General features: G+C 73.8%; 56 protein-coding genes and 1 tRNA gene (1 of these 57 only partly in view). 29 read left to right on the plus strand and 28 right to left on the minus strand.

Translation table 11 applies throughout. The annotated features are described in order from the left end of the window. Window positions 1-234 precede the first annotated feature (234 nt). The 3 genes from ACI8AF_RS20805 to ACI8AF_RS20815 all read right to left on the minus strand — a co-directional run bounded on the left by ACI8AF_RS20805 (window position 235) and on the right by ACI8AF_RS20815 (window position 2546). The gene (locus ACI8AF_RS20805; protein WP_456541659.1) at window positions 235-1107 is read right to left on the minus strand and encodes an NAD-dependent protein deacetylase; all 873 of its coding nucleotides are present in this window, start codon (window positions 1105-1107) and stop codon (window positions 235-237) included. A 40-nt stretch (window positions 1108-1147) separates the two neighbouring features. Then, window positions 1148-1588, minus strand: a complete 441-nt coding sequence (locus ACI8AF_RS20810) for an SRPBCC family protein (protein ID WP_456541660.1) — start codon at window positions 1586-1588, stop codon at window positions 1148-1150. A gap of 271 nt (window positions 1589-1859) precedes the next feature. Beyond that, window positions 1860-2546, minus strand: a complete 687-nt coding sequence (locus ACI8AF_RS20815) for a haloacid dehalogenase type II (RefSeq protein WP_456541661.1) — start codon at window positions 2544-2546, stop codon at window positions 1860-1862. An 87-nt stretch (window positions 2547-2633) separates the two neighbouring features. Between ACI8AF_RS20815 and ACI8AF_RS20820 the strand changes: the two genes are divergently transcribed. Next, a complete protein-coding gene (locus ACI8AF_RS20820) occupies window positions 2634-3455 on the plus strand; it encodes an alpha/beta fold hydrolase (protein WP_456541662.1) in 822 nt (273 codons plus the stop codon). Here ACI8AF_RS20820 and ACI8AF_RS20825 read toward each other — a convergent pair. Beyond that, entirely contained in the window at window positions 3430-3807 is a 378-nt protein-coding gene (locus tag ACI8AF_RS20825) for a hypothetical protein (RefSeq protein ID WP_456541663.1), read from the minus strand. The genes ACI8AF_RS20820 and ACI8AF_RS20825 overlap by 26 nt on opposite strands. A 109-nt stretch (window positions 3808-3916) precedes the next feature. Between ACI8AF_RS20825 and ACI8AF_RS20830 the strand changes: the two genes are divergently transcribed. Together ACI8AF_RS20830 and ACI8AF_RS20835 are read left to right on the plus strand one after the other, a co-directional pair. Then, entirely contained in the window at window positions 3917-5842 is a 1926-nt protein-coding gene (locus tag ACI8AF_RS20830) for a PKD domain-containing protein (protein WP_456541664.1), read from the plus strand. Window positions 5843-5966: 124 nt separating this feature from the next. Continuing rightward, window positions 5967-6039: transfer RNA gene (locus ACI8AF_RS20835), tRNA-Arg, on the plus strand. 6 nt (window positions 6040-6045) lie between these two features. Here the strand turns inward: ACI8AF_RS20835 and ACI8AF_RS20840 are convergent. The 11 genes from ACI8AF_RS20840 to ACI8AF_RS20890 form a co-directional block, all read right to left on the minus strand. Beyond that, window positions 6046-6267, minus strand: a complete 222-nt coding sequence (locus ACI8AF_RS20840) for a hypothetical protein (RefSeq protein ID WP_456541716.1) — start codon at window positions 6265-6267, stop codon at window positions 6046-6048. Between the two features lie 156 nt (window positions 6268-6423). Continuing rightward, window positions 6424-7527 carry a sugar ABC transporter substrate-binding protein gene (locus ACI8AF_RS20845; RefSeq protein ID WP_456541665.1) on the minus strand — a complete coding sequence of 368 codons (1104 nt, stop codon included), beginning with the start codon at window positions 7525-7527 and terminating at the stop codon, window positions 6424-6426. Between the two features lie 71 nt (window positions 7528-7598). Then, window positions 7599-8741, minus strand: a complete 1143-nt coding sequence (locus ACI8AF_RS20850; RefSeq protein ID WP_456541666.1) for an ABC transporter permease — start codon at window positions 8739-8741, stop codon at window positions 7599-7601. Continuing rightward, window positions 8738-9733 (minus strand): ABC transporter permease, encoded by a 996-nt coding sequence (locus tag ACI8AF_RS20855; protein WP_456541667.1) that lies wholly within the window; start codon window positions 9731-9733, stop codon window positions 8738-8740. The genes ACI8AF_RS20850 and ACI8AF_RS20855 overlap by 4 nt, the downstream gene beginning before the upstream one ends. Window positions 9734-9789: 56 nt before the next feature. Beyond that, window positions 9790-11358, minus strand: a complete 1569-nt coding sequence (locus ACI8AF_RS20860; protein ID WP_456541668.1) for a sugar ABC transporter ATP-binding protein — start codon at window positions 11356-11358, stop codon at window positions 9790-9792. An 87-nt stretch (window positions 11359-11445) separates the two neighbouring features. After that, window positions 11446-12396 (minus strand): TIGR03560 family F420-dependent LLM class oxidoreductase, encoded by a 951-nt coding sequence (locus ACI8AF_RS20865; RefSeq protein WP_456541669.1) that lies wholly within the window; start codon window positions 12394-12396, stop codon window positions 11446-11448. A 10-nt stretch (window positions 12397-12406) separates the two neighbouring features. Further along, window positions 12407-13369 carry a ribokinase gene (locus ACI8AF_RS20870; protein WP_456541670.1) on the minus strand — a complete coding sequence of 321 codons (963 nt, stop codon included), beginning with the start codon at window positions 13367-13369 and terminating at the stop codon, window positions 12407-12409. 241 nt (window positions 13370-13610) lie between these two features. Next, complete coding sequence (locus ACI8AF_RS20875; protein WP_456541671.1) at window positions 13611-14582, minus strand: nucleoside hydrolase; 972 nt, start codon at window positions 14580-14582, stop codon at window positions 13611-13613. Then, entirely contained in the window at window positions 14570-15634 is a 1065-nt protein-coding gene (locus ACI8AF_RS20880; RefSeq protein WP_456541672.1) for a LacI family DNA-binding transcriptional regulator, read from the minus strand. The genes ACI8AF_RS20875 and ACI8AF_RS20880 overlap by 13 nt, the downstream gene beginning before the upstream one ends. Before the next feature lie 134 nt (window positions 15635-15768). Further along, on the minus strand, window positions 15769-16485 hold the full coding sequence (locus ACI8AF_RS20885; protein WP_456541673.1) for a gluconate 2-dehydrogenase subunit 3 family protein: 717 nt from the start codon (window positions 16483-16485) through the stop codon (window positions 15769-15771). 31 nt (window positions 16486-16516) lie between these two features. Then, window positions 16517-18175 (minus strand): GMC family oxidoreductase, encoded by a 1659-nt coding sequence (locus ACI8AF_RS20890; protein ID WP_456541674.1) that lies wholly within the window; start codon window positions 18173-18175, stop codon window positions 16517-16519. Between the two features lie 601 nt (window positions 18176-18776). Between ACI8AF_RS20890 and ACI8AF_RS20895 the strand changes: the two genes are divergently transcribed. The 4 genes from ACI8AF_RS20895 (at window position 18777) to ACI8AF_RS20910 (ending at window position 22339) form a co-directional block, all read left to right on the plus strand. Next, window positions 18777-19454: an NAD(P)-binding domain-containing protein gene (locus ACI8AF_RS20895; RefSeq protein WP_456541675.1), complete on the plus strand. Its 678-nt coding sequence runs from the start codon at window positions 18777-18779 to the stop codon at window positions 19452-19454. Window positions 19455-20506: 1052 nt separating this feature from the next. Then, entirely contained in the window at window positions 20507-21157 is a 651-nt protein-coding gene (locus tag ACI8AF_RS20900; RefSeq protein ID WP_456541676.1) for a chemotaxis protein CheB, read from the plus strand. 65 nt (window positions 21158-21222) lie between these two features. Further along, window positions 21223-21978, plus strand: coding sequence for a Crp/Fnr family transcriptional regulator (locus ACI8AF_RS20905; protein ID WP_456541677.1), 756 nt, complete (start codon window positions 21223-21225; stop codon window positions 21976-21978). Between the two features lie 46 nt (window positions 21979-22024). Then, complete coding sequence (locus ACI8AF_RS20910; RefSeq protein WP_456541678.1) at window positions 22025-22339, plus strand: hypothetical protein; 315 nt, start codon at window positions 22025-22027, stop codon at window positions 22337-22339. A 26-nt stretch (window positions 22340-22365) separates the two neighbouring features. Here the strand turns inward: ACI8AF_RS20910 and ACI8AF_RS20915 are convergent, their stop codons facing one another. Then, window positions 22366-23175 carry a GAF and ANTAR domain-containing protein gene (locus ACI8AF_RS20915; RefSeq protein WP_456541679.1) on the minus strand — a complete coding sequence of 270 codons (810 nt, stop codon included), beginning with the start codon at window positions 23173-23175 and terminating at the stop codon, window positions 22366-22368. A gap of 72 nt (window positions 23176-23247) precedes the next feature. Then, the gene (locus ACI8AF_RS20920) at window positions 23248-24003 is read right to left on the minus strand and encodes a VOC family protein (RefSeq protein WP_456541680.1); all 756 of its coding nucleotides are present in this window, start codon (window positions 24001-24003) and stop codon (window positions 23248-23250) included. Between the two features lie 108 nt (window positions 24004-24111). On the opposite strand from ACI8AF_RS20920, the gene ACI8AF_RS20925 reads away from it, so the two are divergent. Genes ACI8AF_RS20925 through ACI8AF_RS20955 form a run of 7 tightly spaced genes read left to right on the plus strand, consistent with a single transcriptional unit; the run spans window position 24112 to window position 31164 of the window. Then, window positions 24112-25479, plus strand: coding sequence for a glycosyltransferase (locus ACI8AF_RS20925; RefSeq protein ID WP_456541681.1), 1368 nt, complete (start codon window positions 24112-24114; stop codon window positions 25477-25479). Continuing rightward, window positions 25476-26591: an exosortase/archaeosortase family protein gene (locus ACI8AF_RS20930; RefSeq protein ID WP_456541682.1), complete on the plus strand. Its 1116-nt coding sequence runs from the start codon at window positions 25476-25478 to the stop codon at window positions 26589-26591. The genes ACI8AF_RS20925 and ACI8AF_RS20930 overlap by 4 nt, the downstream gene beginning before the upstream one ends. After that, a complete protein-coding gene (locus ACI8AF_RS20935) occupies window positions 26591-27637 on the plus strand; it encodes an ATP-grasp domain-containing protein (protein ID WP_456541683.1) in 1047 nt (348 codons plus the stop codon). Before ACI8AF_RS20930 ends, ACI8AF_RS20935 begins: the two co-directional genes overlap by 1 nt. Further along, entirely contained in the window at window positions 27634-28785 is a 1152-nt protein-coding gene (gene wecB, locus ACI8AF_RS20940; RefSeq protein WP_456541684.1) for a non-hydrolyzing UDP-N-acetylglucosamine 2-epimerase, read from the plus strand. The genes ACI8AF_RS20935 and wecB overlap by 4 nt, the downstream gene beginning before the upstream one ends. Beyond that, complete coding sequence (locus ACI8AF_RS20945; protein ID WP_456541685.1) at window positions 28782-29486, plus strand: HAD family hydrolase; 705 nt, start codon at window positions 28782-28784, stop codon at window positions 29484-29486. Before wecB ends, ACI8AF_RS20945 begins: the two co-directional genes overlap by 4 nt. Window positions 29487-29540: 54 nt before the next feature. After that, window positions 29541-30482 (plus strand): hypothetical protein, encoded by a 942-nt coding sequence (locus ACI8AF_RS20950; RefSeq protein ID WP_456541686.1) that lies wholly within the window; start codon window positions 29541-29543, stop codon window positions 30480-30482. Further along, window positions 30475-31164, plus strand: a complete 690-nt coding sequence (locus ACI8AF_RS20955) for a PIG-L deacetylase family protein (protein ID WP_456541687.1) — start codon at window positions 30475-30477, stop codon at window positions 31162-31164. Before ACI8AF_RS20950 ends, ACI8AF_RS20955 begins: the two co-directional genes overlap by 8 nt. Window positions 31165-31185: 21 nt before the next feature. Here ACI8AF_RS20955 and ACI8AF_RS20960 read toward each other — a convergent pair whose 3' ends face one another. Then, complete coding sequence (locus ACI8AF_RS20960) at window positions 31186-31551, minus strand: winged helix-turn-helix transcriptional regulator (protein ID WP_456541688.1); 366 nt, start codon at window positions 31549-31551, stop codon at window positions 31186-31188. Window positions 31552-31677: 126 nt separating this feature from the next. On the opposite strand from ACI8AF_RS20960, the gene ACI8AF_RS20965 reads away from it, so the two are divergent. From ACI8AF_RS20965 to ACI8AF_RS20985, 5 genes are read left to right on the plus strand one after another with little or no spacing between them, the layout of a single operon-like run. Further along, entirely contained in the window at window positions 31678-32526 is an 849-nt protein-coding gene (locus ACI8AF_RS20965; RefSeq protein ID WP_456541689.1) for an SDR family oxidoreductase, read from the plus strand. Between the two features lie 48 nt (window positions 32527-32574). Further along, window positions 32575-33534, plus strand: a complete 960-nt coding sequence (locus tag ACI8AF_RS20970; protein WP_456541690.1) for a metal ABC transporter substrate-binding protein — start codon at window positions 32575-32577, stop codon at window positions 33532-33534. Continuing rightward, window positions 33531-34337 (plus strand): metal ABC transporter ATP-binding protein, encoded by an 807-nt coding sequence (locus ACI8AF_RS20975; RefSeq protein WP_456541691.1) that lies wholly within the window; start codon window positions 33531-33533, stop codon window positions 34335-34337. The genes ACI8AF_RS20970 and ACI8AF_RS20975 overlap by 4 nt, the downstream gene beginning before the upstream one ends. Window position 34338: 1 nt before the next feature. Next, window positions 34339-35364 (plus strand): metal ABC transporter permease, encoded by a 1026-nt coding sequence (locus ACI8AF_RS20980; RefSeq protein WP_456541692.1) that lies wholly within the window; start codon window positions 34339-34341, stop codon window positions 35362-35364. Next, window positions 35361-35777, plus strand: coding sequence for a Fur family transcriptional regulator (locus ACI8AF_RS20985; RefSeq protein WP_456541693.1), 417 nt, complete (start codon window positions 35361-35363; stop codon window positions 35775-35777). Before ACI8AF_RS20980 ends, ACI8AF_RS20985 begins: the two co-directional genes overlap by 4 nt. Window positions 35778-35835: 58 nt before the next feature. On the opposite strand, the gene ACI8AF_RS20990 is transcribed toward ACI8AF_RS20985, so the two are convergent. Beyond that, window positions 35836-36462, minus strand: a complete 627-nt coding sequence (locus tag ACI8AF_RS20990) for a hypothetical protein (RefSeq protein WP_456541694.1) — start codon at window positions 36460-36462, stop codon at window positions 35836-35838. A gap of 192 nt (window positions 36463-36654) precedes the next feature. Between ACI8AF_RS20990 and ACI8AF_RS20995 the strand changes: the two genes are divergently transcribed. The 7 genes from ACI8AF_RS20995 to ACI8AF_RS21025 all read left to right on the plus strand — a co-directional run bounded on the left by ACI8AF_RS20995 (window position 36655) and on the right by ACI8AF_RS21025 (window position 42938). Then, on the plus strand, window positions 36655-37860 hold the full coding sequence (locus ACI8AF_RS20995) for a sensor histidine kinase (RefSeq protein WP_456541695.1): 1206 nt from the start codon (window positions 36655-36657) through the stop codon (window positions 37858-37860). 14 nt (window positions 37861-37874) lie between these two features. After that, window positions 37875-38525 (plus strand): response regulator, encoded by a 651-nt coding sequence (locus ACI8AF_RS21000; RefSeq protein WP_456541696.1) that lies wholly within the window; start codon window positions 37875-37877, stop codon window positions 38523-38525. A gap of 43 nt (window positions 38526-38568) precedes the next feature. Then, window positions 38569-39363: an alpha/beta hydrolase gene (locus tag ACI8AF_RS21005; RefSeq protein ID WP_456541697.1), complete on the plus strand. Its 795-nt coding sequence runs from the start codon at window positions 38569-38571 to the stop codon at window positions 39361-39363. 134 nt (window positions 39364-39497) lie between these two features. After that, the gene (locus tag ACI8AF_RS21010) at window positions 39498-39818 is read left to right on the plus strand and encodes a GNAT family N-acetyltransferase (RefSeq protein WP_456541698.1); all 321 of its coding nucleotides are present in this window, start codon (window positions 39498-39500) and stop codon (window positions 39816-39818) included. Window positions 39819-39855: 37 nt separating this feature from the next. Continuing rightward, a complete protein-coding gene (locus tag ACI8AF_RS21015) occupies window positions 39856-41229 on the plus strand; it encodes a cryptochrome/photolyase family protein (RefSeq protein ID WP_456541699.1) in 1374 nt (457 codons plus the stop codon). Next, the gene (locus ACI8AF_RS21020; protein WP_456541700.1) at window positions 41222-42031 is read left to right on the plus strand and encodes an Fpg/Nei family DNA glycosylase; all 810 of its coding nucleotides are present in this window, start codon (window positions 41222-41224) and stop codon (window positions 42029-42031) included. Before ACI8AF_RS21015 ends, ACI8AF_RS21020 begins: the two co-directional genes overlap by 8 nt. A gap of 145 nt (window positions 42032-42176) precedes the next feature. Beyond that, on the plus strand, window positions 42177-42938 hold the full coding sequence (locus ACI8AF_RS21025) for a hypothetical protein (RefSeq protein ID WP_456541701.1): 762 nt from the start codon (window positions 42177-42179) through the stop codon (window positions 42936-42938). Here ACI8AF_RS21025 and ACI8AF_RS21030 read toward each other — a convergent pair. Next, complete coding sequence (locus ACI8AF_RS21030) at window positions 42935-43243, minus strand: putative quinol monooxygenase (RefSeq protein WP_456541702.1); 309 nt, start codon at window positions 43241-43243, stop codon at window positions 42935-42937. The two genes, ACI8AF_RS21025 and ACI8AF_RS21030, sit on opposite strands and share 4 nt — an antisense overlap. 68 nt (window positions 43244-43311) lie before the next feature. On the opposite strand from ACI8AF_RS21030, the gene ACI8AF_RS21035 reads away from it, so the two are divergent. Continuing rightward, window positions 43312-44715: an NADP oxidoreductase gene (locus ACI8AF_RS21035; protein ID WP_456541703.1), complete on the plus strand. Its 1404-nt coding sequence runs from the start codon at window positions 43312-43314 to the stop codon at window positions 44713-44715. Between the two features lie 42 nt (window positions 44716-44757). Here ACI8AF_RS21035 and ACI8AF_RS21040 read toward each other — a convergent pair whose 3' ends face one another. From ACI8AF_RS21040 to ACI8AF_RS21065, 6 genes are all read right to left on the minus strand, one after another. Continuing rightward, window positions 44758-45828: an inositol monophosphatase family protein gene (locus ACI8AF_RS21040; protein WP_456541704.1), complete on the minus strand. Its 1071-nt coding sequence runs from the start codon at window positions 45826-45828 to the stop codon at window positions 44758-44760. Next, complete coding sequence (gene ppc, locus ACI8AF_RS21045; RefSeq protein ID WP_456541705.1) at window positions 45821-48625, minus strand: phosphoenolpyruvate carboxylase; 2805 nt, start codon at window positions 48623-48625, stop codon at window positions 45821-45823. Before ppc ends, ACI8AF_RS21040 begins: the two co-directional genes overlap by 8 nt. Before the next feature lie 58 nt (window positions 48626-48683). Beyond that, window positions 48684-49553, minus strand: coding sequence for a tetratricopeptide repeat protein (locus ACI8AF_RS21050; protein WP_456541706.1), 870 nt, complete (start codon window positions 49551-49553; stop codon window positions 48684-48686). Window positions 49554-49638: 85 nt separating this feature from the next. Then, window positions 49639-50616, minus strand: coding sequence for an LLM class F420-dependent oxidoreductase (locus tag ACI8AF_RS21055; RefSeq protein ID WP_456541707.1), 978 nt, complete (start codon window positions 50614-50616; stop codon window positions 49639-49641). Between the two features lie 39 nt (window positions 50617-50655). Beyond that, window positions 50656-51843 carry an ABC transporter permease gene (locus ACI8AF_RS21060; protein ID WP_456541708.1) on the minus strand — a complete coding sequence of 396 codons (1188 nt, stop codon included), beginning with the start codon at window positions 51841-51843 and terminating at the stop codon, window positions 50656-50658. Next, on the minus strand, window positions 51840-52757 hold the full coding sequence (locus ACI8AF_RS21065; protein ID WP_456541709.1) for an ABC transporter ATP-binding protein: 918 nt from the start codon (window positions 52755-52757) through the stop codon (window positions 51840-51842). The genes ACI8AF_RS21060 and ACI8AF_RS21065 overlap by 4 nt, the downstream gene beginning before the upstream one ends. A gap of 87 nt (window positions 52758-52844) precedes the next feature. Here ACI8AF_RS21065 and ACI8AF_RS21070 point away from each other — a divergent pair, with 87 nt between their 5' ends. Both ACI8AF_RS21070 and ACI8AF_RS21075 read left to right on the plus strand, forming a co-directional pair. Beyond that, entirely contained in the window at window positions 52845-53507 is a 663-nt protein-coding gene (locus ACI8AF_RS21070) for a UdgX family uracil-DNA binding protein (protein WP_456541710.1), read from the plus strand. 28 nt (window positions 53508-53535) lie between these two features. After that, window positions 53536-53985 carry an organic hydroperoxide resistance protein gene (locus tag ACI8AF_RS21075; protein ID WP_456541711.1) on the plus strand — a complete coding sequence of 150 codons (450 nt, stop codon included), beginning with the start codon at window positions 53536-53538 and terminating at the stop codon, window positions 53983-53985. A gap of 113 nt (window positions 53986-54098) precedes the next feature. Here ACI8AF_RS21075 and ACI8AF_RS21080 read toward each other — a convergent pair whose 3' ends face one another. Both ACI8AF_RS21080 and pdxH read right to left on the minus strand, forming a co-directional pair. Further along, entirely contained in the window at window positions 54099-55412 is a 1314-nt protein-coding gene (locus ACI8AF_RS21080) for an MFS transporter (RefSeq protein WP_456541712.1), read from the minus strand. Further along, window positions 55409-55992, minus strand: partial view of a pyridoxamine 5'-phosphate oxidase gene (pdxH, locus tag ACI8AF_RS21085; protein ID WP_456541713.1) — the 3' portion only. The gene runs 64 nt beyond the window's last position; only the last 584 of its 648 coding nucleotides appear in the window; its start codon lies off the right edge, out of view; its stop codon occupies window positions 55409-55411. Before pdxH ends, ACI8AF_RS21080 begins: the two co-directional genes overlap by 4 nt.

Below are 55992 nucleotides of genomic sequence, written 5' to 3' on the forward strand. Positions count from 1 at the left end.
CCCCCCCCCCCCCCCCCCCCCCCCCCCCCGCCCCCCCCCCCCCCCCCCCCCCCCCCCCCCCCCCCCCCCCCCCCCCCCCCCCCCCCCCCCCCCCCCCCCCCCCCCCCCCCCCCCCCCCGCGGCCGAGGTGCCGCTGCAGCCGGGCCCGCACGTCGTGGGGCAGGGCCGGGTCGCTCGCCCGCCAACGGCGGCCGTCGACGACGACCCACCGGCCGTCGTCGGTGCGCTCGACGCTCACCCGGCGCAGCGGGTGGCGAGCTCCGGCAGGACGACGCCGAGCGGGGCGTCGACGCGCACGTCGGCCTTGGCGTCGCCCCGGGTCGGCCCGACGTTGACGATCGCCACCGGGATGCCGCGCTGGGCGGCCCGCAGCACGAACCGGTAGCCGCTCATGACCGTCAGGGACGAGCCGAGCACCAGCAGGCAGCCGGCGTCCTCCACCAGGTCGAAGCAGGCGTCCACGCGGTCGCGGGGCACCGTCTCGCCGAAGAACACCACATCGGGCTTGAGCGGGCCGGAGCCGCAGGCCACGCAGTCGACCATGACGAAGCCGTCGAGCACCTCGTCGGGCAGCTCGGCGTCGCCGTCGGGGTTGATCTCGTCGGTCCGCGGCCCGAAACCGGGGTTGGCCGCCCGCAGCCGCTGGTCGAGCGCGGCGCGCGACGCGACGTCGCCGCAGGCCAGGCAGACGGTGCGGTCCAGCCCGCCGTGCAGCTCGACGACGTCGCGCGCCCCGCCGGCCTGGTGCAGCCCGTCGACGTTCTGCGTGATGATGCCGCCGACCAGGCCGGCGCCCTGCAGCTCGGCGACCGCCCGGTGCCCGGCGTTGGGTCGCGCGCCCCGGATCCGGCGCCAGCCCACGAAGCTGCGGGCCCAGTAGCGGTGCCGGCCCCGGGGATCGCGGGTGAACGTCTGGTAGGTCATCGGCGTGTGCCGGCGCAGCGAACCGGTGGCGCCCCGGTAGTCGGGGATGCCGGAGTCGGTCGACAGCCCGGCGCCGGAGAGGACGACGACGTCGCCGTCGGCGACGAGCTCGGCCAAGGCCTCCGGGCAGGCGGAGGCGGCTGCGCCGGTGCTGGTGGAGACGGTGGTCGGCGCGGCGGTCACCCCGCCATGGTCCCCCGTCGGCGGCGGGCGTGCCGGGAGCTCAGACGAGCTCGCGCTCGAGGCGGGTGAGCAGGTCGGTGTGCACCCGCCGCAGGCCCTTCGGCGCGAAGGTCCGCTCGAAGAAGCCGCCGACGCCGCGGGCACCGTTCCAGGTGGTGCGCACCCGCACGGTCGTCACGCCGGCGTCGGCCGGGCGCACGGTCCAGGTGGTCACCATCGAGGAGTTGGTGTCCCGCTCGACCAGCGTGGTGTCGTCGGGCTCGCTCACCTCCACGAGCTGGTCGCGCACCCGCTTCGACGTCGCCGCGAACCGCCAGTGCACCCGGGTGCCGGCACCGGTACCGCCGGCCTCCACCCGGTAGTCGCTGAACTGCTCGGGCATCGCCCGGCGGCGTGCGCCCTCGTAGTCGGCCAGCGCGGCCTTCACCCGGTCGGCGGGGGCGCGGACGACGTGCTCGGCGGTGGCCACGACCTCGCTCATGGCCCCCATCGTGCCCGGCGGTCACCAGCCGCCCCGGCGGCGGGTCACCCAGTTGCCGCACGGCTGCGACGCCCGTCCCCCTGAGCACGCCGGGCGGTGCGCAGGCCAGCGCAGGTGGCCGTCGCCGTCGCGCTCGTGCCGCTGCGGGTCGGCGCGTCGGTCGGGATCGTCGTGTCCACGGGTTCCTCCTCGGTGTCGGGGGGACCGGTGTACCGACGGGGCGGGACGGGCTGCCCGGACGCGTCCACAGCGGGCGCCGCCGCGCCCAGGTTCAACAGCCCAGTTGCGCGGCGAGGTCGGCCAGGTCGTCGGCGACCACCAGGCCGGGCAGGTCCGGCGGGTCCTCCGGCACGCCGGTCCCCCACTCGCCGGGACGGCGGACGAACAGCGGCCGCAGGCCCACGTCCGCCGCGGCCACCAGGTCACCGGCGTGCGCCGCCACCATGCCGACCTCGTCAGGGGCGCAGCCGAGCAGCTCCGCGCCGCGCCGGTACACCCGCGGGTCGGGCTTGTAGCTGCCCGCGAGCTCGGCGGAGAGGACGGCGTCGACCCGCCAGCCGCCGGACCGCAGCAGGTCGACCAGCAGCGCCACGTGCCCGTTCGACAGCGTGGCGGTGCGCAGCCGGGAGCGCAGGCGCTCCAGCCCGGGTGCGGTGTCCGGCCACGGCCGCAGCCGCCGCCACGCCCGCACCAGCCGCTCCCGGTCGCCGTCCCCCAGGGCGATCCCGTGACGGGCCAGGACGTCGTCCAGGGTGTCGCGGTGCACGGCGTCGAGGTCCCGCCAGCCCGGTCGCCCGATCTCGCGGTCGAGCGCGGGCTGGTAGGCCCGCCGCCAGTCGTCGACGACCGCCGGCCAGTCGGCGTCCCGGCCGAGGGCCCGTGCCTCGTCGACCAGGCTGGAACGCCAGTCGACGAGGGTGCCGAAGACGTCGAACACCAGCGCACGGAGCTCGGCCACCCGAGCACCCTCGCACCGCCGCCTCCGCGCCCGCGAGTGGGCACCGTCACGACTGCCGGGGGCCTGGAGCGGGGTACCCACGGGACGGTGACCGCCCCTCCCCGCACCGCCCCCCTCTCCGTGACCCGTACCGGGCAGGGCGAGCCGCTGCTCCTCCTCCACGGCATGGGCAGCTCGCGCCGCGACTTCACCGCCGTGCTGCCCGCGCTGGCCGAGCGCTTCGACGTGCTCGCCCCGGACCTGCCCGGTGTCGGCCGGTCACCCGCCCTCGACCGGCGCCCCACGGTCGCCGCGCACACCGACGCGGTCGAGCGGACCCTGGACGCCGAGGAGGTCGGCACGGTGCATGTGCTCGGCAACTCGCTCGGTGCCCGGATCGCGCTGGAGCTCGCCCGGCGGGGACGGGCCCGGTCCGTGGTCGCGATCGCGCCGTCGGGCCTCAACCTGCCGCCGGAGCGCGCGGTCCAGGGCGCCGGGATGGCGCTCGCCCGGGTCGTCGCGCGCACCGCCGCACCGCTGATCGAACCGCTGTCCCGGTCGGGGCTCGGCCGCACGGCGCTGCTCGCACCGCTCAAGGCGCGGCCCTGGGCGACCAGCCGCGAGGAGGCCGTCGGGGCGCGGGAGGGGTTCGCCGACTCCCGGGACTACTGGCGCACCCTGCTGCACGCCCTGCTCGTCGACGTCCCGCGCGGGATGGACCGCATCGACCGCCCCGTCACGCTGGTGCAGGGCTTCGCGGACTGGATCGCCTCCGGGCAGACGGTCCGGTACCTACCCCTGATCCCGGGCGCCCGGTTCCGCCCCCTGCTCGCCGCCGGCCACGCACCCCAGTCGGACCGGCCGCGGACGATCGTGCGGCTGGTCGAGGAGACCGCGGCGCGGGCTACTCCCGCGACTCCTCCGCGTTGAGGTAGGCGCAGCGGTAGCGCGCGTTCGCCATCGCCTCGGTGAACCGGGCCTCCCAGGCCGGGTCGTCGGCGCGGAAGGTCTCGAAGACCCGCTCCTCGAGCACCACCGGCCGGCCGTCGAGACCGGCGTGCCCCTTGCGCAGCAGCACCCGCGTGGCGCCGTCCAGCTCGTCGTGCGCGACCGTCCACCGGGCCGCGGCGATCTGCGCCGCCAACCACGCACGGTCGCGGGCGGGCAGCGCCGCCGTGCCCGCCAGGGCACCCCCTCGCAGCGCCCGCCAGGCGGCCCAGGCACCCAGCCCGAGCAGCACGACGACCAGCGCGACCAGCGCCAGCTCGAGGATGACCAGCACGACCCCGACGGTAGTTCGAACGGGCGCCTGCGGCGCAGCCCCTTACGCAGCGTGGTCGTGTCCCCGTAGCCTGCCGCGCCAGTGCGAGGGGGTGGTGCGAGGAGGCGTCATGCGGGTGCGGACGATCGCCGAACTGGCCGTGGTGCTGGTGCTGGTCGCCTTCGTCGGCGCCTCCACCGCGCAGGGTGCCGGCGAGCCCGGCGTGGTGCGGTTCACCGCGGCGGGCGACTACGGCACCAACAGCGCCGCCACCGCCGTCTTCGACGCGATCGGGGACGCCGACCCCGACCTGCACCTCGCCCTCGGCGACCTGCTGCAGGCGGTGCCCGGCACCGAGCAGGGCTGGTGCGACCTGGTCAAGTCCCGCCTGGGCGAGGCGTTCCCCTTCGAGCTCATCGGCGGCAACCACGACAGCGGTGCCGACGGCGTGCACATCAACAACTTCTCCTCGTGCCTGCCCAACCAGCTGCCCGGGCTGGTCGGCACCTACGGCCGGCAGTGGTACGTCGACGTCCCGCAGGTCGACCCGCTCGTCCGGTTCGTGATGCTCTCCCCCGACATGCCGTATCCCGACGGGCACTGGATCTACCCGGCCGGCAGCGCCCGCTACGACTGGGCCGCCGCGGCGATCGACGGTGCGCGCGCGACCGGCGTGCCCTGGGTGGTCGTCGGCATGCACAAGCCCTGCCTGTCGCTGGGCCAGTACGGCTGCGACATGGGCCCGGACCTGTTCCAGCTGCTCATGAGCAAGCGGGTGGACCTGGTCCTGACCGGGCACGAGCACCTCTACCAGCGCACCCACCAGCTGGGCGCGCGCACCGGCTGCGCCGCCGTCCAGCCGGGCACCTACGACGCCGACTGCGTCGCCGACGCCGACGCCACGATGACCGCCGGGGCCGGCACCGTGTTCGCGACCGTCGGCACCGGTGGCACGGCCCTGCGGACCGTCAGCACCGGCGACGCCGAGTCGGGGTACTTCGCGGCCCGCTCCGGGGCCAACCTCACCCCGGCGCACGGGATCCTCGACGTCTCGGTGACCGCCGACTCGCTCACCGCGGCGTTCGTGCCGGTCGACGGCGCCTTCACCGACGGCTTCGCCATCCACCGGGGCGCGCCGCCGCCCAACGCGGGACCGACGGCGGCGTTCACCTCGACGGCGCAGGGGTTGACGGCGTCGTTCGACGGCTCCGGGTCGAGCGACCCCGACGGCACGGTCACGGGCCACGCCTGGAACTTCGGCGACGGCACCACGGGTACCGGGGCCACGCCGCAGCACGCGTACACCGCCGCCGGGACCTACCAGGTCACGCTCACCGTCACCGACGACGACCAGGCCACGCACTCGGTCACCCAACCGGTGACGGTCACCGAGGTGACCGGCCCGGTCGACTTCGCCACCGACACCTTCACGCGCACGGTCACCGGCGGTCTGGGGACGGCGGACGTCGGCGGGGCGTGGACCACCAGCGGTACCGCCGCCAACTTCTCGGTCAACGGGCAGACGGGGAACATCACGCTGCCCGCGGCGGGCAACACGCGCTCGGCCTGGCTCGGCGCGACCACCCGCACCGACACCGACTACCGGGTGACGATCGCGCTGGACAAGGTGCCGACGGGCAGCGGCGCCTACCTCGACGTGGTCGGCCGCCGGGTCGGCCAGAACACCGAGTACCGCGCGCGGCTGGTGATGGCGGCCAACGGCCGGATCACCGTGCAGCTCACGGCGCTGCGCGGGACGGCGTCCCCCGTCGCGCTGGCCACCGCGGTGACCCTGCCGACGACGACCACCTACGCCGCGAACACGCAGCTCAACGTGCGGATGCAGGTGACCGGCACGAACCCGACGACGGTGCGGCTGAAGGTCTGGCCGGCGTCGCAGCCCGAGCCGACGGCCTGGCAGACCACCGCGACCGACACGTTCGCGGCGCTGCAGGCGGCCGGGTCGGTGGGCATCACCGCCTACCTGTCGGGCAGCGTGACGAACGCGCCGGTCGTGCTGCGGGTGTCCGGCCTCGGCGCCGGCCCCACGGCCTGAGGTCGCGGCGCACGGTCGCGCCTCGCCGGCGGACCGGTCAGGGGGTGCTCGCGGACCCCGGTTCCGCGGACGTGCCACGATGAACCCCGCCCAGGCGGTCGTCGACGGCGACGTGGACGCCTCCGCCCCCGTAGCTCAGGGGATAGAGCAACGGTTTCCTAAACCGTGTGCCGCAGGTTCGAATCCTGCCGGGGGCACTTGAATCACCGCTGGTCAGCGGCTCCTTGCTCAGCGGACCAGCGGGACGACAGGTGCGAGTACCGGTCGAGGGTCATGGCCGCGCTGGCGTGGCCGAGCATCGACTGCACGGCCTTCACGTTCGCCCCGGAGGCGATCGCGAGGCCGCCCCAGGGCGCCCGCAGCGCGGTCTGGCGACGGCCGTGCCAGAGGAAGGCCCGCACCTGCCCGGGGCACATCCGGACCATGGGCGCACCGAAGTCAGGGCGGCACATGGGGATCCCGGGGCATGCATGGGTCACGAAAGGCAAGCAACCACACTGACTATCGCGCCAAAGGCAGCAAACGGCCCCCAAGTCCGAATCGCTCGACTCAGGGGCTGCTTGCTCCTAGGTGAGGCCGCGTCAGTACTCGACGCCTGTCGACATGGCCGACCTGATGACCTCCTCGTTCCAGTCCACGTTCTCCTTGTCAACGACGATGGTCGGGATACGGACGAACTGCGGAACGGCCTGGCCGAGCACCTCGTGGGCGACCAACATGTCGACCATCATCTGGCCCATCTCGATGCTGTTCACGTTCACCGTGGCCGTGAGCTTGCCGGCCTTGATGGCCTCCATGCCCGAAGCCAAGCCGTCAGCACCGATGGTGATGATTCCCTGCTGGCCGTCCCAGTGCTGGAGTCCGAGAGCGTCGATCGCCTGCGAAGCCCCGAGGGCCATGTCCTCGTTCTCGCCATAGATCGCGTCCACGTCGGGGAACTGGGTGAGCAGGTCCTGGGCCGCGGTCAGTCCCCTGTCACGGACATAGCCGCCGTCCGCACTACCCACGATCTTCATCCCGGGGTACTGGGAGATCGCGGCTTCGAAGCCCTGCTGGCGCAGCTTCGTCCAGTCCGATCCCGACGGTCCGAGGATCTGGATGACGTTGCCCTGACCTTCGAGCTGCGTGGCGATGTACTGCCCGGCCAGGTAACCGGACTGCCAACGGTCGTCGTAGCCGATGTTCGACACCGTGTTCAGACCTCCGGTCGGGCTTTCGTTCTGCCCCGGGTCCGGCACGGTCAGCTCCTCCGTCGAGTTGAACTGGTAGAAGTCCACCCCCTCTTCCGCGCCCGTCCGGTAGATCTCTTGCATGGTGTCGGCGCTGGCTGCGGAGCAGATGAAGACAGCATCGAACTCTCGGGCGATGTACCCCTGGATGATGCCGGGCGCCTCCGCCCCGGAGTGGGCGTCGTTGAGGGCGCCCTGCCGTTCCCAGGTCCACTCGATGCCGTAGCGCTCCTCGTACTCCTTCATCCGGTTGAACGCGGACTGCTCGATCTGCGTGTAGAACTCAGAGAGGATCGGCGGCGAGAAGCCGACCTTGAGCGCCTGGCCGTCCCACTGGTCCCTGATCAGGGTGTCGGACGACGCAGATCCGACGGCGCCTCCCGAGTCGGAGGAACCCCCTCCTCCGCTGTCGACGGTCGAGCAACCGGCGATCACGATGGCGCTGACGAGCGCCACCGAGCTGCGGCCCCATCTCCTACGCCGTCCGGAGCGCAGCCGTGCCGGCTTGTGCCGGACCTCGGTCCTGGTCATTCGCGGTTCATCCCTTCGGTCGACGTGCCTGATGTGATGGAGGACCCGGGTAGGGGGGCGCTATGCGTCTCAGCGGCCTCACCGGCGACGCCGGCGCCAGCTGCTCGTCGTTGCCGCGCCGCGGCGCTGACCAGGTCGCTGACGCGGTTGGCCAGGACGGCGACCAGCAAGATGCAGCCGATCACGATGCGCTGGTAGCTCGAGGGGACGCCTTCGAGATTGATGATGTTGATCGTGGCGGCCAGCGTGATCGCGCCCAGGACAGCCCCGAGGATCCGGCCGCGGCCTCCGCTGAGAGCGGCTCCACCGATGATCGCTGCGGCGATCGCCTGGATCTCGAAGCCGACTCCTAGATCGGCCGGGACGTTCGTGTTCCGCCCTGCCATCACGATCCCTGCGACGGCTGCGGTGAGACCGCTGATGACGTAGGCGAGTACGCGCGTCCGATCGACACGGACGGCGGACTGCATCGCCGCCGAACGACTGCTACCCACGGCGAACAGATGCGTTCCGAGGCGGGTCCAGCCGAGCATCCCGCCGAGCACGAGGGCGAGCACCAGCGCGATGATCATGGGAACCGTCAGGGACCCCACCACCGGGGTCAGGCCGCCGACGTAGTAGTACTCCGGCACCATGTAGCCGATGATCGGAACGCCGCCGGTCCAGATGTACAAGATGCCGCTGGCGATTCCGAGCATGGCCAACGTCGCGATGAAGTCGGGCAGCTTCAGTCGGGTGACCAGCCACCCGTTGCCGATCCCGACGAGCGCCCCCACGAGAAGTGCGGCGATGAACGCCACGATGAGGGGCATCCCCATGAGGAGCGTCTGCGCCGTCACACCGGCGCACAGAGCCATGACAGCCCCGATCGACAGGTCGATCCCACCGGAGATGAGCACGACCGTCATGCCCATCGCCAGGATCATGACGACCACGCTGCCGCCGACCAGGTTCGTCAGGTTGCCGACGGAGAGGAAGGCCGGAAGGGCGAAGGCGGAGATCAAGCAGACGATCACGAGGAGCGTGATCACTCCCAGCGTGGGGTCGAGGAGCAGTCGGTAGCCCAGGCGCCCCAACGGGTTCGACCGCGCGGGCGGTGGTGTCGTGGTCGCCGGCGTCCGTGGCGTCGTCGCGGTCATGAGTCGGCCCCGCTTCCTGTGCGAGCCGCAACTGGCGGGACAACCTCTGGCGGTTCCGTGGGCGGCGGTGCACCGGGTGGCCGTCCCAGCATCCGGTCGACGACCATGGTTCGGACGGCGCGATCGAAGACGACCCCGGCGACCACGCACAGCGCGGTGACGATGCTGAAGTAGACGGGGTCCACGCCGTTCAGCCGCAGCCCCTGCTGCAGCGTCGCCAGGAGCAGACCGCCCACGACCGCGGCCCAGACGTTGCCGCGTCCTCCCGAGAGGCTCACGCCACCGAGCACCGCGCCCGCGATGGCAGTGAATTCGTACCCCACCCCGAGGAAGGCCTGGGCGCTGCGCAGCCTCGACGCCATGAGGATGCCTGCTGCCCCGGCCAGGAGGCCCGAGATGACGAAGGTCCAGAGCCTGATGGTGCGGACGTCGACACCGGCGTTGCTGGCTGCGTCCGGGGAGACGCCGACGGCGAAGATGCGTCGGCCCAGCACCGTGTTGGCGATGACGAACTGGACGACCACGAAGATCAGGGCCGCGATCACGAAGGACGTGGGGATGCCGAGGATGCTGCCGTGGACTAGGGAGGAGAACAGGGGCGTCGAGATGCCCTGCAGCGGCGCCCGTTGCGTGAGGACGATCAGCAGTCCCGCGGCGACGTTCAGCGTCGCGAGCGTGACGATGAAGTCGTTGATGCCCAACCGGGTGACGAGCAGCCCGTTCACCAGGCCGAACACCAGGCCCGTCCCCAGGCCGACCAGGATCGCGACGCCGGTGCCCGCTCCGGACTGCAGCGCCCAGAGTGAGGTGCCCGTGCTCAGTCCGGCCACGGTGCCGACCGACAGGTCGATGCCGCCGGCCATGATGACGACCGCGACGCCCACCGTGATGAGCAGGATCGGGATGGCGTTGGTGATGTAGTCCCGGACCGCTCCAGGGTCCAGGAACACCGGCGAGAGGATCTGGAAGACAACGACGGCGATGACGAGCACGATCGCGATCGGCACGCCGGTGGTGGACAGGACTCTCGTGGCGGTGCCGCGGGTGTTCATGGGTGGTCGCTCCGGGCGGAGAGAGAGAGGATGCGCTGCTTGACCTGTTCCAATTGACCGTTGGCCAGGGCCTCCGGCACGCGGTCGACGCGGCCGACGATGCGTCCCTGTCGCATGACGAGAACCCGGTGGCTGAGCTCCACCAGCTCCCCCACCTCGGAGGCGATGACGATGGCGGCACCGCCGGACGCGACGAACTCGCGGATGAGGTTGTGCACCGCGACCTTGGCCGCCACGTCGATCCCCTGCGTCGGCTCGTCGAAGATGATCAGCGCGGGCTCGGTGTTCAAGCAGCGCGCGACGACCGCCTTCTGCTGGTTGCCCCCACTGAGGTTCCCGATGGGCTGCCGGACGTCCGGCGTGCGGATGGACAGGCGCTCCCGGAAGGTGTCACCGCGCTCTGCCTCCGCCTTGCGGCTCACCACGAAGCCCAGTCGAGAGACGCTGGCCAGGTTGGAGATCGCGACGTTCTGAGCCACGGAGAGATCCGCGAGGATGCCCAGTTGCTTGCGGTCCTCGGGCACCATCGCCAGGCCACGGCGGTAGGCCTTGCTGGCGTTCCGGATCTTCAAGGGCGAGCCCTTGAGCCAGATGGAGCCGGACGACGGCCTGTCCAGGCCCATGATCACCCGCGCCAGCTCCGTCCGGCCGGCGCCGGCCAGACCGGAGATGCCCACGATTTCGCCCGCCCTGACCTGGAGGGCGATGTCGCGCAACACGTTTGCGCGGCTGACGCCTTCGAGGCGGAGCACCTCCTCGCCGGCGTGGTCGACGTCCTCGAGGTCGTGGTGGACGGGCGCACGACCGAACTCGTCGGCTGCTCCGCCGAACATCATGGACATCAGCCGGTCGAGCGTCGCGTCGGCCATGCTGAGGGAACCCACAGTGCGCCCATCCCGGAACACCGTGGCGGCGTCCGCCAGGCCGAACAGCTCCTCGAGGTGGTGCGTCACCCAGATCAGCGAGACGCCGCGCGAGCGGAGACGCCGCATGTGACCGAAGAGGTGGTGCTTCTCCTCCTCCTCCAGACCCGAGGTCGGCTCGTCGAGGATGAGCAGCCGCGGGTCGAAGACCAGCGCCTTGACGATCTCCACGACGCGCTTCTTGAGCGCGCCGAACTCGCCGACGGGCAGGGCTAGGTCCTCGCGGGTGAGACCGAACTCCGCCGCGAGGGATGCGACCCGTTCGGCCATCCGCCGCCGGTCGAGCTTCAGGCCGATACCGAAGGCTCGGGACGTGGTCTCCCGGCCGAGGAAGATGTTGTCGAGCGTGGTGAGCGCGGGGACCAGCGACAACTCCTGGTGGATCGTCGTGATGCCGGCCGCATGCGCGTCACTGGGACGGTCGAAGCTGACTTCTTCCCCGTCCAGCAGGATGGTCCCGCTGTCGGCCGGCGTGAGGCCCGAGAGAATGTTGATCAAGGTCGACTTGCCGGCGCCGTTGCCTCCCAGCAACGCGTGGATCTCTGCGGGAGCGACCTGCAGGCTGGCGCCGTCGAGAGCGGTGACCCCCTGGTACCGCTTGACGACGTCGCGTGCCTCCAGGAGCAGCATGGTGCCGGGCATCGGTTGTGCGTCCATGGCGTCCTCAACTCGTGGTTGTGGATGCGGCGAGCAGCGGCGGTACGGGACGGCCCCCGCCCCCGTGACCACTCATGCCGACACCAGGTGCTTGCCGATGAGCTCGATCATCTCGAGGTCGTCGGGCAGGTAGTCGTGCAGCACGATGCGCTGCACCCCCACGGCTTCCAGGGCCGCGACGCGTTCCAGAGCTGCCTCCGGCGTGCCCAGCAGCCACCTGTCCAGCCGATCCTCAGGGGGCTCCACACCGACCGCCGCCGGGCCGAGAACGTCGTCCTGCCGCTTCTGCCGTTCCCGGTACTCCTTCTCATCAGCACCGATCAGCACGCCGCAGAGGGCCGAGTAGACGAGCTCGTCGGAGTCGCGGCCGCGCTCGTCGCACGCGTTGCGCACTCCCTCGAACGCGGTGCGCGCCCGGTCGGGGGTCGCGAACACCACGTTGTACTCGTCGGCAAACTGAGCGGCCAGGCGGCAGCTGCGTGGCTTGCCGTCACCGCCCATGATGAGGTGGATGGGCGGACGCCCGTTCGCGTCCGGACGCGGCTCGAACAAGGCGTCCTTCACCTGGTAGTACTCGCCCTCGAAGCTCCACCCCGGCGGCTGGTTCCAGAGACCGCGGACGACGGCGGCGTACTCCTCCAACCGGTCGAGACGCTCCTTGACCGGCGGGAAGGGGACCCCGAACTGCCGGGCTTCCCCCTCGTGCCAGCCCGCGCCGATTCCCAGTTCGACGCGTCCGCCGCTCATCTCGTGCACCGTGGCCGCCGTCTTCGCCAACGGGCCGGGCAGCCGGAAGATCACCGGTGACACGAGGACCCCGATGTTCACCGTGGAGGTGTCACGAGCGAGTCCCGCGGTCGTCGCCCAGGCGTCCGTGGTGGCCAGCCCGGCCTCGGGAAAGCTCGAGTAGTGATCGGACCGGAAGAATGTCTCGATCCCGGCCCGCTCGGCGGCGAGCGCCACCGCCAGGATGTCGTCGTAGCTCATGCCCTGCTGGGGCTCGATCATGATCGCGTAGCGCATCGTCGGCGTCCTAACCTTCGGTTGACGGAGTGGTGCGGAGCAGGTCCGACGCCGGCGTGCGACGCGGCAGCTGTGGCTGTTGCCGAAGAAGGCGCCGGGCCTCCTCGCTGGTGATCGGGTTCTGCGCCCCGTACTGCGCGCACGTCGCCGCCCCGGTGGCGGCGGCGAACAGGAGCGCCTCCTCGACCTGGCTGTCCTGGGACAGCGCTGCGGCGAAGGCGCCCACGAAGGCGTCGCCGGCACCAGTCGTGTCGACGACCGGGACCTCGAAGGCCTTCAACTCGATGAAGGTGTCCTGGGTCAGCGCGATGCAGCCGTCGCCGCCGAGCGTGATCACGACGCTGGCGGCGCCGAGCCGGGCGGCCTCGGCCAACGCCCGGAGACCGTCACGCGGATCGCGAACGCTTATCCCGGTGAGCGCTGCGGCCTCGTCACGGTTGAGCACCAGATAGGTGCACAGACGGATCAGCTCGGGCGGGAGCGGCCGGTATGGAGCTGCGTTCAGCACGAGATCCACCTCGTACAGCTCGCAGAGCTCAGCGAAGCGCGTGACGGCGTCCAGCGGCGTCTCCAACTGGGCCACCGCGATGCGCGATTCCTTGAGCACGTCGGCCTCGGACTCCACCTCGGCGGCGGTGAGCTCCGAGTTCGCGCCCGAGGAGACGACGATGGCATTCTCACCGTGCGAGTCGACGGTCACGAACGCCATGCCGGAACCGACGTTGTCCTTGGACCGGACGTGGGTCAAGCTCACCCCTGCGTCCAACAGGGCGGAGCGGATCGTGTCGGCGCCCCCGTCCCGGCCCAGCCTGCCGATCAGGTGGACGTCGCCTCCCAGCCGCGCAACCGCGGCCGCCTGGTTGGCGCCCTTACCCCCGGGCCGGCTGGTCACCGGTCCCCCGAGCACGGTCTCCCCGGGACGAGGAATTTGCGGAACCGCCACCGACAGATCCATGTTGAGGCTGCCGAGCACTACCACTCCAGTACGGGCTCCGCTGTTCGAGTCCGCGACTGGTTTCGCATTTTCCGGAAGTCGCGTCACGGCGTTCCAATCGGCCCTGTGCGTCGCCGCAGAGAGTTCGGGACGCGGTGGTCAGCTGCTTGTTTTTGGCACAGCGCGAGCAGGGAAGGGCACTGCCCTGTGGGCACTGCCATTCCTGGAGAACTGTTCTCGGGCGGGACCCTCCCCCGCCGCGCTGCCTCGCGGGCGCTACCTACAGGCCGTTCACCATGCGGTCGGCGAACAGCTGCGTGAATCGGTCGGCATCGACATCGACGGCGACGTGCATGTTCGCCTTCTTCTTCTTCGGGATGGTCCGAAGGATGTCGTTGCGAATGAGGAGGTCCCGCGGCACCAGGGTCGGCGCGTACTCAGCCGCGACGTGAATTTCCGCTGTGGTGATCAAGCTGGGGTCGTAGGCGACCGCGATGGTGAGCGGGTCGTGCAGCCAGATTCCGGTGAACTCGGTCGGAATGCCGACGCTCAGATAGATCTGCCGTTCCTGCTCCGGCCACGGCTTGAGGATCCGAGCCACCATCTGGGCCGACTTGCTCGTGCCGCTCTGCATCGCGTCGATCTGCGCCTGGGTCATCGGAACGCGAAGTGTGACGTCGATGGGGACCAAGGTGATGTTCGCCCCGGACTCCAGAACGATCTTGGCTGCCGTCGGGTCGTTGTTGAGGTTGTACTCCTCGATGGGCGAGCGGGTGATCCCCTTCTCGTCGACGACGGGCACGATGACGCCGCCCATGATGATGAGGTGCTTCAGGTCCCGGACGAAGTCGGGGTACTGCCGGATGGCCGCGGCCACGTTCGTGACGGCACCGAGCGTGCACACCGTGATCTCGCCCGGGTTGTCGCGCACCAGGCGGACGAGGAACTCGACGGCGGACTCCTTCTCCGGCTTCTTCTCGGGCCGGCCGTCGTCGAAGATGCCTTCGCCCTCGAAGCCGAACATCAGCGCCTCGGCCTCGCCGAGCGGGTCACCGATGCCAGCGAAGACGGGGACTTCAGGACGGCCGATGAACTCCAGCACCTTGCAGGCGATTTCCGCCCGGAGGCCGGTGTCGCCGTAACACGTCGTCACGCCCTCGAACTGGACCTCCGGCGAATTGGCGGCGAGCAGCACAGCGAAGGCGTCGTCGTAATAGGTGCCAATATCGGTGTCAACGATCAGTCGCTCCACGCTTCATCCTTTCTCGGTGCCCCCGAACCATTCGGTGGCAATCCTGTTGATCCGCGGACCACGAGTGAGACAGGGAGGACCACGGTGCCGGTCGGCCGCTCGGCCTCCGGCATTGCGAGGATCTCGACGGCGCGTTCCCCCATGGCCAGGGCGTCCTGGCGGACTGTCGTCAAGGAGGGCGCCGTGAATCGGGCATAGATCACGTCGTCGAACCCGACGAGCGAGAGGTCATCCGGGACGGACCGGCCCCTCTCCAGCGCGGAGGACAGCGCGCCCATTGCGATGAGGTCGTCCCCGGCGAAGACGGCCGTGAACTCGACTGCGCGCCGGTCGAGCTCCTCGAAGGCTCGCGCGCCGCCGTGCTCGGAGAACTCGCTCTCGACCAGGAGCGCGTCGTCGATCTCGATGTCGGCCGCGCGTAGAGCGTCCAGGTAGCCCTGCCGGCGGTCGGCGCTCAGCGGCACGTCGGCGGGACCGGCGATGTGGGCGATCCGCCGGTGACCCAGCTCGATCAGGTGGCGGACCGCGAGCTCACCTCCAGCGCGGTTGTCGGACTGGATGAGAACCTGGGACGAGCGCTGCAGGGGCCGGTCGAGCGCGATGAACGTCAGGCCTGCCGACACGTACTCCGCCACCGTGTCGGCGTCGAGGGTCAGTCCGACGACGAGGATGTAGCGGACCTGACTCGCCAGCAGTCCGTCGAGGTATTTGCGTTCAAGGGCTGGCTCGGCCTCCGTATTGCAGATCAGAGTCGTCAATCCGCGGCGGAATGCAGCGGACTGGACTCCCTTGACGAGTTCGGAGAAGAATGGGTTTGTGATGTCCGGGAGCATCACTGCCACCATGTCGGACGTCCGCCTGGACAGGCTCCGGGCAACCTCGTTCGGCCGATAATCCATCCGCTCGGCCACAGCGAGCACGTGCGCACGGGTTCTCTCCGCCACCCCGTCCCTGCCGGCAAGCACCCGGCTTACCGTGGCCGAGGAGACACCCGCCTCCCTGGCCACGTCGTAGATGTTCGCCCTGGCCCTGTCCCCGCCAACTGCAACCATGTCCCGCCTCCGGCCCCTCGCCTCCGAATACCGAGACGCGACGGTGCCCCTCGGTGGCGTCGATCGTCGCACCGGGGTCCGAGGCGGGGCGGTCAGCGGTGGTTGCCGTCGGCGCCCCCCCAACAGACGAGTCCTCATGACCCTGTGTCAGTGGCCGCGTACGGCCACTCCGCGTCGGGGAGCATGTACTCGACAGTCGAGAACTGACCGGTCTGCGTCAGGCTCAGCGACCTCGGACCAGGAAAGCCGATCACTTCCCATCCGACATGGTTGCGGTTCCCGCCGTAGACGGGGTCGGAGTAGAAGCCCTGCCGGGTGTGCAGGACGAGCATCGGGAAGAAGTCGAGGTCGTCGTCACGGATGGGCTGGTTCGACGGGGGCGCGCCGCCGGAGCCGGCGCGCGCCTCCTCCCCGTCGACCATCGGCCTGATGTCCACGCGTTCGGGCTTCGGCCATCCGGAGAGGGCGGCCAGCACCTCGTCCTGCTGATCGGGATCGAGCTCGGTGAACGGCGTCTGGAACATGTCCCCGCTCACCCGATCCACGGTTCGCAGGCCTTCGCGGTATCGCTGCTGGAGTGCCGTCACCCGGGTCTGCCAGGCGTCCGCCTCCTTCCCTGCCAGACGGAGGAAGCCCGACCCGTCAGCACTGGCGTAGATGTAGCGGGTGCCCGACAGGTAGCGGTCGATGAAGCGGACGACGCTCGCCTCCCGCGCGCCGGGATCCTGGTCGGTCGGAATGATGCGGGCGGTAGCGGCGTCGAGAATCAGCCACTCGGCCTCGGTGAAGAACAAACGCTCGTCGGCGGCGGAGTCGTCGCGGACGATCTCCCAATCACGCTTGCTGGTCATGGCGCTTCTCCTTTCCGGTCCGGCGACTCCCTCAGGAGTCTTCAGACCGCCCCTTCGCGACTGTGTCGACGATGTGCTCAGCGCAGCGCCACGCATTCGCCATGATGGTCAGGGTCGGGTTGACACCGGGACCCGTCGGAAAACCGCTGCCGTCCAGGACGTAGAGATTCTCGACATCGTGTGCGCGACCCCATTTGTTGAGGACACTGGTTCCGGAGTCGTTGCCCATTCGCGCCGTCCCGTGCTGATGACAGGCGTTTCCGGTGGCCTGCTCGAAATACACGGGAAGAATCTTGTTGGCGCCGGCGACCTCGAGGATCTCCATGTTCTTCCGGACTTGCCAGTTGCCCAGGGTCACGTCATTGGGGTGGTTCGTGTGCGTGATCCTGGCGACCGGCTGACCCCACGCGTCCTTGATGTCGGGGTCAAGGTCGACCCGGTTGGTCTCGCGAGGGAGGTCGTTGAGCAGGACGCCCAGCTTCATGGAGTGGTTGAAGAAGTCCCGGTCGGCGTCCTTGGCGGCCGATCCCCAAGTCGGTCGGCCTGGGAAAGTCCAGTTGACAGGCGGCCCGAGGCCCGATGCCGTGATGACACAGCCGGCGAGGTGGCCGCGGCTCTCGTCGGTCTCGTAGAAGTCCATCGAGGTGCCGTTGACGTAATTTCCGGCCCAGCCGTACACCGGGTCGTGCACCTCGCGGTCGAACAGACCGATGGCGAAGAAGTATTCATGGAACGTCGCGTTGCGGCCGAGCTGTCCACTGCTGTTGGCGAGGCCGTCCGGGAAGAGGTTCGACGTAGAGGCGAGGAGTAGACGCGCTGACTCGATGGCCCCACAGCACACGATCACGGCCGAGGCTTCCTGTTCGACCATGCGGCCTTGTGGGTCCTCGTACAGCGCTCCTTTGACGTGGCCCTCTCTGGTGACGGTGAGCTGGTGGACGTAGCAATCCGCGCGCAGGTCGTAGCGGCCGGTGGCGAGGGCGTCCGGGGTGAACGCGCTCTGCGAGGTCGACTTGGCACTGGTCGGATCGCCGAACTGCTGGACGAAGCCCGGACTGACGGCTGGCGTGCGGCCCTTGTGCGGCTTCGTAACGAAGGCCTGCGGCATCGGAAAGGCGTTGTGGCCGAGCTTGGCCATGGCGTCGTAGAAGACCTTGCCGTAGCGGGAAAGCGGAAGCGGGGGGCAGGGATAGCCTGCGCTGCGGCGCCCCTCGTGCTTGTTCGCGCCGGCGAGACCGGAGACGCCGAACTCCCACTCGATCTGCGTGTAGTAGGGCTCGAGGTCGTCGTAGGTGAACGGCCAGTCGGCGAGACTCGCACCGTCGATGTCGCCGTGGATCGACCGCATCCTGAAGTCGGATTCCGTGGCGCGGGGGAACCATCCGCTGTAGTGGATGGTTCCGCCACCGACTCCCTGCGGGAGGGGCGAGAACTGCTGGACGGCGGCCTCGGAGGACTCGTCTCGGCGGACCGTCCGGGGCTTGAGCACTGGGTCTGGCCACAGGTAATCGCGGTTGATGAACTTGATCTCGTCGCCCGAGAAGTGCTCCGGCTTCAGCCAGGGGCCGCGCTCGAGTCCGACGACCCGCAATCCAGCCTCGGTGAGCACCTTCGCCACAGTGGCGCCGGACGCACCGCCCGCTCCCACGATGAGTACGTCGACCGGATCGGGATTCGTGCTGGCAGTCATCAAGTTCCTCTCACACCGGGGTGGCTTTCGACCGGACGGTTTCAAGCGGTACGTCCAGATGTCGCCAAGGCAAGACAACGGGCTGAGATCGGAGCAGTGATCCGCGCTTCTCGCGGCAGGCGCTCGCTCGTCTAGGTGTGACGTCACCGCGTCACGGCGCTGGCTCTCCGACTCGATGAAGTCTTCGAGTGGCGCGTTGTAACCGGTTACATCGGCGGGCGAAACGAGAGTGCGCTGCGTCACACGCGGGTGTCAAGAGGGGTCCCAAGATTTTTTGACGGTGCCGTTCCGCCTTGACATGACGGTGCTCAGGCGCGCCTGCAAGGGCGGGCGCCTGGTCGCACGAAGCTCGTAGACGGGCGGACACGTCCACATCGCAACGGGTTCGGGTGGCGATGCGGGTCTGCGGCCCCTAGTGCCCCGCGGCAACCGCCAGGCAGGCGCCATCGATCTCTCGCCCCGGCCTCGACGGGAGAGTGAGCCGCCGCCTGGCGGCCCGGACGGCGGGGCGGACCTCAGTCGGGCGAAGGGGACCGCTTGGCGGCGCGGCCGTGACTTGCAGCCAGCCGGGCATGTCGTATTCAGCAGCCATTTCTCAACCATGCCTTCACTGGCGGGCACCCTGGAGGATTGTCGTGAGAGAACGTTCAACCGGTCCGTTTTCGGACAGCGCCGTCGTCGCCTCGTGGGAGGTACCGGGCCCCGGGGACTAGGACTCGACCGTCGACTGGCAACGACGGGAGTGCAGGTGATGCTGGGATCCCGCAACGCGGAGCGGGCAGCGGAAGCAGCCGCCGGATTGCCAGGTCAGGCGCGCGGTGGTGACAACGAGTCCTGCACCGCCACCTGTGACATCGCAATCGTTGCGGTGCCGTACGACGGTCACCGGACATTGCTCAGGGCGGTGCGATCACAGCTGACGGGAAAGCTGGTAATTGACTGCGTGAACCCGCTGGGCTTCGACGGCAAGGGGCCTTTCGCGCTGCTGGTTTCCCGAGGGGAGCGCCTGCGAGGAGGCACGGGCGGCACTAGCGGAGTCTGCCGTGACCGGGGCCTTCCACCACCTCTCTGCCGATGTGCTGGTGGTCGGGGAGACGAACGATGGGCCACGGACTGGACGCAGCAGCTCGCGGAGAAGATCACCGGCGTGCGTGCGATCTTCGCCGGGCGGCTGCGGAACGCGCATCAGGTCGAAGCCATGACCGCGAACTTGATCGTCATCAACCGGCGGTACAAGGCTCACGCCGCTCTCCGGGTCACCGACATCCTCAGGATGTAGCCCATGTGTGAGATCCGCGGCACTACTTCCGCCTCCGTGCTGCCCGTCTCTCTGCTCTGCGCCGCGGCACAGGTGGGTGGCGCAGGATGAACGCCTCGCTGCTGTAGGTGACGATCCCCGGTCGCCCGGCCGACGCCAGCCCGGCGTTCCGCACCCGGACGCCGCGACCAGCAGTCGGTCCAGCGGTTCACCCTCGGCCATCCCGCGGGCGTGCAGCAGCGTCTCCGCCTCGGTGGCGTCGAGCGGAACGCCGCGCTCGGCGCGAGGTGCGGGCGGCGCTGCGGCACGCCGAACGCGACCCGGCGGGGCTGTCGGACGCCGCTACCTGGCGCTGCTCGGCGCCGACGGTGCGGACCTCGACGCCCTGGCCGCCGTCGCCGACCTCGCCCTCTACCGACGTCCCATGGGCCGCCTCTAGGGACACCTTCCCGCCCGTCCGCCTGAAACGGCTTGGTCTCCACAGAGGAGCTTCGGCGAGCGCCGGCAAAGGGGCTTCGGCGTCCCTGATCACCCGTGTAGAAGCACGAAACTCACCTCGGTACGAGCAGCTGAGCTCCGCCGGCCGGTGTCCCGACTCTCCTGCCCCCGCGTGCCCGTAACCCTGTCCGGTCCCGATGACCAGCGTCCCTCCGGTTGTCGCCGGTCGGGGGAAGGGTGGGCCGAAGGCCCATCCCAAGGGACGCGGAGCGCCCTTCCGGCGACCAAGGCAGCGGAACACTCCTACCGGAGGGAGCGGCGAGCACGCCGGGGCGGAAGGAGTCGGCTGCGCCGAGTGCGGCCGCGCGCCCGGAGCGGGGACCCGGTTGGTCAGCAGCCAGTCAGCAGAACTCTCGTAGAGGCCCGTCGACAGCACCCATCAGGCAATCGCAGCACTGCAGGTCAGAACCGGAACTCTGACCAAGAGTGCCGGTCAGGTAGACCCTCAACCGGTTTCCTGAACCGTGTGCCGCAGGTTCGAATCCCGCCGGGGGCACCACGCCGTCGCCGGTCAGCGTTATCGGCGGTGGCCGACCTCTGTGTCAGGTGCCGTACACACGCGTACCCTCGGCGAGGTGCCAGGGGGAGCCGCCGCCGAGCCGCGGCAGCCGTTCCGGGTCGTCGTGCTGGCGGCGTCGACCGGGGGGGTGCCCGCCCTGCGCTCGCTGGTCGCCGGGCTACCGGCGTCCCTGCCCGTGCCGGTGCTGATCGTGCAGCACCGCGCCGCCCAGGTGAGCGATCTGCTCCCGCCGCTGCTGGCGCGGGGCGCCGCGCTGCCGGTGCGCGCGGCCGCCTCCGGGGTGCTGCTCCCGGGAGTCAGCGTCCTGCCGCCGGCGACCACCGCCGACCTCACCCCCGACGGCGGACTGCGCCTGCAGCCGGCTCCGACCGTCGAGTGCGCCGACCGCCTCCTGGCCTCCGCCGCGCAGGCCCACGGCCCGGGCGTGCTCGCGGTCGTGCTGACCGGCCGGCTCGCCGACGGCGCCGCCGGTGCCCGCGCGGTCCGGCAGGCGGGCGGCCGGGTGCTCGTGCAGGACCCCGCCGAGGCGGCGGCGCCGGGGATGCCGAACGCCGCGCTGGCCACCGGCTGCGTCGAGCACGTCCTGCCCCTCCGGCTGATCGCCCCGGCGATCACCGCCTACACGATGGCCCCGGGCGCCGCCGAGCTGCTGACCGTGCCGCTGCCGCCCTGGGTCCGCTTCGACCTCGGCCCCGTCCCGGTCTGACCGGGACGAGCCCTGCCGCGCTCCCGAGCCCAGGGAGGACCGCCCCCGACCCCGGGAGCCGCACCTTGTCCCCACCACCGCAGCCGGACCGGCGGCCTCCGCAGTCCTCCGAGCCGCTCGACCCGCGGCGCAACCTGATCCTCGGCGCGCTGCCCGACCGGGAGTACGACCGCCTGAGCGAGGCGATGGAACCGGTCGCGCTCGAGATCCGCGACCACGTCTACTCGCGCAACGGCGACATCGACGCGGTCTACTTCCCCGTCGACGCGGTCCTCTCCCTGGTGGCCACCGTCGAGGGCGAGGCCGCCGTCGAGGTGGCCACCATCGGCAACGAGGGCATGTCCGGCCTGCCGGCCTTCCTCGGCACGGCCACCAGCCCGCACGACTGCTTCGCGCAGGTCGAGGGCCACGCCATGTGCCTGCCGACCCACCGCCTGCGGAAGGTGCTCCAGAACGACGGCGCGCTCCACAACCTGCTGCACTCCTACACCCAGGCCACCGTGGTCCAGCTCTCGCAGGGCGTCGCCTGCAACCGGCTGCACACCACCGAGGAGCGCTGCGCCCGCTGGCTGCTGCAGACCCGCGACCGGGTCGGAGCCGACGAGTTCACCCTCACCCAGGAGTTCCTCGCCCAGATGCTCGGGGTGCGGCGTGGCACGGTCTCCCTCACCGCCGGAGTCCTGCAGCAGGCCGGGCTGATCCGCTACAGCCGCGGGAAGATGCGGATCCTCGACCCCGAGCGCCTCCACGAGGCGTCCTGCGACTGCTACGACGTCATCGAGGAGGAGTACCGGCGGGTCGGTCTCCTCCCTCCCCCCTGACGACGGCGGTGGGTGAACAGCCCGGTCGGTGGTGATCGTCGGCGTCATGACCGCTGAGCAGCGGGCGGTCGAGGACCGCCAGCGGCTGAGCGACCGCATCGCGGTCGTGTCATCCGGAGCGGCACAGGACTGGGCGCGCTCGGTGCGCAGCCGGGCGCAGGTGCTGCGCGAGCAGGCCGCCGCGGAGCGGCAGCGCGCGGCCGACCGCCGGCGGACGGAGCGGCTCCGCGTCGGTCCGGCTGCGGACAGGGCCGGGTTCTCGCCCGGGCAGCTCCGGGCGGCCGAGGCGCGGGCCACGAACCTGGAGAAAGTCAAGCAGTGCAAGATCGCCGAGAGCGTCATCTACACCGGAGAGCTGTAGTCCACGGTCTCGCGGCCCCGCCCCGGTCAGCGCCCGCTCTCCCCTCGACCGCGGGACCGCTCCGGCAGCGCCCCGGTGGCGCACAGCTGCTGGGCGATGTCGACCAGCTTGCGGTTGGCGCGTGACGAGGAGGCGACCAGGAGCCGGAAGGCCTCGTCCCCGGTGATCTTGTAGCGCTCCATCAGGATGCCCTTCGCCTGCCCGATCACGTCCCGGCTGGCGATGGCGCCGCGCAGGTGCTCTTCCTGCTGCGCGCCGGACAGCGCGATGGCGGCGTGACTGGCCAACACCAGCCCGATGGACTCGGACTCCTCGTCGAAGGAGTGCGCGCCCCGGGCGTAGAGGTTCAGGGCACCGAGCGTGCTGCCGGTGACGAACAGCTGGAAGGACAGCATGCTCCCCATGCCGGTGCCGGCGGCCTCGGCGGCGAACCGCGGCCACCGGTCCTCGCTGTGGATGTCCTCGATGCACACGGTCTTCTGCTTCCAGACCGCGTCGAGGCAGGGGCCCTCGCCGAGCCGGTCCTGGAGCCGGTCGATCTCGCGCGGCAGGTCACCGGTGGGCGCGCGCGACTCCACCTGCCGGCGCTCGACGACGAGCGTGATGCCGCACTCGTCGGTGCCGGGCACCGAGTGCACCGCCGCGGCGGTGATCGCCCCCAGCATCGCCTCGACGTCGCCGTGCTCCTCCTGCAGCGAGCGGGCCACCTGCCCCATGATCTTGCCGAGGTTGTGCACCGCTCCCCCGCCGTCGGGACCGCTCCCGGACGCCGGCGCCGGCCGCTGGGTCTCCTCGCTCTGCTCGGACCGGTCCGCCCGGTCGGGGCCGCCACCCATCCCCGCACCCTAGGCCCGCGGCGCTCGGACCAGCGACCCTCGCCGACCGCAGGTGCCCGTGGGGACGCCACGTCACTCGCGGTGGCTCACCACGTTGACGACGGTGCCGTCCGGTGCCCGCACGAAGAACCGGCGCACGCCCCAGGCCTCGGTGGTCAGGGGGTGCACGATCTCGTAGCCGAGGTCCCGGGCCCGCGCGTGGGCGCCGTCGACGTCGTCCACGTGCAGGGAGACGACCGGGTTCTCCGGGGCGCTCGCGTCCCGGGTGACCAGCTGGAGGTGCGCCCCGGTGTCCGGCGAGGTGAAGCGCGCCACCCAGCCCAGGTCGAACTCCACGGTGCTCAGCCCCAGGTAGTCGGTGTAGAACGCCTTGGCCGCCGCGATGTCGGCCACCTGCAGGTCGGCGGTCACCCGGCGGACCCGCACGCCGCCCTCCGCCGCCGGCGCCGCGTCGCCCGACGCGGTGTAGGGCTCGCCCGGCCAGTACGCCCACTCCTCGAACGCCTCGACCCGCCCGTCGTCGGCGAAGCGCAGCACCCAGAGGTCGCGGTACTCCTGGGTCACGGGGTCCCCGTACCGCACCTCGAGCCGGACGACCGCGTCCCGCCCCTCCACCGCGACCGGTTCGGCGGACACGGTGAACGGGACCCCCTCGTCGTCGCGCCAGAACGCCTGGATGTCCGCGTGCCCGACCTTCGGCGGGTCGGCGTAGGGCGAGACCCGGTAGCGGGCGCCCTCGGTGAACAGCCGGGGCACCGCGTCGAGGTCGCCCGCCCGCCAGGCGCGCTCGTACTCCGCGACCCACCGCACCACGTCCTCCCGGTCCACGACCGGAGGTTCTCACGAGTCACTACAGCCACGGCGGGTTGCTGCCGATCACCCGTACAGGTGACGCAGGGGCCTGCGTCCGGACCGGCGAGAGGGGGTGGAACGGCGATGCCGACGTCCCCTGCCCAGGGCGACCGGCCCGGTGGCCACCGGCTCGCCCTGGCCCTCTACGCGGTCGCGCTCGCCGCCACCTGCGCCGCGTTCGGCGTCGACCCCGTCCTGGGCTCCCTCGCCGGAGCCCTCAACGTCGTCTTCGCGCTCTACTTCTTCCGGCACCTGGCCTTCGCCGTCTCCGCCGCCCGCTGGGCCGGGGCCGATCTGCTCGCCGCCGACGTCGACCTCGACGGCTGGGCCCCGCCGGTCGCCGTCTTCGTCGGCTGCAAGAACGAGGAACTGGTCGTCGACGGCATGGTCACCGCGCTGCTGGCGCTGGACTACCCGGCCGACCGGCTGACCCTCGTCGTCGTCGACGACGGCTCCGACGACCGCACCGGCGAGATCCTCGACCGCCGGGCGGCCGCCGACGCGCGGCTCAAGGTGCTGCACCGCCGGCCCGGCGCGGGCGGCGGCAAGTCCGGGGCTCTGAACGACGCCCTCGCCGGCGTGGACGCCGAGGTCGTCCTGGTCTTCGACGCCGACCACGAGCCCGACCCCTACGTGCTGCGGCGGCTGGTGCGGCACTTCCGCGACCCCTCGGTCGGCGCCGTCATGGGCCGCTGCATCATCCGCAACGGGCACGAGTCGACGATGGCCACGACGGTCTTCGTCGACTTCCTGTCGGGGTACCTGGTCAACGAGTACGGCCGCCAGGCGATGTTCGAGCTGCCCGCCTACGGCGGCGCCAACTGCGCGGTGCGGATGTCCACGCTGCGCGAGCTCGGCGGCTGGAACCCGCACACCGTCACCGAGGACACCGACCTCACGTTGCGGGTGCTGCTGCGCGGGGAGCGGGTCCGCTACGACGTCTCCGCGGTCGACTACGAGGAGGCGGTGATCAGCGCCCGCCGGTTCTGGACGCAGCGCTACCGCTGGGCCCGCGGCCACCAGAAGTGCTTCCGCGACCACTGGAAGCCCATCGTCCGCTCGCCCCACCTCTCCCTCGTGGAGAAGGGCGAGTCGATGATGTTCCTGCTCGGCTACCACGTGCCGGTCCTGACCGGTCTCGGCGTCCTGCTGAGCGTCCTGCGCGCCTTCGGCATCGGTGACCAGCCGATCATCGGCCTGCTGCCGCTGTCGATGCTGCTGTTCGTCGGCCCGCTCGCCGAGCTCTCCGTGGGCCTGCTCGTCGGCCGGGTGGAGCGCCGGGCGGCCTGGTCGCTGCTCGGCTTCCTCCCGGCCTTCGCGCTGTCGATCTGGATCACCACCCGCGCGTACGTCGACGGCATGCTCGGCCGCCCCTACACCTGGGTGAAGACCACCCGGTCCGGGTCGGTCTCGACGGTCACGCCGAAGCAGATGGCGGTGAGCAGCCGGTGACGATCCGGGTGGACACCCGCCGGCGGCGGCCGTGGCGCACCGGGGGCGGACGGCGACGGCTGTCGGTGACCGCCGAGCTGCTGCTGGCCGCCGCGGTCTGCGTGGCCGGCTACCGCTACCTCGCCGGCTGGTTCCAGGTGCACGAGGCGCGGTGGGTCGCGGGCTTCCTGAATCTGGTCGGCGTCGACCAGGTCTCCGACGTCCTGCCCGGGCGGATCCTCGTCTTCCGCGACGACGGCGAGCTGCTCAACGCCGAGGTCACCGCGTCGTGCTCGGCGGTCCTCTCGGTGCTGGGGCTGACCGCGCTCACCCTCACCGTGCTGCGCAGCCGCCGGCTGCACGCCCTCGCCGGCCTGGCCGCCGCCGTCGCCGGCGTCGTCCTGCTCAACGACGTGCGGCTGGTCGTCTCGACCCTCGCCGGGCTGTGGTGGGGCCACGGCGCGCTCGTGCTGTTCCACGACTGGGTGGGCACGATCTGGACGTTCGCGTCCACGCTGGTCGGCTTCCTGCTCATGGTCTGCCTGACCCTGCCGGCCGCCGAGCGCGCCGAGCAGAACGTGGCCGGCCACCACACCGCCCGCCGGCCGAGCAGCTGGGCGCGCCCCGGCCTGGGCTACCGGCTGCCCGAGCTCGACGAGGCCGTCCCGACCCGGCGCCGCACCCTGACCAGCCTGGTCCACCGCTTCCTCCTCCCCGGCGCGGTGTCGCGCCGGCTGGCCGCCCGCCGGGAGGCCGGCCGGATCGACTACCGGCTGGGCCACCTGCCGGCCGCGCAGCGGATCGCCCGCGTGCGCGACCTCGCCGCCGACGGGCTCGGCGCGCACACCGCGACCCTGCTCGCCGTCGCCACGTACGAGCAGGACACCCGCGTGCTCGACGCCCTGGCCGAGGCGGTGGCCGCCCGGCAGTGGGAGCCGGTGGTCAACGACCGCGTCGCCGCGCTGCGCCTGTGGGCGCGCGGCTGGCTGTTCCCGCGCACCGCCGCGCCGCCCGCGCCGGCGCCCCCGCCCGACCCCGCCCGCCGCTACGCCCGCCTCACCGCGGAGCTGGTGGCGGGCCCCGTCCCGTTCCACGACACCCGACCCGTTCCGATCGACCCCAGGGACCTCTGATGACCCTCTCCCCGCCCCTCCTGCCCGCGCCGCCGGTCGCGGCGTGGCCCGACCGGCCGCCGGCGGTCCTCGTGACCGGCGCCGGCGGTCCCGCGGGGGTCGCCGTCGTCCGCCGGCTCGTCGCGCTCGGCTCCCGCGTGGTCGCCGTCGACGCCGACCCGGCCGCCGCGGGGCCGGCCCTGGCCGACGTCGGGCTCGTCGTCCCCCGCGCCGACGCCCCCGGGTTCGTCGACGCGCTGCTGGGCGCCTGCGCGCGGTACGGCGCCGACGCGCTCGTGCCGACCGTCGCCGAGGAGCTGCCGGCCCTGGCCGCCGGCGCCGCCCGGCTGTCCGCCGCCGGGGTGGGCACCTGGCTGCCGACCCCGGACGCCGTCGACGTGTGCTGCGACAAGGCCGCCTTCGCCGCCCGCCTGCACGCCGCCGGCGTGCCGCACCCGGAGACCGCGCACGACCTCGCGGGGGTCGCGGCGGTGCCCGGCCCGTGGATCGTCAAGCCGCGCTCGGGCCGCGGCAGCCGCGGGGTGCAGGCCCTCGACGACCGCCGGACCGTGGTCGCCGCGCTGCACGCCGACCCCGGGCTGATCGTCCAGCGCCGGCTCGACGGCCGGGAGTTCACCGCCGACGCGCTCGTCGCCCGCGACGGCCGGGTGCTGGCCGTCGTCCCCCGCTGGCGGGACGAGACCAAGGCCGGCATCTCGGTGAAGGGGACGACGTTCGGCTCCCCCGCCGTGACCGCCACCGTCGCCGCCGCGCTCGCCGCGGTCGGGTTGACCGGCCCGGCCAACGTGCAGGGCTTCGTGGACGACGACGGCGCCGTCACCGTCGTGGAGGTCAACCCGCGCTTCTCCGGCGGCCTGCCGCTGACCCTCGCGGCGGGCGCCGACGTCGTCGGGACCTACCTGGCCGGGGTCCGCGACCCCGGCGCGGCGCTGCCGGAGCTGCCGTTCCGCCCCGGTGTGCGGATGAGCCGTTACTTCGCCGAGACGTACTCGAGCGAGGACGGCGCCCCCGTGGCCGACCCGTGCACCCCGGCGGTGACCGCGTGACCCGCAGCCGGCACGTGCTCGTGCCCTTCGGCACCCGCCCCGAGGTGGTCAAGCTGGCCCCCGTGGTGGCCGCGCTGTCGGCCGCCGGGCACCGGGTCACCGTGGTCGACACCGGCCAGCACACCGACCCGGCGATGAGCTCGGGCCTGCAGGAGGCGCTGGGCCTGGCGGTGACGCACCGCTTCGCGCTGCCCGCCGAGCCGGCAGTGCGCACCGGGGCGCTGTTCGCCGACGCCGCTACCGCGGTCCGGCGGTTCGCCCCCGACCTGGTGCTCGCCCTCGGCGACACCAACACGGTGCCGGCGTACGCGCTCGCCGCCCGCGCCGCCGGGGTGCCGTTCGCGCACGTCGAGGCCGGCCTGCGCAGCTTCAACCCGCGCAGCGTCGAGGAGGTCAACCGGCGGGTGGCCGCCGCGGCGGCGCAGCTGCACTTCGCGCCGACCGAGCGCGCCGCCGCCTTCCTCGCCGGCGAGGGGGTGCCGGACGAGCGGGTGTTCGTCGTCGGCAACCCGGCGATCGACACGCTCGTGGCCCGCGGGGTCCGCCCGACGCCGGTCGGCGAGCGGGCCGGCGTGCTGGTCACCGCGCACCGGCCGACCAACGTCGACGACCCGGTGCGGCTGCGCCGGCTGGTCGCCGTCGTCCAGCAGCTGGCCGACCGCATCGGGCCGGTCACCTTCCCGGTGCACCCGCGCACCGCCAAGCGGCTGGCCGACGAGGGGCTGACCCTCGAGCTGGCCGACCACCCCGGCGTGACGCTCACCGGCCCGGCTGACTACGACGCCCTGCTCGCCGCCCTCGGGTCGGCGCGGCTGGCGGTCACCGACTCCGGCGGCATCCAGGAGGAGGCCGCCCACCTCGGCGTCCCGGTGGTCGTGCTGCGCGGCTCCACCCCGCGGTGGGAGGGGGTCGAGGCGGGGACGACGACGCTGGCCACCCTCGCCGACGACGGTGCGGCTGCCGCCGTGCTCGCCGCCGCCGAGGCGCACACCCGCCCGGAGGCCCAGCAGCGCGCCGCCGCGCTGCCCTGCCCGTACGGCGACGGCAGCTCCGGCCTGCGCATGGCCGAGGTCCTGGCCGACCCGGCCACCGACCGGCTGCTCGCGCTGCCCGAACCGGACTTCACCGACGGGCGGCTGCCCTGGTGAGCGCCCCGCTCGGGGTGGTCGTCGACCTCGACGACACCCTCTACCCGCAGGCCGACTACCTGGCCGGGGCCGCCGCCGCGGTCGGCGGGGCGGCGGCCGCGGCGGGCCTGGACGGCGCCGCGGTGCACGCGGCGCTCGCCGCCGAGCTGGCCGCCGGCTCCGACACCGGCGGCACCATCGACCGGGCCCTGCTCGCCGCCGGGGTGCCGGCCGGCGACCTGCCGGCGCTGGTGCCCGGCCTGGTCGCCGCCTTCACCGGCCACGAGCCCGAGCGGCTCGACCCGTACCCCGGCGTCCGCGCGGCGCTGGCGGCGCTGGCGGCCGCGGCCCCGCTCGCCTGCCTGACCGACGGCAACCCCGTCATCCAGGCGGCGAAGCTGGCCGCGACCGGCCTGGGCGACCTGCTGCCGGTCGTCGTCGTCACCGACGCGCTCGGCGGGCGGCAGCTGCGCAAGCCGCACCCGGCCGGGCTGCTCGCCGTCGCCGAGCGGCTCGGCGTGCCCGCCGACCGGCTGCTGGTGATCGGCGACCGGCCGGGCAAGGACGTCGCCGTCGCCGCGGCCGTGGGCGCCCGCGCCATCCGCGTCCGGCAGGGCGAGCACGCCGGCGCGGCCGACGACCCGCGCGCCGCGGCCGTCACCCGCTCGTTCCCCGCCGCGGCGGAGCTGGTCCTCGCCGAGCTGGCCGGCGTCCCCGCCTGACCCCTTCGGGGGGCACCCCCCGTCCGGGTGTCCAGCGATCGGGGCGGGATGCCGATGGGAGGGGGTCGGGCGATCGTCGCCCGGGACTCGGGGACGCAGGTGGACGGCACGCGCAGGGCGACGCTGCAAGCCGGGTGGCGCACGCGCGCCGCGGCGCTCGTCGGCGCCCTCACCACCGCCGTCGTCCTCGTCCTCCCCGGCACCGCCGCGGCCACCCCGGGCTACACGCCCGGGCACGGCGACGTCGTCCCGCTGCTGAGCTGCGTCGCCCCCGACGGCCGCGGCGGGTTCACCGCGTGGTTCGGCCACGGGAACACCGGGACGGCGACCGAGCACGTCTCGCTCGGCGCGGCCAACCGCATCTCGCCGAGCCGGTACGACGGCGACCAGCCGACCACGTTCAAGTCGGGCACCTTCCACCGCGTCTTCTCGGTCACCGTCTCCAGCGGCAGCGTCAGCTGGACCCTGGACGGCGACACCGTGACGGCGAGCGCGAGCAGCTCGCCGCGGTGCACCACGAGCACGCCGACCCCCACGCCCACGCCGACCCCCACGCCGACGCCGGACACCGGCGAGGTGGTCCCGATCGTCGACTGCATCGAGCAGGAGGACGACCGCGAGTACACCGCGGTGCTCGGCTACACGAGCACCTACCGGGACACGGTCACGATCCCGCTCGGCGCGGACAACACGGTGCTGCTGGCGCGCGACCGGCAGCCGACCTCGTTCGCGCCCGGCACCCACCACGGCGTCGTCAGCGTGCGGATCACCTTCGTCGGCGCGCTGTGGGTGCTCGACGGCAACGCCGTGTACATCGCACCGGGCCGCGCGCCCGCGTGCCCGGACGAGACCCAGATGCCCGCCGAGGGCAACGACACCGCCCCGGCGCTCGCGCTGGCCGGCGCTGCCGTCGTCGGCGCACTGCTCGTCCGGCGGGCCCGCACGCGGCTCGCCGGCGGGCGGACCAGCTCGGAGCAGGAGGACGGGAATGCGTAGCGTGCTGGCCATCGGGGCCCACCCCGACGACATCGAGCTCGGCTGCGGGGCGACGCTGCTGGCCCACGCCGCCGCCGGCGACCGCGTGACCATGCTGGTCGTCACCGGCGGCGAGAACGGCCCCGGCGACGCCGGGCAGGTCGTCGGCCGCCGCGCCGAGCAGATCGCGGCCGCCCGCACCCTCGGCGCCGACCTGCGCTGGGGCGGGCTGCGCGACTGCGCCGTCCCCAACGACAGCGGCACCGTCGACGTCGTGGAGCAGGTGCTGCGCGACGTCGAGGCCGAGCTGGTGTACGTGCACGCCCCCGACGACAGCCACCAGGACCACCGCACGGTCGCCGCGGCCACCCTGGCCGCGGCCCGGCGGCTGCCCCGGGTCCTGCACTACCAGAGCCCGTCGACGCTCACGTTCACGCCGACCGTCTTCGTCGACGTCACCGCGCACCTGTCCGGCAAGCTGGCCGCCCTGCGCTGCCACGCCTCGCAGGTCGACCTGTCCGCGATGGTCGAGCCCGACGCCGTCGTGGCCTCGGCCCGGCACTGGGGCGCGCACGCGCGCATCGGCTACGCGGAGGCCTTCGCCCCGACGCGGATGGTGCTCGACCTCGTGCCGTCCCCTCGCCCGGCGGTCGACGCCGCCGCGGCGGCCGACCGGCTGCCGCTGCTGACGCCGCACTCCTGACGCCGCACCGCTGACGCCGGATCAGGCCTGCCGGCGGTCGTAGCCCTCCCGGGCCGCGACGACGTCGGCGAAGTGAGCGCGCGTCCAGTCCTCGAGCGCGGCGATGGGACCGGACAGCGTCCGCCCCAGGTCGGTCAGCTGGTAGTCGACGCGCACCGGCACGCTGGCCTGCACCGTGCGCGTGACCAGCCCGTCGCGCTCCAGCCCGCGCAGCGTCTGGGTGAGCATCTTCTGGCTGATCCCGCCGATCCGCCGGGCCAGCTCGGTGAAGCGCCGGGAGCCGCCGGACAGCTCCAGCAGGATCAGCACCGTCCACCGGTCACCGATCCGGTCGAGCACCTGCCGGCTCGGGCAGTCCGCCGCGTACGGGTCCAACTCGGCGCTCACCTGGTCACTCTCCTCCGGGTACCTACCGCACTTCGAAGTGCCTGCTCTCCCACGGGAAGCGGGCCCCCATCCTCCCGGTTCGGGTGTCCGGGCCGCGAGGGACGCGGTCCGGGAGGAGAACCGCGCATGTCGATCGTCGTCACCGGCGCCACCGGCCACCTGGGCCGCCTGGTCGTCGAGGCCCTGCTGGACCGTGGGGTCCCTGCCGCCGAGGTCGTCGCCACCGGCCGCCGCGTCGAGCGGCTCACCGACCTCGAGCAGCGCGGCGTGGCCGTCCGCCGCGCCGACTTCGACGACCCGGCCTCGCTGGCCGCCGCCTTCGCCGGCGGGGAGCGGCTGCTGCTGGTCTCGGGCAGCGAGCCCGGCGTGCGCGTGGCGCAGCACGCCCGCGTGATCGCCGCGGCGGCGGACGCCGGGGTGCGGCTGATCGCCTACACGAGCATCGCGAACGCCGACACGTCCACGCTGCTGCTCGCGCAGGACCACCGGGCGACCGAGCAGCTGCTGCGGGACTCGGGCGTGCCCTGGGTGTTCCTCCGCAACAGCTGGTACCTGGAGAACTACACGCCCCAGCTGCCCACCTACCTCGAGCACGGGGTCGTCGGCGCCGCGCGCGATGGCCGGATCAGCGCCGCCACGCGCGCCGACTACGCCGGGGCCGCGGCCGCGGTGCTCGCCACGGAGGGGCACGAGAACACCGTCTACGAGCTCGGCGGCGCGGGTTTCACGATGGCCGAGCTCGCCGCGGCGGTGTCCGCGGCCACCGGCCGGGACGTGTCGTACACCGACGTCCCGGTGGACACGTACCGGGAGGTCCTCGTCGGCGCCGGCCTGCCCGAGGGGGCCGCGGCGGGGATCGCCGACGGCGACCGCGGCGCGGCCGCGGGCGAGCTGTTCGTCGAGGGGGACGACCTGGCGGGGCTGCTCGGCCGGACCCCCACCTCGCTCGCCCAGGCGCTCGCCGCCGCCCGCTGACGACCGGGTCGCCCGGCCTCCCGACGCTATGCGAGAATGATTCTCATGATGAGGTGGACGCGGAGCGTCGGGGTGGTCGCGGCGGCGGCGGCCGCCGTGGCGGTGGCGGCGTGCGGCAGCGACGGCCAGGACGGCGGGGGCGGCGGCGGCGGGCTGACGGTGGTCGCCGGCTTCTACCCCCTGGAGTGGGCGACCCAGCAGGTCAGCGGCGACCGCGTCTCGGTGTCGTCGCTGACCCCGTCGGGCGCCGAGCCGCACGACCTCGAGCTCTCGCCGCAGGACGTCGGCGCGGTCGCCGACGCCGACCTGCTCGTCTACCTCGACGGGTTCCAGCCGGCGCTGGACGAGGCGGCCGAGAACGAGGCCGGCGACTCCGCCTGGGACGCCGGGCGGTACGCCGACCTGATCACCGGCGAGCACTCACACGAGGAGGCGGACGGCCACGAGGAGGCGGCCGGCGACGCCGACCCGCACGACGACGAGCCGGCCGTCGACCCGCACTTCTGGCTCGACCCGCTGCGGCTGGCCGACGTCGGCGACGCGCTGGCCGACCGGCTGGCCGAGCTGGACCCCGACGGCGCCGCGACGTACGAGGAGAACGCCGCCGCGCTGCGCACCGAGCTCGAGGCCCTGGACGGCGAGCTGGCGCAGGGGCTGGCGAACTGCGCGGTGACCACCCTGGTCACCGGGCACGACGCCTTCGGCTACCTCGCCGACCGCTACGGTCTCGACGTGGTCGGCATCAGCGGGCTCAGCCCCTCGCAGGAGCCCGATCCCGCCCAGCTCGCCGAGATCTCCGCGCTCGTCGCCGAGCGGGGCGTCACGACGGTGTACACCGAGACGCTGGTCGACCCCGCCGTGGCCGAGACCGTCGCCGACGAGGCCGGCGCGCGGACCGCCGTCCTCGACCCGCTCGAGGGGCTGACCGACGAGTCGGCCGGCGACGACTACGTCGCGGTCATGCAGGCCAACCTCGCCACGCTCCGGGAAGGCCAGTCCTGCACGTGAGCGCGGCAGACCGCGGGCCGGCCATCCGGCTGCGCGACGTGACGATCGGCTACGGCGACGTGCCGATCGTCCGCAACGTCGACCTGGAGGTGGGGCACGGCGAGGCGGTGGCCGTGCTCGGCTCGAACGGGTCGGGCAAGACCACGCTGGCCCGCGGCCTGCTGGGGCTGGCGACCGTGCTCGGCGGCGAGGTCGCCCTGCTCGGCTCCCCCGTCGGCCGGCTGGCCGACCGCGGCCGCGTCGGCTACGTCCCGCAGCGGCACACCGTGAGCGGCGCGGTGCCGGCGACGGTCCGCGAGGTGGTGGGCGTCGGGCGGCTGGCCCGCCTCGGCCTGTTCCGCCGCCTCGGCGCGGCCGACCGCGAGGCCGTGGCCCGGGCCGTCGAGGCGGTCGGGCTCGCCGACCGGCTCGGCGACCCGGTGGCGTCGCTGTCCGGCGGGCAGCAGCGCCGGGTGCTGGTCGCCCGCGCGCTGGCCGCCGAGCCCGAGCTGCTGATCATGGACGAGCCGACCGCGGGCGTGGACGCCGCCAGCCAGGAGGCGCTGGCCGCCGTCCTGGCCGGGGTGTCGGCCACCGGGACGACGCTGGTCGTGGTGACCCACGAGGCCGGCCCGCTCGCCGGGGTGCTGACCCGTGCCGTGGTGGTCGACCACGGCCGCGTCTGCTTCGACGGGCCGCTCGCCGGCGCCGAGCCGTACTCCGGGGCGGGGCACCACCACGCCGACGAGCCGGAGCAGGCGCCGGCCGCCGGGTACCGGCTCGACCAGCCGCGCGTGACGCCGCACGCCCGAGGGGAGCGCTGACGTGGACATCCTCGAGTACGGCTTCATGCAGCGGGCGCTGCTCGCTTCCCTGATGGTCGGCCTGGTGGCGCCGGCGGTCGGCGTGTTCCTCGTCCAGCGCCGGCTGTCGCTGCTGGGCGACGGCCTGGGCCACGTCGCGCTCACCGGTGTCGCGCTGGGCGTGCTGACCTCGACCGCGCCGGTGGGCACGGCCCTGGTCGCGGCGGTGCTGGGAGCGGTGCTCATCGAGCTGGTCCGCGCCCGCGGCCGCACCAGCGGCGACGTCGCGCTCGCCGTCCTGTTCTACGGCGGCATCGCCGGCGGCGTGGTCCTGCTCAGCCTCGCCCCGCGGGGGCAGGCGACCAACCTCGAGGCATACCTCTTCGGCGCCATCACCACCACGACGGCCGCCGACGTCGCGGTGTTCGCCGTCATCACGGTGCTGGTGCTGGGCGTGGTGTGGCTGCTCGGGCAGCGGCTGTACGCGGTCAGTGACGACGAGGAGTACGCCCGCGCGGTGGGGCTGCCGGTGCTCGCGCTGAACATCGTGCTCGCCGCGCTGGTGGCGGCGACCGTCGTCCTCTCGATGCGGGTGGTCGGGCTGCTGCTGATCAGCGCGCTGATGATCCTGCCCGCGGCCGTGGCTCAGCTGGTCGGGCGCAGCTTCCGCCGCACGCTGTACCTGGCGTGCGGCATCGGCCTGGTGGTCAGCGTCGCCGGGACGACGGCGTCGTACTACGCGGGGGCGCCGTCGGGCGGCACGATCGTGCTGCTGGCCATCGCGCTGTTCCTGGTCGTCACCGCCGCGGTGGCGCTGCGCGACGCCACGGCCCGCCGCCGCCACCGCCGCCGCGCCGACGTGCACGCGGCCCACCCGCACGAGCACGGCGAGGGCTGCGGGCACCGGCCGGTGCTGCACGAGGACCACGTCGACTACGACCACGACGGCCACCTGCACGCCCCGCACCGGACCGGCGCCGGCGTGCACTACGACGAGCACGGCGCGCACGCCGAAGCGCCGCCGGCCGGACGGGCGGGGACGCCGTGACCGCGGCCGGGGTCGACGGCGCCTCGCGCCGGCGCCCCACCCGCCAGCGCACCGCCGTCCAGGCCCTGCTGGAGGAGCTCGACGGCTTCCGCAGCGCCCAGGACCTGCACGCCCTCCTGCGGCAGCGCGGCGACGGCGTGGGGCTGGCGACGGTGTACCGCGCGCTGCAGGCCCTGGTGGACGACGGCCTGGTCGACGTCCTGCGCAGCGACGACGGCGAGGCCGTCTACCGGCGCTGCTCCCCCGCGCACCACCACCATCTCGTGTGCCGGTCCTGCGGGCGGACCGTCGAGGTCGCCGACCCACCGGTCGAGCGGTGGGCCGCCCGGATCGCCGCCGAGCACGGCTTCGCCGACGTCCAGCACCAGGTCGAGGTCTTCGGCACCTGCGCGAGCTGCCTCGCCGACAGCTGACGGGCGGCACGCGTTCGTGCGCTGCCCACAACGTGGGCAGCGCACGGGCACGGGTGGGTCAACGGCGCCGGGACGCGAGCAGGACGCCGGCGACCGCGAACCACAGCGGTGAGAGGTAGAGCACCACCCAGCCGATCGGGGGGACGAGCAGACCGACGGCGAGCGCACCCGCGGCGACGCCCAGCCCCCGCAGCCGGCGCTCGGCGGTGCGCGAGGCCACGAGGACGGCGATCCCGAACGCCGCGCCGGCCCACTGGGCGAGCGGGAAGGCCGCGTTGGACACGACCAGTCCCGCCTCCAGTGCGGTGGGGCTGACCGCGCCGAAGCCCTCGCCGACGGCACGGGCAGCCCCCAATCCGGCAGCGCTCAGGGCGAACAGGAACAGGTGCGCGACGCCCAGGGCGGGCACGACCCCGCGAGCAGCGCCGCCGGCGGGCAGCGCTGCGGCCAGTGCCGCGACCACGACCGCCGCCAGCAGCACGTAGACCCCGACGAACAGGACGGCCCGTCCGGCGGAGGACTCCTCCAGCCGGTCTGCGGCCTCCGCAGCCGACGCCGACCCGCCCAGGGGGTCCGGGAACGACAGCACCACGCCCGCGAACGCCAGCAGCGCCCCTACGCCGGCAGCAGCGATCCCTGCCCGCGCTCGCCTCCCGTCGACCGTCTTCTCCGTGGTGGTCGTCATCTCGTGCCCCTCCCTCGCTCGTGCCGACGCCTTGCCGGCGCGGAGCGACGCTAGGTGTCCGGGACACCCGCGGGGATCTCCCGCGAGGACCTCCTCGGTGGCCAGGAGGGCCGGTCGGATCTGCCGAGCGGCAGATGCCCAGGAGCCGCGCGACGGACGCGAGAGCGCGCCGCGGATCCCTAGCATCTGCCCGTGCCCGGCGATCGGCTGCAGGACCTGCCCACCCGCTGGAGGCGGCTGCCGGTTGGTGTCCGCGACGCCGGGCTGGCGGCCGTCTTCGTCCTGGTGACGCAGGTCGAGCTGGTCGCCCGGGTGGAGCACCTCCAGGGCCCACCGCTGCTGCAGCACCTGCTCATGGCGGTCATCAGCGGGGCAGTCGCGCTCCGCCGCACCCGCCCCCTGGTCGCCGCGGTCGTCGTCGGGTGCGGCATGGCGGCGACGGGCGCGCTGGGGACGGCGCCGTCGGCCGCGGTGTTCCTCGTCTACCTGCTCGTGACCTGCTCGGTGGCCTGGTACGCCCCCTCCCGGCGGACGTCCCTGGCCGGACTGCTCGCCCTCGTGCTCCCGGACGCGGTCGTCTACCCGCTGGCCCACCCGGCGGCCCGGAACGTCGCCGAGATCGTGATCAACGCGGGGATCCCCGTCGCCCTGTGGCTCTTCGCCCGGCTCGGACGCGAGCACCTCGACCGGGCGGTCACCGCGGAACGCGACGTCGCGCAGGAGCGGCTGCGCGTCCTGGAGGAACGGACCCGCCACGCGGAGACGACCGCGGAGGAGCGGCGGCGCATCTCGCGGGAGTGCCACGACGTGATCGGCCACGGGATCACGCTCATGCTGCTCTACACCGAGGCGGCCCAGGCGCGGCTGGACGGCCGCGAACCCGAGGTGTCCCGGGCGCTGGACGTGGTGGCCGAGGCCGGCCGGACGGCCCTGGCGGACGTGCACCAGGTCCTCGAGGTGCTCCGGACCGAGGAAGGGCCCGACGCCGCGGTGGGCGGGCTGGACGAGGTGGACGAGCTCGTCGAGCGGGTCCGCGGCGCCGGCACGCCCGTCGACTGGCGAGCGACCGACCTCCCGCGCGAGCTGCCGGCCACGGTGAGCACCACCGCCTACCGGGTCGTCCAGGAGGCGCTCACGAACGTGCTCCGGCACGCCCCGGGCGCGGCGGTCCGCGTGCGGTTGTGCGGCGACCAGCACGTGGTGCGCGTGGAGGTGACCGACGACGGCGGGGCGGCGCCCGACCGGAACGCTGCGCGGCCGGGCACCACGGGTCTCGGTCTCGTGGGCATCCGGGAACGGGTGGCTCTGCTGGGCGGCGAACTGGACGCCGGCCCGCGCGGCGACCGCCCTGGCTGGCGCGTCACCGCCGCCCTGCCGATCGCCGCCGCACGCCGATGAAAACGATCCTCCTGGTGGACGACGAGGCCCTCGTCCGCGCCGGCCTGCGCATGATCCTCGAGAGCGAGCCCGACCTGCGGGTGGTCGCCGAGGCGGCGGACGGCGCCGAGGCCGTCGCCCTGTGCCGGGCGCACCGCCCCGACGTCGCCCTGCTCGACGTCCGCATGCCCGGCGTGGACGGTCTGCAGGCGGCCCGTCGCATCGCCGCGGATCCGGGGCTGGACACGGCCATCGTCATGCTGACGACGTTCGACTCCGACGAGGCGCTGGTGACGGCGCTGAAGGCCGGCGCGTCGGGGTTCCTCCTGAAGTCCATGCCGCGGGACCGACTGGTCAGCGCGCTGCGGACGGCGACGACGGGCGAGGCGCTGCTCGCACCGGTGATTACACGGCGCCTGCTGGCCGACCTGGTGCAGCGCTCCCCGTCCCCCGCCCGGGCAGATCAACGCCTGGCCGGCCTGACCGACCGGGAGCGCGACGTGCTGGTGCTCGTGGCGCGCGGCCTGTCGAACGCCGAGATCGCCGAGCGCCTGCACCTTGGCACCGGCACCGTCAAGACGCACGTGGCCCGGGTGCTCGCCAAGCTCGGAGTCCGCGGCCGGGTGCAGGCCGTCGTCGTGGCCTACGAAGCGGGCCTCGTGCGCCCGGGGGACGCACCCGGCTGAGCCCGGCGTGCTCAGCAGGTCGGCGTGGGTCAGGGTGGGCGGCATGGCCCTGGTCCGCTGCGACTTCTTCTCCGACGTCCTCGAGCTGAGCACCTCGATGACGGTGGTGCTGCCCCAGTCCACGTCGTCCCAGATCGGCATGACCGGCGCGGCGGGGGCCGGCGACGCCCCGACGCTCTACCTGCTGCACGGCCTGTCGGACGACGACACCATCTGGCTGCGCCGCACCTCGATCGAGCGCTACGCCGCCCCGCTCGGGCTCGCGGTCGTCATGCCGCAGGTGGCGCGCAGCTTCTACACCGACGAGGCGCACGGCAACCGCTACTGGACGTTCCTCTCCGAGGAGCTGCCGGAGATCGCCCGGTCGTTCTTCCGGCTGTCCGACCGCCGCGAGGACACCTTCGTCGCCGGCCTGTCGATGGGCGGCTACGGCGCGGTCAAGTGGGCGCTGCGGCAGCCGGACCGGTTCGCCGCCGCGGCCACGCTGTCCGGCGCCGTCGACGTCGTCGCGCTCGCCGGCCTCGACCACGAGCCGGGCCGCGACCGGCTCTGGCACACCGTCTTCGGCGGCCGGACGACCGAGGGCACCGACGACGACCTGTTCCACCTGCTCGAGCGGGTCGACCCCGCACGTGCCCCGCAGCTCTACGTCGGCTGCGGCACGGAGGACCGGCTGCTGGCGCACAACCAGCGCTTCCTCGACGCCGCGCGCGCCCGCGGCCTCGACGTCACCGCCGACCTGCGCCCGGGCGAGCACGAGTGGGGGTTGTGGGACGCGATGGTCCAGGACGTCCTCGCCTGGCTGCCCCTGCGGGGGCAGGCGCCGACGGTTGGCTGACGCACCCGCGGGGAACACCAGCGACACTTCACGCGTCGGTCTTGGAGATGGCCGGCGTCGGGCCGGGCACGGGATACCGTGCTCCGGCACACCGCTCCGGCAACGGCGCCGGGCGACGGGAGGACGAACGAACGATGGAGACCAGCGTGGTCGACGTCCCCGAGCGGGGGCGCTTCGAGATCCGGCTGGGCGACCGCGTGGTCGGTCTCGCCAGCTATCACGTCGAGAACGGCACGATGACGCTGCCGCACACCGAGGTCGACCCCGCCATGGGCGGCCGCGGCCTCGGGACCGCGCTCGTGGCGGGCGTGCTCGAGGCGGCGCGCGAGCGCGGGCTGCACGTGCTCCCCTACTGCTCCTTCGTCCGGCGCTACATCCAGCAGCACCCCGAGACGGTCGACCTCGTCGCCGAGGACGACCGGCCGCACTTCGGCCTGGAGCCCGCCACCCGCTGATCTGCACGTCGGTTGCGCACCACCTAATCTGGCGCAGGTGCCGACGTCGCTGCTGTGGTTCCGCCGCGACCTGCGGCTCTCCGACCACCCGGCGCTGGCCGCGGCGCGCGACGACGCCGGGCCCGACGGCTCGGTGCTCCCGGTGTTCCTGCTCGACCCGCGGCTGTGGGAGCCCGCCGGGCTGCCCCGCCGGCGGTTCCTCGTCGACTGCCTGGCCGCCCTCGGCGAGTCGCTCGACGGCGCGCTCGTCGTCCGCACCGGCGACCCGGCACGGGTGCTCCCCGCGCTCGTGCGCGAGGTCGGCGCGGCGGCCGTGCACGTCTCGGCCGACGCGGGCCCCTACGGCCGGGCGCGCGACGCCGCGGTCGAGCGGGCGCTCGGCGACGTCCCGCTGGTCCGCACCGGGTCGCCGTACGCGGTGACGCCCGGCCGGATCACCAAGGACGACGGCAGCCCCTACCGCGTCTTCTCCCCCTTCGCCCGCGCCTGGCGGGAGCACGGCTGGCGCGCACCGGCGCCGCGGCCGCGCGGCGTCCCCTGGCAGCGCGGCGTCCTCTCCGACCGGCTGCTCGAGGTGGACGTCGACGGCGTCCGGCTGCCGCCCGCCGGGGAGGCCGCCGCCCGCGCCGCGTGGCGGCAGTTCCGCGACGAGCGGCTGGCCGGCTACGGCGACACCCGCAACCTGCCCGCCACCGACGGCACCAGCCGGCTCTCGGTGCACCTGAAGTACGGCACGGTGCACCCGCGCACGCTCCTGGCCGACCTGGCCGCCGCCGACGACGTCCCGCGCGAGCACGTCCGCCGGTTCACCGACGAGCTGGCCTGGCGCGAGTTCTACGCCGACGTCCTCTGGCACCGCCCCGAGACCGCGCGCCGGGCGTTCGACGAGCGGATGGGCCGGCTGACCTACGACACCGGACCCGACGCCGACGCCCGGTTCGCCGCCTGGGCGGAGGGCCGCACCGGCTACCCGATCGTCGACGCCGGGATGCGCCAGCTGCTCGGCGAGGCCTGGGTGCACAACCGGGTGCGGATGGTGGTCGCCTCGTTCCTCACCAAGGACCTGCACGTCGACTGGTGGCGCGGCGCCCGCCACTTCCTGCGGCATCTGGTCGACGGGGACCTCGCCAGCAACAACCACGGCTGGCAGTGGGTGGCCGGCACGGGGACCGACGCCTCGCCCTACTACCGCGTGTTCAACCCGGTGCGGCAGGGCCAGCAGTTCGACCCGGACGGCGAGTACGTGCGCCGGTGGGTGCCCGAGCTGCGCGACGTCCCGACCCGGTGGGTCCACGAGCCGTGGCGGTCCCCCGACGGCGTCCCGCCCGGCTACCCCGGGCCGATCGTCGACCACGCCGCCGAGCGCGAGGTCGCCCTCGCCCGCTACGAGCAGGTGCGCGCCGGTGCCTGAGGGCCACACCCTGCACCGGCTGGCCCGCCAGCAGACGACGCTGTTCGCCGGCCGCCCCGTGCACGTCACCAGCCCGCAGGGCCGGTTCGCCGCCGGCGCCGCGCTGCTCGACGGGCGCGTGCTCGACCGCGCCACCGCCCACGGCAAGCACCTGTTCGGCCACTTCGGCGGCGACGTGCTGCACGTCCACCTCGGGCTGTACGGCAACTTCACGACCGGCACCGGCAGCCCGCCGGCGGCGCGCGGCGCGCTGCGCATGCGCTGGGTGGCCGACGGCCCCGACGGTCTGGGCGTGTGGACCGACCTGCGCGGCGCCACGGCCTGCGAGGTGCTCACCCGCCCCGAGGTGCGGGCGATCCTCGACCGGCTCGGCCCCGACCCGCTGCGCCGCGGGGCCGACGGGGGGCTCGCCTTCCGGCGGCTCGCGGCCAGCCGGACCGCGGTCGGCGCCCTCCTCATGGACCAGTCCGTGCTCGCCGGCGTGGGCAACGTCTACCGCGCCGAGCTGCTGTTCCGGCACCGGGTCTCCCCGTTCCGCCCGGGCCGCGCGGTCGACGAGGAGCTCTGGGCCCGCATGTGGGCCGACCTGGTGCGGCTCATGCGCGACGGCGTCCGGATCGGCCGGATCGTGACCACGGAGCGGGCCGACCGCGCGCGCCGGAGGGGTGCGGCCGCGCCCGAGGACGCGCACTATGTGTACCGACGCACCGGGTTGCCGTGCCGGATCTGCGGCACCGAGGTGCGCACGGAGGTCATGGTGGGGCGCAACCTCTACTGGTGCCCGGCGTGCCAGGCAGCATGACAGCAGCGTCACCCGGACGGGTCCCCGGAGGTGCTCGGAGCCGTCGATGAGGCGTGCGTGCCGTGTACCTTTCCGCCCGATGAGACGTGCGGTGCGAGCACTGCTCGTCACGGGGGCAGCCGCGGCCGCGATGGCCGTCCTCCCCGTGACGAGCGCTTCCGCCGCGCCCGCGGACGTCCCGGCCGACCTCGGCGTCGACGTCTCCCACCCCCAGTGCGGGGAGGAGCTGCCCCGCGGCCAGGCCTTCGGCGTCGTCGGCGTCAACGGCGGCCTGGCCACCCTGCCCAACCCGTGCCTGGAGGCGCAGCTGGAGTGGGCCGCGCGCTCGACCGGCCGCCTCGAGGCCCAGCCCCCGGTGCAGCTCTACGTCAACACGGCGAACCCGGGCGAGGTCCGCGAGCTGGTGAGCACCTGGCCGGCCTCCGGCGACACGCCGTACGGCGAGTGCGACGGCCGCAACTCCACGGCCTGCTCGTGGCAGTACGGCTGGGAGCGCGCCCGCACGACCGTCACCGAGTTCTTCGCCCCGGCCGCGCAGGGCGCGGGGCTGGCGGACGACCCCGGGGCCTACACCTGGTGGCTCGACGTCGAGGACGCGAACACCTGGCAGTCCGGCTCCCCCGGGGCGCAGGCCCGCAACCGCGCGGCGCTCGAGGGCATGGCCGCCTACCTGCGGACGCGCGGCGGCACGGTCGGCCTCTACGCCGTCCCGCAGCAGTGGCGCGACATCGCCGGCGCGGTCGCCTGGGACAGCACCCTGTACCGGCTGGACAGCTGGCTGCCCGGCGCGGTCTCGCAGGCCGGCGCCGAGCAGAACTGCGCCCAGGCCCCGCTCGCCCCCGGCGGCGAGGTCGTCATGGCCCAGTACGTCGACGACGGCCTGGACCACGACGTCTCCTGCGTCTAGACGGCGCCCTTCCCCGGGTCGCCGGCCGGCACGGCGGTGAACGTCCGCACCTGCGGGGCCCCGGTCAGCCGCCCGGCGAGCGCCGCCCCGAGCTCGGTGAGCGCCGCCGCGGAGCCGTGCACCCGCAGCGCCTCCGGTGACGCCCAGCGCTCGACCACGAGGAACTCGCCCTTCCCCTCGTGCAGGGCGTAGAGCTCGCAGCCGGGTTCGTCGTGCACCTGCGGGACGGCGCGCAGCAGCGCGTCGCGGACGGCGTCCTCCTCGCCCGGGCTCGGCGTGATGGTGGCGACGACGACGACGGACACGGGCGACCTCCGCGGGTGGGACGGCGGGTGGCCTGGTGCGCACCCGCCCGTGGGGTCAGGATGCCAAGGTGACCGACGACGGTGTCGAGGCATCACCCACTCCCGACCGGCCCCTGCGCGTGGCGGTCGTCGGCGCCGGCCCGGCCGGCATCTACGCGGCCGACGCGCTGACCCGGCAGTCCGACGTCCCGGTGGCGGTCGACCTGGTCGACCGGCTGCCGACGCCGTTCGGCCTGGTCCGGCACGGCATCGCCCCCGACCACCCGAAGATGCGGGCCATCCGCGACACCCTGCACCGCTTCCTCGACCACCCGCTGGTGCGCTTCGTGGGCAACGTCGACGTGGGCACCGACATCCCGCTGGCCGACCTGCGCCGGCACGTCGACGCGGTGATCTACACCTACGGCGCCTCGCGCGACCGGCAGCTCGGCATCGACGGCGAGCGGCTGCCCGGCAGCCTCGCCGCCACCGACCTGGTCGCCTGGTACTGCGGCCACCCCGACGCCGACCGCGAGCTGGTCGAGTCGGCGCTGCGCGGCGCCCGCTCCGCCGTCGTCATCGGCGTCGGCAACGTGGCGCTCGACGTCGCCCGGGTGCTCTCCCGCACCCCGGCGGAGCTCGACCCGACCGAGATGCCGCAGCACGTGCTCGACGCGCTCGCCGCCGCGCCGGTGCAGGAGGTGACGATCCTCGGCCGGCGCGGCCCGGCGCAGGCGAGCTTCACCACCCAGGAGCTGCGCGAGCTCGACGGGCTGGCCGGCGCGCAGGTGCTCGTCGACCCCGCCGACCTCGAGCTCGACCCCGACGCCGAGGAGCGCGCCCAGGCCGACCGCGTGATCAGCCGCAACCTGGCGGTGCTGCGCGAGTGGGCCCACCACTCCCCGGACCCCGCCCGCAACCCGCTGCGGCTGCAGTTCTTCAGCCGCCCGGTCCGGCTGCTGGGCACCGACCGGGTCGAGGCGATCGAGATCGAGCGGACGGCCGTCGACGGCGACGGGCGGGCCGTGGGCACCGGGGAGCTCGAGGTGCTGCCGGCCGACCTCGTCGTCCGCTCCGTCGGTTACCGCGGGCTGCCGCTGCCCGGCCTGCCGGTCGACGAGCGCACCGGCACGGTGCCCAACGAGGAGGGCCGCGTGCTGCGCGACGGCGCCCGCTCGCGGGGCGAGTACGTGGCCGGCTGGATCAAACGCGGACCGACCGGCGTGGTCGGCACCAACAAGCACGACGCCCGGGAGACGGTCGCGAGCCTGCTGGCCGACGCCGCCGACGGCACGCTGCGGCCCGGCGGCCCCGTCGACGACCTGGTCGACACCCTGCTGGCCCGCGGGCTGGAACCGGTGCTGCTGGAGGACTGGCGGGCGATCGACGCCGCGGAGGTCGCCCTCGGCGCCACCCGCGGCCGGGCCCGCACGACGCTGCACGAGCGCGAGTCCTTGCTGGCCGCGGTGCGGGAGGCGACGGCGCGAGCCTGAGCGGAGTCCCAGGGGCGCACTTCCCGCGCCGTGGGACTCCGCTCAGCGGAACTCCGCCAGCAGCTTCTCGGCGTCGGCGGGGGTGCCGGCGGCGACGAAGCGGAACAGCTGCTCGGTGTCGGGGCGCAGCCGCAGCTCCGCGCCGTCCGGGGTGAGCGCCACGCCCCCTGCCGCGGCCAGCAGCGCCAGCGCACCGGCGACGTCGTGCACGTGCGTGCCGCCGCGGTCCAGGTCGTGCCAGGCGGCCGCCGAGCCGTCGGCGACCAGGCACAGCTCGACGGCGGTGCAGCCGGTGACCCGCACCCGGCGGGCCGGCCCCGGCACGGTCACCGAGCCCCCGCTGGGCGCCGACGGGACGACGACGGTGGTGCCCGGCCGCGGGCGGACCGGCAGGCCGTCGCGCCAGGCGCCGTGGCCGTCGGTCCACCAGCGGCGGCCCGACGAGAGGTCGACGACGACGCCGGCGATGGCCCGCCCGCCCTGCACCAGCCCGGCGGAGAACGCCCAGGGCGGCAGGCCGGAGAGGAAGTTGCCGGTGCCGTCGAGCGGGTCGAGGACCACCCACGGCGCGTCCTCGTCAACCCGCTGGTCGGTGCGCTCCTCGCTGAGCACCGGCACGCCGAGGGCCTCGAGCACCCGCGCGGCGGCCTGGTGCGCGGCCTCGTCGGCGGCGATCGAGGGGCTGCCGTCGGGCTTGACGCGGTCCTGGCCGGTGCCCCGGGCCAGCGACACCGCCGTCTCCACCCGGGTCGCCGCCAGCGCCGCGAGGTGCACGAACCGGTGGCCCACCGGCACCTGCGGGCCGGCCACCACCACGGGGACGACGCCCCGCCCGCCCGGGCGGTCGCGGACGCGGTCGCAGCCCCACGTCGCCGCCGTCGCCAGCACGGCCGGGGTGTCGGGCCCGATGCCGGCGGCGGCCAGCACCACGGCCTCGGCGACGCCCGCCGGCGTCCACTGCCGCCGCAGCAGCGCCGCCGAGCCGTCGTCGCCGACCAGCACGCGGTAGGCCGGGTCGCTGACCGCCGGCGCCAGCGCGGCCGGGGCGAGGGCCAGCGAGGCCGCGGCACGTGCCAGGTCCGGGCCGCCCGCGGCCGCCCGGTGCTCAGCCACTGTTGCGCAGCGCCGTCGCGATGCCGTTGATGGTCAGCTGGATGTTGCGGCGGGTCAGCTCGTCGTCGTCCCCGCCCCGGCGCCGCCGCAGCATCTCGACCTGCAGGTGGTGCAGGGGCTCGAGGTACGGGAAGCGGTTGCGGATCGAGCGGGCCAGCGACGGGTTGTCGGCCAGCAGACCGTCGTCGCCGGTGACCGCGAGCAGCATCCGGCAGGTGCGCTCGTGCTCGGCGGTGATCTCGTCGAACACCTGGTGCCGCAGCCGCCGGTCGGGCACCAGCTCGGCGTACCGGGCGGCCAGGCCCAGGTCGGTCTTGGCCAGCACCATGCCCATGTTGGACATGATGGTGCGGAAGAACGGCCACCGCCGGTGGAGCTCCCGCAGGCGGGCCAGGCGGTCGTCGTCCCCGTCGACGAACCCCTCCAGCGCGGTGCCGGTGCCGTACCAGCCGGGCAGCATGATCCGCGCCTGCGACCAGCTGAACACCCACGGGATGGCCCGCAGGTCGGTGATCTTGTCGCCGGCCTTGCGCGAGGGCGGGCGGCTGCCGATGTTGAGCTCGGCCAGCTCGCCGATCGGTGTCGCCGCCCGGAACCACTCCACGAAGCCGGGCGTCTCGTGCACCAGCGCCCGGTAGGCGCGCTCCGCGCGGGCGGCGAGGTCGTCGAGCAGCTCGTAGGCCTGCTCGGCGTCGTCCCCCAGCCCCTCGATGTCGAGCAGGGTCGACTCCAGGGTGGCCGCGACCAGCGCCTCGAGGTTGCGGCGGGCCCGGTCGGGCTCGCCGTACTTGGCGGCGATGACCTCGCCCTGCTCGGTGATCCGCAGCTGGCCGGCGACGGACCCCGGCGGTTGCGCCCGGATCGCGTCGTAGCTGGGCCCGCCGCCGCGGCCGACGGTGCCGCCCCGGCCGTGGAACAGCCGCAGCCGGATCCCCTCCCGCCGGGCCACCTCGACCAGGGTCAGCTCGGCCCGGTACAGCGCCCAGTTGGCGGCGAGGTAGCCACCGTCCTTGTTGCTGTCGGAGTAGCCGAGCATCACCTCCTGGACGTCGCCGCGGCCGGCGACCAGCGCGCGGTAGAGCGGCTGCGAGAGGACGGCGGAGAGGGTGCGGCCGGCGTTCTGCAGGTCCTCGATGGTCTCGAACAGCGGCGAGATGCCGACCGGGCAGGTCGGGCCGTCCTCGCCGTCGGGGTCGAGCAGGCCCACCTCCTTGAGCAGGACGGCGACCTCGAGGACGTCGCTGACCGAGTCGCACATGCTGATGACGTAGTTCGGGATCACCCGCGGGCCGAGGAGGGCGATCTGCCCCGCGGCGGCCTCCAGCACGTCGAGCTCGCCGCGGACCCGCTCGGACAGCTGCGCGCCCGGTCGGACGAGCGGACGGCGCAGCCGCAGCTCTCGGGCCAGCAGCGCGACCCGCTCCTCCTCCCCCATGGCCGCGTAGTCGGCGGTCACCCCGGCCCAGGCCAGCAGCTCGGCCACCATCTCCTCGTGGACCTCGGCGTTCTGCCGCATGTCCAGCCCGCAGAGGTGGAAGCCGAACACCTCGACCGCCTCGCGCAGCCGGGCCAGCCGGTCGTCGGCGAGCGCGCCGGCGCCGTGGCTGCGCAGCGAGGCGTCGACGGTGTCGAGGTCGGCGCGCAGCTCGTCGGGACTGTCGTAGGGCGGCAGCTCGACCGTCGGCTCGGGGCCGTGGACGTGCCCGACGGCGCGCCGGGTGGTGGCGACGACGCGGGCGTGGACGCCGTTCAGCGCCCGCCGGTACGGCTCGTCGGCGCGGAACGGGGAGTCGTCGCGGGAGGCCTCGGCGAGGCGGTACAGCTCCCGGGTCGGGGTGACCAGGCGGTCGGACATCGACAGCTCGATGCGCAGCTCGTCGAGCTCGTCGAGGTAGTGGCGCAGCGCCGTCTCGGCCTGGCGGGTGGTGGCCCGCCGGAGCGCCTCGGCGGTGACGAAGGGGTTGCCGTCGCGGTCGCCGCCGATCCAGGAACCGGGCAGCAGCATCGGCCGCTCGAGCAGCCCGGCGTCGGGCCAGCGCTCGTTCAGCGCCGCGCGGAGCTCGGCGTTGATGGCCGGGATGACGTCGAACAGCGACAGCTCGTAGTAGCGCAGCGCCTCGTCGATCTCGTCGGACAGCCGCAGCCGGGACAGCCGCAGGAGCGCCGTCTGCCAGAGGGTGAGCACGGCCCGCCACAGCTTGGCCGACCACTCGTCGTCGACGTCCCCGAGCGCCGTCCGGTCCCGCTCGCGGATCAGGTCGGCGACCTGCCGCTGCACCTGCGAGATCGTCTTGCGCCGGACCTCGGTCGGGTGCGCGGTCACCACGGGGACGACGAGGGCCCCGGCCAGCTCGCGGGCGACGGTGTCGGCGTCGAGGTCGGCCCGGTCGAGCAGCTCGAAGCTGGCGGCGAGGCTGCCCAGCTGAGGGGGCGAGCCCTCGCGCCGGTGGTGGCGCCGGCGCCGCTCGTGGTGGATGTCCTCGGCCAGGTTGGCCAGCAGCGAGAAGTGGCTGAAGGCGCGGATGACGTGGTTGGCGCTGCGGATGTCCAGGCCGGCCAGCCGGGCGGCCAGCTCCTCGCGGTCGACCTCGGAGCGGCGGATCCGGAAGGCCTCGACGCGGGTGGACTCGACCAGCTCGAGCACGTCGGCGCCGGCCTGCTCGCCGATCACCTCGCCGAGGACACGGCCGAGCAGGCGGATGTCGTCCCGCAGCGGGGCGTCATCGGCGCGGTCGTCGGAGGGTCCGGACCCTGCGTGGTGGCGCAGGTCGGCGACGTCGACGGTGGCTTCCGACATGCGCAGGATCATCCCCTGCTCATGTGAACGCCTCATGTCGGAGGCCCCCGCGGGGAGCCTAGGGCGCCAGCGGGCCCTCGAACTGCTCCAGCGCGCGCAGGGCCAGGTCGTCGCCGGCGGCCACGCCGAGGCGGAACTGCTCGACCGCCCCGTCCACGTCGCCGCGCTCGACGAGCAGCAGGCCGAGGTTGTGGTGGCAGTAGACGTCGCCGGCGCGGATGCCGGCGCGGTAGGCCTCCTCCGCCGCCTCCTCGTCGCCCAGCTCGTCGCAGTAGAGGTTGCCCAGCGGCAGCCACGACTCGGTCTCGCCCAGCTTCGCGCCGTGCTCCAGCACGCGGCGGGCCTCGTCGACCCGGCCGGTGTCGCGCAGCAGCCGGCCGAGGTCGGCGCGCGCCGACGGGTAGTGCGGCGCGCCGGCCCGCAGATCGGGCTCCAATGCGGGGTCGAACGAGGTGGCCCAGGTCCAGCTCGCGGCGACGGCGGCGGCGGTCGGGTCGCCGAGCGCGGCGCCCTCCCGCGCGGCGGCCAGCGCCTCCTCGCGCTCGCCCTGCTCGCGCAGGAGGAAGGCCAGCCCGAGCCAGCCGGTGGGGTCGCCGGCCGCGGCCGCCCCGCGGTAGGCCCGCATGGCACCGGCCAGGTCGCCGAGCTCCTCGAGCACCAGGCCGAGGTTGCGCCAGGCGTCGGGCTCGCCCGCGGCCAGCGCGGTCTCGTAGGCGTCGACCGCTTCCTCGCAGCGCCCCTGCGCCGCCAGGGCGTTGCCCAGGTTGAACGACGCGATGGAGTCGCCGAGCTCGGCGGCGCGCCGGAAGCAGGCCTCCGCGTCGCGCTGCCGGCCCGCCTCGGCCAGGTCGCAGCCCAGGTCGATCAGCTCGGCGGGGTCCCCGGAGGCCCGGAGCCGCCGGAGGCGCCGGTCCAGGTCCTCTCGCACGAGCTGATCATCACGGCACACGGGGCCGCGCGGGACTGCTCGGGCGACGGTCTCACCCCTATGGGCGGCTGTTTTCTCGCAGGGATCAGCCGCCGAAGGCCTCGCGCCAGGCCGGCAGGAGGGTCGAGCGGGTCCACTCGAGGTACGGCTGCTGCTCGTCGCCGCCGATCTGCACGAGCGCCAGGTGGGTGAAACCGGCGTCGGCGTAGGCCTTCGCCGCCTCGATCACCGCGTCGACGTCGTCCCCGCACGGGATGCTCTCCGCGACGTCCTCCTCGCGCACGAACTGGCTGGCGGAGTCGAACGCGGTCGGCCCGGGCAGCTCGGCGTTGACCTTCCAGCCGAGGCCGAACCAGCGGAACAGCGAGTGCGCCCGCTTCACCGCGGCGTCGCGGTCGGTGTCGTAGCAGACCGGCATCTGCCCGACCTTCGGCTTCCCGGCGCCGCCGGCGCCCTCGAACATCTCGACCAGCTCGCCCTTGGGCTCGACGGCGATCACCGCGTCGCCGAGCTCGCCGGCGATCCGCGCCGACTGCGGCCCGGAGATGGCGATGCCGATCGGCACCCGCTTCTCCGGCCGGTCCCACAGCTTCGCCGACTCGACGTCGAAGTGCTCGCCGCGGAAGTTGACGTACCCGCCGTCGAAGAGCTCGCGGATCACCCGCACGGCCTCGACGAACATCTCGTGCCGGACGTCGGCGCCGGGCCAGCCGCCGCCCACGACGTGCTCGTTGAGGTTTTCGCCGGCGCCCAGGCCGAGGGTGAACCGGCCGCCCGAGAGGATCTGCAGCGTCGCCGCCTGCTGGGCCACCACCGCCGGGTGGTAGCGGAACGTCGGGCAGGTCACGTAGGTCATCAGCGGGATGCGGCTGGTGGCCTGCGCCGCCGCGCCCAGGGTCACCCAGGCGTTGGGCGAGTGCCCCATCTCGTCGAGCCACGGGAAGTAGTGGTCGCTGCTGACCGCGAAGTCGAAGCCGACGTCCTCGGCGCCGACCACGTGGCCGACGAGGTCGGCCGGTCCGGCCTGCTCGGTCATCATCGTGTAGCCCAGCTGCATCGCCATGCCGCCCGCCTACCCCGCGACCGGCGGCGCGCAACCTGGTCACGCGCGCTCGGACGCCAGCGCCTCCCGCAGCTTGACCCGGCCGCCGGTGCGCAGCAGCGCCCCGGAGTAGACCCGCCCGCCCAGCCGCACGATGAGCGCGATCGCGACCAGCATGAGGACGACGGCCAGGCCGATCTCCCAGGCCGCCGCCTCCCCCGCCGCGGTGCGCACCGGCATCACCAGCGGCGAGAGGCCGGGCACGTAGGAGGTGACCGTGGCCAGGGTGCTCGCCGGGTCGCCGGCGGCCTGGATGGCGATGATGAACCCGGCGACGAGCAGGATCGTCGTCGGCGTCAGCACGCTGCCGAGGTCCTCCTGCCGGCTGACCAGCGACGCGGCCACGGCGAAGACCGACGCGTAGAAGGCGTACCCGAGCACGAACCACAGCACGACCGACACCACCGTGCCGAGCACCTGCCCCGGGACGTCGACGACGTCGAAGGCGAGCGCACCGACGACGCCGACCACCCCGAGGATGACGATCTGCCCGAAGCCGAGCAGACCGAGGCCGAGGATCTTGCCGGCCAGCAGCTGCCAGGGCTTCATCGTGGCCAGCAGCAGCTCGACCACGCGGGAGGCCTTCTCCTCCACGACGCCCTGGGCGACGAACTGGCCGAACATGATGAGCAGGAAGTAGAGGAGCCCGACGCCGACGATCGCCACGACCGTGGCCTGGGTGCGGTCCTCGCCGTCGGCCTGCAGCGCGACGACGTCGACCCGCGGCGGCGGGTCCAGCGTCACGTCCGCCTGCTGGAGCTGGGCGGCGACGGAGACCGCGGCCACCGCGGTCTCCACGAGGGCCTGCGTCTCCCCGCCCTCGGTCTGCACCAGCAGGCGGGGGTCCGCCCCCTCGGGATCGATCACGGCGGCGTCGACGTCGCCGTCGTCGACCGCGCGCCGGGCGGCGTCCTCGTCGGCGAGGGCGCGCACCTCGACGTCGGTGCCGAAGGCCTCGCCCTGCGACACGAGGGCCGGCTCGAGGGTCGCGCTGCTGCCGACGACGCCGATCCTGGTGCTCGACCCGCCGCTGTTGACGACGATCTGGAACGCCATCACGCCGACGACGAGGAGCAGCAGGACGGCGGTGCTGATCAGGAAGCCCTTGTCGCGCAGGCGGGTGGAGATCTCCCGGCCGGCGACCAGCCGCACGAGGGCGGCGCTGCCCAGCCGCTCCGGCCCCGTCACGCGGCCACCTCCTGCCGCTGCGCCGGGTCGGCGACGGCCTCGCGGAACAGCTCGACGAGGCTCGGCTCGCGCCAGGCGAAGTGGGTGACCCGGCCGGTCTTCAGCGCGACGGCCAGCACCTCCTGGTCGTCGGTGCCGCCGGCGAGCTCGAGCAGGGTGTCGCCGGCCTGCTGGGACACCACGCGCACGCCCGGCAGGCCCTCGGCCCAGCCCGGGCCGGCGTCGGGGACGACGACCCGCAGCAGGCGGCCGGCCTCGCGGCGGCGCAGGTCCTCGACGGTGCCGGCGGCGACGATCCGGCCGTGCGCCAGGATGCCGACGGAGTCGCAGAGCCGCTCGACCAGGTCGAGCTGGTGGCTGGAGAACAGCACGGGCACGCCGGCGCGGACCTGTTCGAGCAGCGCCTCGGCGAGGGAGTCGACGCCGACCGGGTCCAGGCCGGAGAAGGGCTCGTCGAGGATGAGGATCTCCGGGCGGCTGACCAGCGCGGCGGCGAGCTGGACGCGCTGCTGGTTGCCCAGCGACAGCTTCTCCACGCGGTCGCCGCGTCGCTCGCCGAGCCCCAGCCGGCCGATCCACTCGTCGCTGGCGCGCGCCGCCGCCGCCGCGTCCAGGCCGTGCAGCCGGGCGAAGTAGGTGACCTGCTCGCCGACCTTCATCTTCGGGTAGAGCCCGCGCTCCTCCGGCATGTAGCCGATGCGCCGGCGCGCGGCCTCGTCCAGCGGGCGGCCGCGCCAGCGCACCTCGCCGGCGTCGGCCCGGGCCAGGCCCATCGCGATCCGCATCGTCGTCGTCTTGCCGGCGCCGTTCGCTCCGCAGAACCCGAACATCGACCCCTCGGGGACGGCGAAGCCGACACCCTGGAGCACGGCATTGGCGCCGTAGCTCTTGTACAGCCCGTCGAACTCGAGCATCGACCTCTCCTGATCGTGCGGACGGCTAACGAGACCGTAGCGGTCCGCCCCCTCGCGCCAGGCGCCGTCCTGCGGTGTCATCAGGGCATGAGCGAGCGCAACGGGATCGCCCAGCCGCCGTCGGGCGTGGGGCTGGAGGGTCTGCGCGCGGCCGCGGCCGGGTGCCGCGCGTGCGAGCTGTGGGAGCCGGCGACGCAGACCGTGTTCGGCGAGGGACCGGAGACCGCGCGGGTGGTGTTCGTCGGCGAGCAGCCCGGTGACCAGGAGGACCGCAAGGGCGAGCCGTTCGTCGGCCCGGCCGGGCGGCTGCTGGACAAGGCGCTGGCCGAGGCCGGCATCGAGCGGCGCGACGTCTACATCACCAACGCGGTCAAGCACTTCCGGTTCACCCCGACGCCGAAGCGGCGCATCCACCAGACGCCGGGGCCGGAGCACCTGCGGGCCTGCCGGCCCTGGCTGGAGTCGGAGTTCGAGGTGCTCCAGCCCGAGGTGGTGGTCTGCCTGGGCGCGACCGCGGCCAAGGCGCTGATCTCGCCGTCCTTCCGGATCACCAAGGAGCGCGGGCAGCTGCTGCCGTGGACCCCGCCCGGGGTGGCCGCCGAGGAGGACGAGGAGGACGCCCCGCACCAGACCTGGATGCTGGCGACCACCCACCCGTCGGCCGTGCTGCGGACGCCGGACGAGTCGCGCGGCGCCGCCTACGACGCGCTGGTCGCCGACCTCAGGGTCGTGGCCGGGGCGCTCGCTTGACCGGGTGCTGAGCGGGTACCCGCCCGCCATGCAGCGGCTCTACACCGCAGAAGCGACCGCGTACGGCGCCCGGCACGGGGCGGTGGTGAGCTCCGACGACCGGCTCGACCTCAAGCTGTCGCGGCCGGCCGCGATGGGCGGTGACGACGGGCCCGGCACCAATCCCGAGCAGCTCTTCGCCGCCGGGTACGCGGCCTGCTTCCACAGCGCGATGCGCTTCGCCGTCCGGGAGGTGGGGCTCTCCCCCGCGGCCCTGGAGGGTTCGCGCGTCACCGCGCGGGTGCACTTCCTCAAGACGCCGCCGATGGAGTTCGGTCTCGCCGTCGAGCTGGAGCTGCACGCGCCCGGCATCGACGCCGAGCGGGCCTACGAGGTCATGGAGCTGACCCACCAGATCTGCCCCTACTCCAAGGCCACCGACGGCAACGTCGAGGTCGAGCTGCTGGTCGCGCAGACCGCCCCCACCGACGCCGACTGAGCACCGCAGGGGATGTTCGTGCGACCACGTCCGACCCGACGGTGGTGTGCGTGCTCGGCGCACTTCCGCGCCGGGAGCGCGCCGGATCCGCACACCGCTCCACCGGCCGGTGATCAGCGGGCGGAGCGGGAGGCGCGGAACAACCAGAACGACGGGACGACGAGCGCGACCACGACCATCGCCAGGACGACGACGACCCCGCCGGACACCATCGCCACGGTCACCGAGGTGGCGCTGGCCAGCGCACCGGCGCGCAGGTCGCCGAGCCGCGGCCCGCCGGCCACGACGACGATGAAGACGCCCTGCATGCGCCCGCGCATGTCCTCCGGCGCGGCCAGCTGCAGCATCGACGTGCGCAGCACGGCGCTGACCATGTCGGCGCCGCCGGCGATGGCCAGGAAGACCACGGCCACCCACAGCGCCGGCGCGAAGCCGAACCCGATGATCGCCAGCCCCCAGGCGACGATCGCCCCGAGCACCACCGCGCCCTGCCGGTCGACGCGGGCCACCCAGCCCGACGTCAGGCCCATCACCAGCGCACCGATCGAGACGCCGGCGAACAGCCAGCCGAGGCTGTTGGGCGAGTCGAGGAACCGGGTCTCCGCCAGCTCGGGGAACACCGCCTGCGGCCAGGCGAAGAGCATCGCGATGATGTCGACGACGAAGGTCATCAGCAGCACCGGCTGGGTGCGCAGGAAGACGAAGCCCTCCCAGACGCCGCGCACCGCGCTGCCCAGGCGCAGCGGCCCGGCCGCGCCCCCCGGCGGCAGCGCCGGCAGCCCGCGCAGCAGCAGGACCGCCACCAGGAACCCGAGCGCGTCGACGGCGTAGGTGATGAACAGCTCGCCCACGCCGATGAGCACGCCGGCCAGCAGGGGGCCGACGATGACGCCGACCTGCCGCACGGTCATCGCCAGCGCGTTGGCCCCGGCGACGCCCTCCGGCCCCACCAGCGCGGGGATCACCGCGCCGCGCGCCGGCTGGTTGACCGCGGCGAAGCCCGAGACCGCGGCGGTCAGCACCCACAGCACCACCAGGTTGCCGCCGCCGGGCAGCAGCGCCTGCACCGCGAGCAGCGCGCTGGTGACCGCGGCGCCGACCGAGGTGACCAGCATCAGCTTCCTGCGGTCCATGGCGTCGGCGATGGCGCCGCCGAGCAACCCGAAGACGACCAGCGGCACCAGCGCCACGACCGACGTGACGCCGACCAGCAGCGACGAGCCGGTCAGCTGGAAGACCTGGTACGGGACGGCGACCAGCGTCATCTGCTGGCCGAGCATCGTCGCCGCCGTCCCCCAGAACAGCCGCCGGTAGGCCGGGTTGCGCAGCGGCGTGGTGTCGACCGCCCACGCCCGCGGCCTGCGGGGTTCGGCGACGGGTTCGGCGACCTTGCCGGCCCCCTCGACGGGATCGACTGGTGCGCTCACGGGGCGAGCCGCTGGACGATCCAGCCGCCGCCCTCGGCGTCGTCGCGCACGAACCGGAGCCGGTCGTGCAGCCGGTCGGCCCCGCCCTGCCAGAACTCCACGCGCTCGGGGACGACGCGGTAGCCGCCCCACACCGGCGGCCGGGGCACCGGCCCCTCCCCCGTCTCCTCGTCGAGCAGCTGCACCCGCTCGGCCAGCTCCTCCCGGGAGTCGACGACGGTCGACTGCACCGAGGCCACCGCGGCCAGCTGGGCGCCGCGCGGGCGCGGGTTCCACAGGTCGTCCGAGGCGGCGTCGCCCACCCGCTCGACCCGGCCGGCGACGCGGACCTGCCGCTGGATCGCGTGCCACGGGAAGACCAGCGCCGCCCGCGGGTTGGCCGCCAGCTGGGCGCCCTTCGTCGAGGCGTAGCTGGTGACGAAGACGAACCCGAACTCGTCGTAGCCCTTCATCAGGACGGTGCGGGCGTCGGGGGCGCCGTCGGCGTCGGCGGTGGCGACCACCATCGCGTTGGGCTCGGGGAGCTCGGCGGCCACGGCGTCGGCGAACCAGCGGTCGAACTGCTCGACCCAGCTCGCCG

Source organism: Blastococcus sp. SYSU D00669 (assembly GCF_054050715.1).

Bases quoted from the DNA above. Each gene is read 5' to 3' on its own strand.
- ACI8AF_RS21010 (WP_456541698.1), top strand. From the start codon at position 39,498: ATGGAGACCAGCGTGGTCGACGTCCCCGAGCGGGGGCGCTTCGAGATC.
- ACI8AF_RS21075 (WP_456541711.1), top strand. From the start codon at position 53,536: ATGCAGCGGCTCTACACCGCAGAAGCGACCGCGTACGGCGCCCGGCAC.
- ACI8AF_RS21070 (WP_456541710.1), top strand. From the start codon at position 52,845: ATGAGCGAGCGCAACGGGATCGCCCAGCCGCCGTCGGGCGTGGGGCTG.
- ACI8AF_RS20885 (WP_456541673.1), bottom strand. From the start codon at position 16,485: ATGACCAGCAAGCGTGATTGGGAGATCGTCCGCGACGACTCCGCCGCC.
- ACI8AF_RS20965 (WP_456541689.1), top strand. From the start codon at position 31,678: ATGTCGATCGTCGTCACCGGCGCCACCGGCCACCTGGGCCGCCTGGTC.
- ACI8AF_RS20840 (WP_456541716.1), bottom strand. From the start codon at position 6,267: ATGGTCCGGATGTGCCCCGGGCAGGTGCGGGCCTTCCTCTGGCACGGC.
- ACI8AF_RS20910 (WP_456541678.1), top strand. From the start codon at position 22,025: ATGACCGCTGAGCAGCGGGCGGTCGAGGACCGCCAGCGGCTGAGCGAC.
- ACI8AF_RS20955 (WP_456541687.1), top strand. From the start codon at position 30,475: ATGCGTAGCGTGCTGGCCATCGGGGCCCACCCCGACGACATCGAGCTC.
- ACI8AF_RS20915 (WP_456541679.1), bottom strand. From the start codon at position 23,175: ATGGGTGGCGGCCCCGACCGGGCGGACCGGTCCGAGCAGAGCGAGGAG.
- ACI8AF_RS20865 (WP_456541669.1), bottom strand. From the start codon at position 12,396: ATGCGCTACGCGATCATGATCGAGCCCCAGCAGGGCATGAGCTACGAC.
- ACI8AF_RS20850 (WP_456541666.1), bottom strand. From the start codon at position 8,741: ATGACCGCGACGACGCCACGGACGCCGGCGACCACGACACCACCGCCC.
- ACI8AF_RS20970 (WP_456541690.1), top strand. From the start codon at position 32,575: ATGAGGTGGACGCGGAGCGTCGGGGTGGTCGCGGCGGCGGCGGCCGCC.
- ACI8AF_RS20895 (WP_456541675.1), top strand. From the start codon at position 18,777: ATGCCTTCACTGGCGGGCACCCTGGAGGATTGTCGTGAGAGAACGTTC.
- ACI8AF_RS20935 (WP_456541683.1), top strand. From the start codon at position 26,591: ATGACCCTCTCCCCGCCCCTCCTGCCCGCGCCGCCGGTCGCGGCGTGG.
- ACI8AF_RS20860 (WP_456541668.1), bottom strand. From the start codon at position 11,358: ATGCCCGGCACCATGCTGCTCCTGGAGGCACGCGACGTCGTCAAGCGG.
- ACI8AF_RS20890 (WP_456541674.1), bottom strand. From the start codon at position 18,175: ATGACTGCCAGCACGAATCCCGATCCGGTCGACGTACTCATCGTGGGA.
- ACI8AF_RS21005 (WP_456541697.1), top strand. From the start codon at position 38,569: ATGGCCCTGGTCCGCTGCGACTTCTTCTCCGACGTCCTCGAGCTGAGC.
- ACI8AF_RS20950 (WP_456541686.1), top strand. From the start codon at position 29,541: ATGGGAGGGGGTCGGGCGATCGTCGCCCGGGACTCGGGGACGCAGGTG.
- ACI8AF_RS21065 (WP_456541709.1), bottom strand. From the start codon at position 52,757: ATGCTCGAGTTCGACGGGCTGTACAAGAGCTACGGCGCCAATGCCGTG.
- ACI8AF_RS20925 (WP_456541681.1), top strand. From the start codon at position 24,112: ATGCCGACGTCCCCTGCCCAGGGCGACCGGCCCGGTGGCCACCGGCTC.
- ACI8AF_RS21055 (WP_456541707.1), bottom strand. From the start codon at position 50,616: ATGGCGATGCAGCTGGGCTACACGATGATGACCGAGCAGGCCGGACCG.
- ACI8AF_RS20810 (WP_456541660.1), bottom strand. From the start codon at position 1,588: ATGAGCGAGGTCGTGGCCACCGCCGAGCACGTCGTCCGCGCCCCCGCC.
- ACI8AF_RS20830 (WP_456541664.1), top strand. From the start codon at position 3,917: ATGCGGGTGCGGACGATCGCCGAACTGGCCGTGGTGCTGGTGCTGGTC.
- ACI8AF_RS20880 (WP_456541672.1), bottom strand. From the start codon at position 15,634: ATGGTTGCAGTTGGCGGGGACAGGGCCAGGGCGAACATCTACGACGTG.
- ACI8AF_RS20990 (WP_456541694.1), bottom strand. From the start codon at position 36,462: ATGACGACCACCACGGAGAAGACGGTCGACGGGAGGCGAGCGCGGGCA.
- ppc (WP_456541705.1), bottom strand. From the start codon at position 48,625: ATGTCGGAAGCCACCGTCGACGTCGCCGACCTGCGCCACCACGCAGGG.